Annotated in this window: 51 protein-coding genes and 1 tRNA gene (2 of these 52 only partly in view); 26 read left to right on the top strand and 26 right to left on the bottom strand. The window is 66.9% G+C overall.

What is annotated here, in order from left to right; translation table 11 throughout:
- A protein-coding gene (locus tag FHT98_RS10775; protein ID WP_142114012.1) for an indolepyruvate ferredoxin oxidoreductase family protein crosses the window boundary here: on the bottom strand, positions 1 to 3,298 show its 5' portion. It extends 260 nt beyond the left edge of the window; the window shows 3,298 of its 3,558 coding nt (coding positions 1-3,298); its start codon is at positions 3,296 to 3,298; its stop codon lies beyond the left edge, outside the window.
- Positions 3,299 to 3,613: 315 nt separating this feature from the next.
- Between FHT98_RS10775 and FHT98_RS10770 the strand changes: the two genes are divergently transcribed.
- Positions 3,614 to 4,258, top strand: coding sequence for a DUF1007 family protein (locus FHT98_RS10770; protein WP_061965942.1), 645 nt, complete (start codon positions 3,614 to 3,616; stop codon positions 4,256 to 4,258).
- Positions 4,249 to 5,271: a nickel/cobalt transporter gene (locus FHT98_RS10765; RefSeq protein WP_142114011.1), complete on the top strand. Its 1,023-nt coding sequence runs from the start codon at positions 4,249 to 4,251 to the stop codon at positions 5,269 to 5,271. The genes FHT98_RS10770 and FHT98_RS10765 overlap by 10 nt, the downstream gene beginning before the upstream one ends.
- 3 nt (positions 5,272 to 5,274) lie before the next feature.
- Here FHT98_RS10765 and FHT98_RS10760 read toward each other — a convergent pair whose 3' ends face one another.
- From FHT98_RS10760 to FHT98_RS10740, 5 genes are read right to left on the bottom strand one after another with little or no spacing between them, the layout of a single operon-like run.
- Positions 5,275 to 5,661 carry a nitrile hydratase accessory protein gene (locus FHT98_RS10760; RefSeq protein WP_248309197.1) on the bottom strand — a complete coding sequence of 129 codons (387 nt, stop codon included), beginning with the start codon at positions 5,659 to 5,661 and terminating at the stop codon, positions 5,275 to 5,277.
- Positions 5,648 to 6,307: a nitrile hydratase subunit beta gene (nthB, locus tag FHT98_RS10755; protein ID WP_113586847.1), complete on the bottom strand. Its 660-nt coding sequence runs from the start codon at positions 6,305 to 6,307 to the stop codon at positions 5,648 to 5,650. Before nthB ends, FHT98_RS10760 begins: the two co-directional genes overlap by 14 nt.
- Positions 6,304 to 6,927 (bottom strand): nitrile hydratase subunit alpha, encoded by a 624-nt coding sequence (gene nthA, locus FHT98_RS10750; protein ID WP_142114009.1) that lies wholly within the window; start codon positions 6,925 to 6,927, stop codon positions 6,304 to 6,306. Before nthA ends, nthB begins: the two co-directional genes overlap by 4 nt.
- Before the next feature lie 12 nt (positions 6,928 to 6,939).
- Complete coding sequence (locus FHT98_RS10745) at positions 6,940 to 8,136, bottom strand: amidase (RefSeq protein WP_142114008.1); 1,197 nt, start codon at positions 8,134 to 8,136, stop codon at positions 6,940 to 6,942.
- 3 nt (positions 8,137 to 8,139) lie between these two features.
- Positions 8,140 to 9,729 (bottom strand): gamma-glutamyltransferase family protein, encoded by a 1,590-nt coding sequence (locus FHT98_RS10740; RefSeq protein WP_142114007.1) that lies wholly within the window; start codon positions 9,727 to 9,729, stop codon positions 8,140 to 8,142.
- Positions 9,730 to 9,859: 130 nt separating this feature from the next.
- Between FHT98_RS10740 and FHT98_RS10735 the strand changes: the two genes are divergently transcribed.
- Complete coding sequence (locus FHT98_RS10735) at positions 9,860 to 10,099, top strand: hypothetical protein (protein WP_061965956.1); 240 nt, start codon at positions 9,860 to 9,862, stop codon at positions 10,097 to 10,099.
- Positions 10,100 to 10,117: 18 nt separating this feature from the next.
- On the opposite strand, the gene FHT98_RS10730 is transcribed toward FHT98_RS10735, so the two are convergent.
- The 3 genes from FHT98_RS10730 to FHT98_RS10720 form a co-directional block, all read right to left on the bottom strand.
- Positions 10,118 to 10,483, bottom strand: coding sequence for a DUF1850 domain-containing protein (locus FHT98_RS10730; RefSeq protein WP_113586851.1), 366 nt, complete (start codon positions 10,481 to 10,483; stop codon positions 10,118 to 10,120).
- Positions 10,480 to 12,624, bottom strand: a complete 2,145-nt coding sequence (locus tag FHT98_RS10725; protein WP_142114006.1) for a TRAP transporter permease — start codon at positions 12,622 to 12,624, stop codon at positions 10,480 to 10,482. The genes FHT98_RS10730 and FHT98_RS10725 overlap by 4 nt, the downstream gene beginning before the upstream one ends.
- Before the next feature lie 175 nt (positions 12,625 to 12,799).
- Positions 12,800 to 13,765, bottom strand: coding sequence for a TAXI family TRAP transporter solute-binding subunit (locus FHT98_RS10720; RefSeq protein WP_142114005.1), 966 nt, complete (start codon positions 13,763 to 13,765; stop codon positions 12,800 to 12,802).
- A 207-nt stretch (positions 13,766 to 13,972) separates the two neighbouring features.
- On the opposite strand from FHT98_RS10720, the gene FHT98_RS10715 reads away from it, so the two are divergent.
- The 7 genes from FHT98_RS10715 to FHT98_RS10685 all read left to right on the top strand — a co-directional run bounded on the left by FHT98_RS10715 (position 13,973) and on the right by FHT98_RS10685 (position 20,772).
- The gene (locus FHT98_RS10715) at positions 13,973 to 15,622 is read left to right on the top strand and encodes an OpgD/OpgG family glucan biosynthesis protein (RefSeq protein ID WP_248309196.1); all 1,650 of its coding nucleotides are present in this window, start codon (positions 13,973 to 13,975) and stop codon (positions 15,620 to 15,622) included.
- Positions 15,623 to 15,844: 222 nt separating this feature from the next.
- On the top strand, positions 15,845 to 16,579 hold the full coding sequence (gene aztA / locus FHT98_RS10710) for a zinc ABC transporter ATP-binding protein AztA (RefSeq protein WP_142114004.1): 735 nt from the start codon (positions 15,845 to 15,847) through the stop codon (positions 16,577 to 16,579).
- A 22-nt stretch (positions 16,580 to 16,601) separates the two neighbouring features.
- Positions 16,602 to 17,477, top strand: a complete 876-nt coding sequence (locus FHT98_RS10705) for a metal ABC transporter permease (RefSeq protein ID WP_091861553.1) — start codon at positions 16,602 to 16,604, stop codon at positions 17,475 to 17,477.
- A gap of 34 nt (positions 17,478 to 17,511) precedes the next feature.
- Positions 17,512 to 18,453: a metal ABC transporter substrate-binding protein gene (locus tag FHT98_RS10700; protein ID WP_142114003.1), complete on the top strand. Its 942-nt coding sequence runs from the start codon at positions 17,512 to 17,514 to the stop codon at positions 18,451 to 18,453.
- A gap of 46 nt (positions 18,454 to 18,499) precedes the next feature.
- The gene (locus FHT98_RS10695; RefSeq protein WP_142114002.1) at positions 18,500 to 19,462 is read left to right on the top strand and encodes a CobW family GTP-binding protein; all 963 of its coding nucleotides are present in this window, start codon (positions 18,500 to 18,502) and stop codon (positions 19,460 to 19,462) included.
- A 14-nt stretch (positions 19,463 to 19,476) separates the two neighbouring features.
- Complete coding sequence (locus tag FHT98_RS10690; RefSeq protein WP_061965972.1) at positions 19,477 to 20,487, top strand: WD40 repeat domain-containing protein; 1,011 nt, start codon at positions 19,477 to 19,479, stop codon at positions 20,485 to 20,487.
- A gap of 6 nt (positions 20,488 to 20,493) precedes the next feature.
- Positions 20,494 to 20,772, top strand: a complete 279-nt coding sequence (locus FHT98_RS10685) for a hypothetical protein (RefSeq protein ID WP_113586859.1) — start codon at positions 20,494 to 20,496, stop codon at positions 20,770 to 20,772.
- On the opposite strand, the gene FHT98_RS10680 is transcribed toward FHT98_RS10685, so the two are convergent.
- Together FHT98_RS10680 and FHT98_RS10675 are read right to left on the bottom strand one after the other, a co-directional pair.
- Positions 20,769 to 21,593, bottom strand: a complete 825-nt coding sequence (locus tag FHT98_RS10680) for an OmpA/MotB family protein (RefSeq protein WP_061965976.1) — start codon at positions 21,591 to 21,593, stop codon at positions 20,769 to 20,771. The genes FHT98_RS10685 and FHT98_RS10680 overlap by 4 nt on opposite strands.
- Positions 21,594 to 21,608: 15 nt before the next feature.
- Complete coding sequence (locus FHT98_RS10675; RefSeq protein WP_061965977.1) at positions 21,609 to 22,379, bottom strand: motility protein A; 771 nt, start codon at positions 22,377 to 22,379, stop codon at positions 21,609 to 21,611.
- Positions 22,380 to 22,517: 138 nt separating this feature from the next.
- Here FHT98_RS10675 and FHT98_RS10670 point away from each other — a divergent pair, with 138 nt between their 5' ends.
- The 3 genes from FHT98_RS10670 to FHT98_RS10660 all read left to right on the top strand — a co-directional run bounded on the left by FHT98_RS10670 (position 22,518) and on the right by FHT98_RS10660 (position 25,865).
- Positions 22,518 to 24,335 (top strand): glucan ABC transporter ATP-binding protein/ permease, encoded by a 1,818-nt coding sequence (locus tag FHT98_RS10670; protein WP_142115732.1) that lies wholly within the window; start codon positions 22,518 to 22,520, stop codon positions 24,333 to 24,335.
- Positions 24,336 to 24,391: 56 nt separating this feature from the next.
- A complete protein-coding gene (locus FHT98_RS10665; protein ID WP_142114001.1) occupies positions 24,392 to 25,372 on the top strand; it encodes a TRAP transporter substrate-binding protein in 981 nt (326 codons plus the stop codon).
- A gap of 157 nt (positions 25,373 to 25,529) precedes the next feature.
- The gene (locus FHT98_RS10660) at positions 25,530 to 25,865 is read left to right on the top strand and encodes a DUF1330 domain-containing protein (protein ID WP_061966080.1); all 336 of its coding nucleotides are present in this window, start codon (positions 25,530 to 25,532) and stop codon (positions 25,863 to 25,865) included.
- A 6-nt stretch (positions 25,866 to 25,871) separates the two neighbouring features.
- Here the strand turns inward: FHT98_RS10660 and aroB are convergent, their stop codons facing one another.
- The gene (aroB, locus tag FHT98_RS10655; RefSeq protein WP_248309195.1) at positions 25,872 to 27,011 is read right to left on the bottom strand and encodes a 3-dehydroquinate synthase; all 1,140 of its coding nucleotides are present in this window, start codon (positions 27,009 to 27,011) and stop codon (positions 25,872 to 25,874) included.
- On the bottom strand, positions 27,008 to 27,610 hold the full coding sequence (locus FHT98_RS10650) for a shikimate kinase (RefSeq protein ID WP_425284631.1): 603 nt from the start codon (positions 27,608 to 27,610) through the stop codon (positions 27,008 to 27,010). Before FHT98_RS10650 ends, aroB begins: the two co-directional genes overlap by 4 nt.
- Before the next feature lie 177 nt (positions 27,611 to 27,787).
- Here FHT98_RS10650 and FHT98_RS10645 point away from each other — a divergent pair, with 177 nt between their 5' ends.
- Together FHT98_RS10645 and FHT98_RS10640 are read left to right on the top strand one after the other, a co-directional pair.
- Positions 27,788 to 27,934, top strand: coding sequence for a hypothetical protein (locus FHT98_RS10645; protein WP_061965984.1), 147 nt, complete (start codon positions 27,788 to 27,790; stop codon positions 27,932 to 27,934).
- The gene (locus FHT98_RS10640; RefSeq protein WP_142114000.1) at positions 27,931 to 28,860 is read left to right on the top strand and encodes a site-specific tyrosine recombinase XerD; all 930 of its coding nucleotides are present in this window, start codon (positions 27,931 to 27,933) and stop codon (positions 28,858 to 28,860) included. Before FHT98_RS10645 ends, FHT98_RS10640 begins: the two co-directional genes overlap by 4 nt.
- 6 nt (positions 28,861 to 28,866) lie before the next feature.
- Here FHT98_RS10640 and FHT98_RS10635 read toward each other — a convergent pair whose 3' ends face one another.
- Positions 28,867 to 29,565: a carbonic anhydrase gene (locus FHT98_RS10635; RefSeq protein ID WP_113587350.1), complete on the bottom strand. Its 699-nt coding sequence runs from the start codon at positions 29,563 to 29,565 to the stop codon at positions 28,867 to 28,869.
- A gap of 250 nt (positions 29,566 to 29,815) precedes the next feature.
- On the opposite strand from FHT98_RS10635, the gene FHT98_RS10630 reads away from it, so the two are divergent.
- On the top strand, positions 29,816 to 31,309 hold the full coding sequence (locus tag FHT98_RS10630) for an amidase (protein ID WP_142113999.1): 1,494 nt from the start codon (positions 29,816 to 29,818) through the stop codon (positions 31,307 to 31,309).
- Positions 31,310 to 31,353: 44 nt separating this feature from the next.
- Entirely contained in the window at positions 31,354 to 32,937 is a 1,584-nt protein-coding gene (locus FHT98_RS10625) for an ABC transporter substrate-binding protein (RefSeq protein WP_061965991.1), read from the top strand.
- Between the two features lie 49 nt (positions 32,938 to 32,986).
- On the opposite strand, the gene FHT98_RS10620 is transcribed toward FHT98_RS10625, so the two are convergent.
- Positions 32,987 to 34,582, bottom strand: coding sequence for a gamma-glutamyltransferase (locus tag FHT98_RS10620; protein ID WP_142113998.1), 1,596 nt, complete (start codon positions 34,580 to 34,582; stop codon positions 32,987 to 32,989).
- A 215-nt stretch (positions 34,583 to 34,797) separates the two neighbouring features.
- Positions 34,798 to 35,088, bottom strand: coding sequence for a YggT family protein (locus FHT98_RS10615; RefSeq protein ID WP_061965995.1), 291 nt, complete (start codon positions 35,086 to 35,088; stop codon positions 34,798 to 34,800).
- 117 nt (positions 35,089 to 35,205) lie between these two features.
- On the opposite strand from FHT98_RS10615, the gene FHT98_RS10610 reads away from it, so the two are divergent.
- Positions 35,206 to 35,281, top strand: a tRNA-Ala gene (locus tag FHT98_RS10610).
- A gap of 391 nt (positions 35,282 to 35,672) precedes the next feature.
- Here the strand turns inward: FHT98_RS10610 and FHT98_RS10605 are convergent.
- The 7 genes from FHT98_RS10605 to FHT98_RS10575 all read right to left on the bottom strand — a co-directional run bounded on the left by FHT98_RS10605 (position 35,673) and on the right by FHT98_RS10575 (position 43,494).
- On the bottom strand, positions 35,673 to 36,470 hold the full coding sequence (locus tag FHT98_RS10605; RefSeq protein ID WP_142113997.1) for an ABC transporter ATP-binding protein: 798 nt from the start codon (positions 36,468 to 36,470) through the stop codon (positions 35,673 to 35,675).
- Positions 36,467 to 37,498 (bottom strand): FecCD family ABC transporter permease, encoded by a 1,032-nt coding sequence (locus tag FHT98_RS10600; protein WP_142113996.1) that lies wholly within the window; start codon positions 37,496 to 37,498, stop codon positions 36,467 to 36,469. Before FHT98_RS10600 ends, FHT98_RS10605 begins: the two co-directional genes overlap by 4 nt.
- Positions 37,495 to 38,481, bottom strand: a complete 987-nt coding sequence (locus FHT98_RS10595) for a FecCD family ABC transporter permease (protein WP_142113995.1) — start codon at positions 38,479 to 38,481, stop codon at positions 37,495 to 37,497. Before FHT98_RS10595 ends, FHT98_RS10600 begins: the two co-directional genes overlap by 4 nt.
- Positions 38,478 to 39,395 (bottom strand): ABC transporter substrate-binding protein, encoded by a 918-nt coding sequence (locus FHT98_RS10590; RefSeq protein WP_142113994.1) that lies wholly within the window; start codon positions 39,393 to 39,395, stop codon positions 38,478 to 38,480. The genes FHT98_RS10595 and FHT98_RS10590 overlap by 4 nt, the downstream gene beginning before the upstream one ends.
- 20 nt (positions 39,396 to 39,415) lie before the next feature.
- A complete protein-coding gene (locus tag FHT98_RS10585) occupies positions 39,416 to 41,824 on the bottom strand; it encodes a TonB-dependent receptor (protein ID WP_142113993.1) in 2,409 nt (802 codons plus the stop codon).
- Between the two features lie 138 nt (positions 41,825 to 41,962).
- Positions 41,963 to 42,958 (bottom strand): FecR family protein, encoded by a 996-nt coding sequence (locus FHT98_RS10580; protein WP_061966007.1) that lies wholly within the window; start codon positions 42,956 to 42,958, stop codon positions 41,963 to 41,965.
- Between the two features lie 44 nt (positions 42,959 to 43,002).
- Positions 43,003 to 43,494 (bottom strand): RNA polymerase sigma factor, encoded by a 492-nt coding sequence (locus FHT98_RS10575; RefSeq protein WP_061966009.1) that lies wholly within the window; start codon positions 43,492 to 43,494, stop codon positions 43,003 to 43,005.
- Between the two features lie 167 nt (positions 43,495 to 43,661).
- On the opposite strand from FHT98_RS10575, the gene FHT98_RS10570 reads away from it, so the two are divergent.
- Positions 43,662 to 44,426, top strand: coding sequence for a siderophore-interacting protein (locus FHT98_RS10570; protein ID WP_061966011.1), 765 nt, complete (start codon positions 43,662 to 43,664; stop codon positions 44,424 to 44,426).
- 222 nt (positions 44,427 to 44,648) lie between these two features.
- Here the strand turns inward: FHT98_RS10570 and FHT98_RS10565 are convergent, their stop codons facing one another.
- Both FHT98_RS10565 and FHT98_RS10560 read right to left on the bottom strand, forming a co-directional pair.
- Entirely contained in the window at positions 44,649 to 46,055 is a 1,407-nt protein-coding gene (locus FHT98_RS10565) for an amidase (RefSeq protein ID WP_061966013.1), read from the bottom strand.
- On the bottom strand, positions 46,045 to 47,076 hold the full coding sequence (locus tag FHT98_RS10560; protein WP_061966015.1) for a LacI family DNA-binding transcriptional regulator: 1,032 nt from the start codon (positions 47,074 to 47,076) through the stop codon (positions 46,045 to 46,047). The genes FHT98_RS10565 and FHT98_RS10560 overlap by 11 nt, the downstream gene beginning before the upstream one ends.
- Before the next feature lie 194 nt (positions 47,077 to 47,270).
- On the opposite strand from FHT98_RS10560, the gene FHT98_RS10555 reads away from it, so the two are divergent.
- The 3 genes from FHT98_RS10555 to FHT98_RS10545 are packed head-to-tail and all read left to right on the top strand — an operon-like array spanning position 47,271 to position 50,713.
- On the top strand, positions 47,271 to 48,212 hold the full coding sequence (locus tag FHT98_RS10555; protein ID WP_061966017.1) for an ABC transporter permease: 942 nt from the start codon (positions 47,271 to 47,273) through the stop codon (positions 48,210 to 48,212).
- A gap of 13 nt (positions 48,213 to 48,225) precedes the next feature.
- Positions 48,226 to 49,104, top strand: a complete 879-nt coding sequence (locus FHT98_RS10550; protein WP_082617265.1) for an ABC transporter permease — start codon at positions 48,226 to 48,228, stop codon at positions 49,102 to 49,104.
- Positions 49,105 to 49,153: 49 nt separating this feature from the next.
- Entirely contained in the window at positions 49,154 to 50,713 is a 1,560-nt protein-coding gene (locus tag FHT98_RS10545) for an ABC transporter substrate-binding protein (RefSeq protein WP_185745126.1), read from the top strand.
- Between the two features lie 176 nt (positions 50,714 to 50,889).
- Here the strand turns inward: FHT98_RS10545 and FHT98_RS10540 are convergent, their stop codons facing one another.
- Positions 50,890 to 51,783, bottom strand: coding sequence for a LysR substrate-binding domain-containing protein (locus FHT98_RS10540; protein WP_061966019.1), 894 nt, complete (start codon positions 51,781 to 51,783; stop codon positions 50,890 to 50,892).
- A 106-nt stretch (positions 51,784 to 51,889) separates the two neighbouring features.
- Between FHT98_RS10540 and psrA the strand changes: the two genes are divergently transcribed.
- The 4 genes from psrA to phnE form a co-directional block, all read left to right on the top strand.
- Complete coding sequence (gene psrA, locus FHT98_RS10535) at positions 51,890 to 52,978, top strand: iron-containing alcohol dehydrogenase PsrA (protein ID WP_061966021.1); 1,089 nt, start codon at positions 51,890 to 51,892, stop codon at positions 52,976 to 52,978.
- A gap of 80 nt (positions 52,979 to 53,058) precedes the next feature.
- Positions 53,059 to 53,934 carry a phosphonate ABC transporter substrate-binding protein gene (gene phnD / locus FHT98_RS10530; protein WP_061966023.1) on the top strand — a complete coding sequence of 292 codons (876 nt, stop codon included), beginning with the start codon at positions 53,059 to 53,061 and terminating at the stop codon, positions 53,932 to 53,934.
- Between the two features lie 30 nt (positions 53,935 to 53,964).
- The gene (gene phnC / locus FHT98_RS10525; RefSeq protein ID WP_091861483.1) at positions 53,965 to 54,774 is read left to right on the top strand and encodes a phosphonate ABC transporter ATP-binding protein; all 810 of its coding nucleotides are present in this window, start codon (positions 53,965 to 53,967) and stop codon (positions 54,772 to 54,774) included.
- A gap of 14 nt (positions 54,775 to 54,788) precedes the next feature.
- Positions 54,789 to 55,329 carry the 5' portion of a phosphonate ABC transporter, permease protein PhnE gene (gene phnE, locus FHT98_RS10520; protein WP_142113991.1) on the top strand. It continues 263 nt past the right edge of the window, so 541 of the gene's 804 nt are visible here — the first part of the coding sequence; it begins with the start codon at positions 54,789 to 54,791; its stop codon lies off the right edge, out of view.

The following is a 55,329-nucleotide window of genomic DNA, read 5'->3' as shown; positions in this document are numbered from 1 at the left end:
GGTCGAAAGCCGTCCCACGCAGGCCCTTGAGCTTCGCCAGCACCGAGAAGGCGCCCATCATCCAGGGGCCGAAGCTGATCTTGCGCGGCAGGCCGGTGTTCGGATCGCGCCGGGCCAGCAGTGGCGGGGCGAGATGGAATTCGTAGCGCAGCGGCTTCTCCTCGCTGCCCTCGACCTCGAAGGTCGCGGCGACCTGCTTGCGGAAGGCGCCGTCGCTGTAGAGCCGGGCAACCTCGTACTCGTCCTTGTAGGCCATCAGCTTGAAGAGGTTGCGGGCGACGGCCTCGCTGAGCGAGGTCTGGCCCGGCATCACTGCCGCCTCCCGCGTTTGGGCGCGGGCAACGAGATGACGGTAGCGCGCCGCATAGGCCGCATTCTGATAGGCGGTGAGGAAGGCGACGCGGCGCTCGATGATCTCCTCCAGCGTCTGCGAGATCTGGCGGGCCGGCGTCGCCGCCTTGCTCTGCGAGAGCAGCCCGGCGAGCCCCTCCGGATCATGCGCGGCGCGGCGGCCGAGTTCGAAGGCCTGCCGGTTCATGGCGACGGCTTCGCCGTTGAGCTCGATCGCCTTGAGCAGGGCCTCGCGCGAAAGCGGGACGGCGCCGAGCTGCCAGGCATGGCCGAGCATGAACATGTTGGCCGCGATGGCATTGCCGAGGAAGGCGACCGCTGCTGCCGTCGCGTCTAGGAAATGCGTCTGCTCGCGGCCGGCGGCCGACAGGATCGCGCGTTTCAGGCGCTCGGTCGGCAGGGAGAAATCGGCATTGCGGGTGAAATCGCCGGGCAGGCTCTCGGCCGTGTTGACGATGACGGTGCCGTGCTCGGGCCGGATCGCGCCGAGCACCTTCTTCGAGCCGGTGACGGTGAGATCGCAGCCGAGCACGAGATCGGCCTGCCCGGCGGTAACGCGGATGGCGTGGATGTCGTCCGGATGCGGCGCGAGCTTGACATGGCTGAAGACGGCGCCGCCCTTCTGGGCGAGGCCGGCCATGTCGATCATGCCGCAGCCCTTGCCTTCGAGATGCGCGGCCATGCCGAGGATCGCACCGATGGTGACGACGCCGGTGCCGCCGACGCCGGTGACGATCACCGCGAAGCTGCGGTCGAGCGCCGGAACGATGGGCTCGGGCAGTTCGGCTTCGCCGAGTGCCGAGGCATCGAGCCGGAGTGGATCGGCCTTCTTCGGCTTCGCTCCATGCACGGTGACGAAGGACGGGCAGAAGCCCTTCACGCAGGAAAAGTCCTTGTTGCAGTTCGACTGGTCGATCTGGCGCTTGCGGCCGAATTCGGTCTCCAGCGGCTGGACCGAGACGCAGTTCGACTGCACGCCGCAATCGCCGCAGCCCTCGCAGACCAGCTCGTTGACGATCACGCGCTTGTCCGGATCGGGATAGGCCCCGCGCTTGCGCCGGCGGCGCTTCTCGGTGGCACAGGTCTGGTCGTAGAGCAGGAGCGAGACGCCGGAGGTTCCGGCGAGTTCGCGCTGGACGGCGTCGAGCTCGTCGCGATGGTGCAGCGTCGTGCCGGCCGGCCATTGTGTGCCCGGCGGATATTTGCCGGGATCGTCGCTGACGACGGCGATGCGCTGCACGCCCTCGGCCGCGACCTGCCTTGCCATCTGGTCGGGCGAGAGATGGCCCTCGGCCTGCTGGCCGCCGGTCATGGCGACGGCGTCGTTGTAGAGCAGCTTGTAGGTCAGGGTGACGCCACTCGCGACGGCCCAGCGAATCGCGAGCGAGCCGGAATGGGTATAGGTGCCGTCGCCGAGATTCTGGAAGACATGGCCGCGCTTCGAGAACGGGGCTTCGCCGACCCAGTTCGCACCTTCGCCACCCATCTGGGTGAAGCCGGCGGTGTCGCGGTCCATCCACTGCACCATGTAATGGCAGCCGATGCCGGCATAGGCGCGCGAGCCCTCGGGCACGATTGTCGAGGAATTATGCGGGCAGCCCGAGCAGAAATAGGGCGTGCGCCTGGCGATTTCCTGCGCCTCGGCGAGGCGTCCCTGCGCCGCGGCGATCTCCTCCAGCCGGGCACGCAAGGCAGGGTCGTCGCGGTATTGCAGCAGGCGGCCGGCGAGCGCGATGGCGATATCGTTGGGGTCGAGCGCGCCATGGACGGGGAAGAGCCACTCGCCTTTCTCATCCTTCTTGCCGATCACCATCGGCTGGTGTTTGGCGCCGTAAAGCTCCTCGCGGACCTGGACCTCGATCAGCGAGCGTTTCTCCTCGACCACCATGATCAGGTCGAGTCCTTTGGCGAAGGCCTTCAACTCGGCCGGGTCGATCGGCCAGGGGCAGGCGAGCTTGAACAGGCGGATGCCCAGATCGTTGGCGCGGACCTCGTCGATGCCGAGATCTGCCAGTGCCTGCTGCACGTCGAGATAGGATTTGCCGACGGTCGCGATGCCGATGCGCGGCGTCTTGCCGCCCTGGGTCACGGTGCGGTTCAGTTTGTTGGCGCGCAGATAGGCCAGCATCGCATCGCGCTTGTAGAGATGCATCCGGCGTTCCTGCTCGACGAAATCGAGCTCGCGGCGGATTGCGAGGCCGCCGGGTGGCGGGGTGTAATCAGCGGGCGTGACGATGGCGACGCGGTCGAGCGAGCCATCGATAGAGGCGGTCGACTCGATGTTGTCCTTGACGCATTTGATGCCGACCCAGACCGAGGCGAAGCGCGAGAGCGCGATGCCGTGCAGGCCGTAATCGATGATCTCCTGCACGCCGGCCGGGTTGAGGATCGGCATCATCCGGTCGACCAGCACGAATTCGGTCTGGTGGGCGTTGGTCGAGGATTCCGCTGTATGGTCGTCGCCCATCAGGCAGATCACACCGCCCTTGGGATCGGTGCCGGCCATGTTGCCGTGGCGGAAGACGTCGCCGGAGCGGTCGACGCCCGGCCCCTTGCCGTACCAGAGCGCGAAGACGCCATCATGCTTGCCCTCGCCGCTCAGGCCCGCTTGCTGCGTGCCCCAGATCGCGGTCGCGGCGAGGTCCTCGTTGAGGCCCGGCTGGAAGACGATGTTCGCGGTCTTGAGGGGCTTGGACGCTCGCATCAATTGCTGGTCGAGCCCGCCGAGCGGGGAGCCGCGATAGCCGGAGACGAAGCCCGCCGTATCGAGCCCGGCCTGCCGGTCGCGCTCGCGCTGCATCAGCAGCATGCGAGCGACGGCCTGTGTGCCGGTGAGAAAGACCTCGCGCTTGCCGAGATCGTATTTGTCGTCGAGCGCGACCTCGCGCAGTCCGGCTTGGCGCAGCGCGCCCGCCTCGGTGTCGGATTTCCGTGGTGTCTCGGCCATGTTCGGCCTCCCGGATCGTCGTTCCCGCCGACGGGCCGGTAGTCCCGGCCTCATGCTTTGCCGTCTCCGCGGCGAATATGTCAGCAAGGCTGACATATCGACCGGAGGCGGTCAATTGATCTGGTATCATTCCAGTTTTCGAGGCGGGGTCCAGCGGTTTGCGGGAACGGCCGCTGTGCGCCACGGGAGGAGCGCCGCGATTTGGCCCCGTTTGGCAGGGATGGCTGTCGCAGCGATCAGGCGTGACGAAGCGCCCGTTGACGATCGCTTAACCATGATCCACGCAGACCCACGGGGATCACGGAGGGTTCGCCTTTGACGCGACGCGCGCATCTTACGGCCCTTTTCGGGCTCCTGCTGGCAGCCATCGCGGCCGGGCCGGCGGCAGCGCATCCGCATGTCTTCGTCAATGCCAAGGCGGAAATCGTCTTCACGGCCGACGGATCGGTGCAGGCGATCCGGCACCATTGGAGCTTCGATGAGGCCTATTCGGCCTATATCACCCAAGGCCTCGACAAGAACGGCGACGGCAAGCTGACCTCGGACGAGCTGGCCGAACTCGCCAAGATCAATGTCGAATCACTGCCCGATGTCGAGTTCTTCACCGCCGCCAAGCTCAACGGCCGCAAGCAGGAATTCGGCACGCCCGGCGAGCAGGTCATGTCCTACGCCGACAAGGTGCTGACGTTGGTCTTCACGCTGCCGCTGAAGACCCCGGCGAAGGCGCGCTCCTTCGGCATCGAGATCGGCGACCCCACCTATTTCGTCGCCTTCGACATCGTCGACGCGCCCGATGCGGTCGTGACCAAGGGTGCGCCGCAGGGCTGCGTCGTGCGCGTCAATCGCCCGCCGAAGCTCGACGACGCCACCCAGAAGCGCCTCGCCGAGGCCGATATCACCGCGACGCCCGATGTCAGTGGGCTCGAGGTGACGACACGGGCGCTGGTGGCATGTCCGTGACATCGGCCGAGACAGCGCGTCCGGCCGCTGCGACGCTGTCGCGGCGTCTGATCGCCTGTGCGCTGGCGCTGTTGCTGGTCGGGGGCGTGGTTGCGCTGCTCGCCCTGCTGCTCGCGAGCGTGAGCCCACCTCCGCCGCCTCCGCCGCGCAATCCCTTCGGCACGGCTTTGCCGCGCGAGGCGCTGCCGTCCACCACCGGCTTCGGGGCGGTGCTGATCGCCTGGCAGTCGAGCTTCTATCGTGAATTGACGGCGACGCTGAAGGCGATCGCGACGGCGCCGGCTGCGCTCTGGGGCCTGCTCGGACTTTCCTTCGGCTATGGCGTCTTCCATGCGGCCGGGCCCGGCCACGGCAAGGCGGTGATCTCCGGCTATATCGTCGCCGACAACCGCAGCCTGAAGCGCGGCCTGGGACTGAGCTTCGCCGCCGCACTCCTGCAGGCGCTGGTCGCGATCGCGATCGTGACGGTCGCGACGCTGCTGCTGCGTGTGACTGCGATGCAGATGAATGCCGCGACCACCGTGATCGAGCAGGGCAGCTTCCTGCTGGTCGCGCTGGTCGGGCTCTTGATGCTCTGGCGAAAGTCGGGCGCTCTGGTCCGGCTGGAGGGCGGCGGGGCGCATGATCCTGCGGCCTGCGACCATGTCCATATGCCCGATGCCGAGCAGGTCTCGCGGCTCGTCGGCTGGCGCGACATGGCCGGCGTCGTGGTCGCGGCCGGTGCACGGCCCTGCGCGGGGGCGCTGATCATCCTCGTCTTCGCCAATGCGCAGGGGCTGTTCTGGGCCGGCATCGCCGCGACCTTCGCCATGGCCTTGGGCACGGCGATCACCACCGGGGCGCTGGCGGCCTTCGCCGTCTTCTTCAAGTTCGCGGCACTGAAATTCGCCGGCGGCGGCAGCCTGCGCTCGGCGCGCCTGATCGCCGGGCTCGAATTGCTGGCAGCCGCCTTCGTCGCCGTGCTCGGCGCGGCGCTGTTCACCGGTCTCTGGATCGGCGGGGCAGGGAGCTGAGACTCAGCTCCGCAGCGGGTCGTTCTCCAGCAGGATCGGCTTGCCATGCGGCGTCGCCTCGGCGGCGCGAGCCCATGAGGCGGCGAGCGCGTCGACGCCGTCATGGGAGGTCAGCCCCTTGGCGATCAGCAGGTGCTCCAGCGCCTCGCACCAGCGCTCGTAGTAATCCGAGCCGTCCTTGCAGCCGCCGGCAGCCAGTGCCTCGCGGATTTCGGCACCGAGCGCCTGCGCCCATTCATCGGCGGTGAAGACGCCCTTGTTCTGGAGTTCGACGACCAGCGCGAAGGCCTGGGCCTGCCAGGGTTCGGCGAAGATCGGTCCCTCCGCATCGCGCGGGATCGGCGTGTCGGCGGCCAATGCCGCCGCCAGATCGGTCTCAGGCCGGCTCAAGATAGCTCTCCCAGGCCTCGATGCTGACGGTTGATGTCGGGTCGGCATCGCGGCCCCAGAGCTCGCGACCGTCGAAGACCACCGTGTAGAGCCATTGCGCCGTCTCGGGCTGCCCCTGCGCACCCGTGTCGGGGAAGACATGGCAGCCGGTGATGCGCTCGACCACGCCGGTCTTGCCGCGGGCATAGCGCGGCAGGCGGGTATGGTGCTGCGGATGCATCACGATGGTGCGGACCTTGTCGCCTACAGTGAAGCGCGCCGGGGCCTTGCTCTCGCGCTCATAGGGGAAGCCGCGGCGCAGGACGCCCGCGACCTCCTCGCCCTTGAGCACGCGCTTAGGCTCGCGGCGCTCGGGCGCGGGCCTGCCGCTGGCGAGTTCGTCCGTGCTCAGGAAGCCGTGCTTGACCAGAACCTTGTCGAGGGCGGCGAGCCAGATCTCGTAATAGGTCGAGGAGAGATACTGCGCCGGCGGCAGGCTCTCGCGGGCATGGCGGATCTCGTCGATCGACCAGGCGCCCATGGCGCCGGCCGCGACGTTGATCGCCAGCACGCGCTTTTCCCAGCCGCCATGGAAGACGGGCTCGTTCGGCTCGGGCACGACAGGGCCGAAACCCATCTGGCCGCCGAGATCATGGGCGCTGTTCATGCGGCGTCCTCCACGCGAGGAAGGCCGGTGCCGATCATGGAATCGCGGGAGACGATGCTTGCCAGCTTCTCTTCGCTCCAGCCCTCGGTGCCGGCCGGCCGCATCGGGATGACGATGAAGCGGGTCTCGGCGGTCGAGTCCCAGACGCGGATGCGCTGGTTCTCCGGAAGCGTCACACCGAAATCGGCGATGGTGCCGCGCGGGTCGAGCACCGCCTTGGCGCGATAGGGCGGCGATTTGTACCAGACCGGCGGCAGTCCGAGCACCGGCCACGGATAGCAGGAGCAGAGGGTGCAGACGATCAGGTTGTGCTGCTCGGGCGTGTTGAAGCAAGCGACGATATGCTCGCCGCCCCGCCCGCCATAGCCGAGTTCGCCGACCGCCGCGGTGCCGTCCGCCTTGAGACGTTCGGCGAAGGCCGGATCGGTCCAGGCTTTTGCGACGATGCGGGCGCCATCGCGGGGACCGATCCTGGTCTCGTAGGTGTCGATGATCGCGTCGAGAGCGGCCGGGTCGACATAGCCCTTCTGGACCATCAGCGTTTCCAGCGCCTTCACCCGTGCCTCGATGGCGGTGAAGTGGTTGTCGTGGTCGTGATCGTGGTGGTGATGTCCGCTCATGGCGGTCTCCTCTCAGGCGATCCGGATGCGGGCGGCGCGCTCGTAGCGCACCGCGAAGGCGACGAGCGAGCGGTCGGAGCCCTTCGGTCCGATCAGCGACAGGCCGAGCGGGGCGCCCTCGCGCTGCGCCACGGGAATCGTGATCTGCGGGAAGCCGGACAAGCCCGCAAGACAGAGCAGCCGCAGCGCCCGGTTGCGGAAATCCTCCAGCTCGGGCTCCTTCGCCGCGATCAGCGGCGCGATATCCGGCATGGTCGGCAGGATCAGCACGCCGTCCTGGCCGAGCAGGCGCGAAAGCCTGGTGCGGACGGATTTCCGGGTGGATTCGCCCTTGGCATATTCGGCATCGGTCACCGCCTTCGAGAAGGCGAAGCGCTCCTTCACGCCGGGCCCGAGCGGGGGGCTGAAGCGTTCGATCATCGGGCCGTCCGAAGCCCAGGCCTCGCGGCCCTGGATCCAGCGGAAGGCCCAGTAGAGCGGGTCGAGATCGCGGACGAGCTTGATGCCCTCGGGTTGGCCGAGCGCCGGAACCGTGCGCTGCACGACATTGCGCAGGATCGTCTCCGCCTCGGGCACGGCCTGGGCGAACATGTCGTCGGCCATCAGGAGGCGCGGCGCCTCCGGGAGTTCCGTCTTGTCGGGGCCGAACAGGACATTGGCGACGCGGGCGAAGGTCTCGCCGTCGCGGGCGAACCAGCCGGGCGTGTCGAGGCTTGCCGCGAGCGGCCAGGTGCGCTTCAGCGAGAGCCGGCCATGGCTCGGCCGGATGCCGAAGAGGCCGCCATAGCTCGCCGGCGCGCGGACCGAGCCGCCGGTGTCCGATCCGAGAGCGATATCCGCGAGGCGCCCGGCGACCGCCGCCATCGAGCCGCAGGAGGAGCCGCCGGTGATACGATCGGGCGCCGCCGGATTGATCGGCGAGCCGAAATGGGCGTTCTGGCCGTTGAGCGAGAAGGCGAGTTCGTCGGTATGGGTCTTGCCGACGAAGCGGGCGCCGGCCTTGAGCAGGTCCTTCACGATCGGGGCCGTCTTGGCCTTGATGCCGGACTGCGCCAGCACCAGCGGCGAGCCCGCCCCGGTCGGGTAGCCCTTGATGTCGAAGAGATCCTTCACCGCCAGCGTCAGCCCGGCGAGCGGGCCGGCAACGGCATGCTTCACCTCGGCGTCGGGATAGGGAAGGAAGCAGCGGAACGGATCGTCGAAAGTCATGCGTCAGAGCCCCCTCGCATCGCCATCGGAACGCGGATCATGCACGGCTTCGACCTGGCCCCTGGCGTGCTTCACCAGCATGCCGGCATGGCCGAAGCCCTCGGAATAGGCGAGGCCGCTTTCCTCGATCGGATGGCCGGCGGCATCGAGCCGTTCCAGCAGCGACGGGTCGAATCGATCCTCGAACTTGAGGCTGGCCGAGCCCGCACCCCAGGTCTTGCCGAAGAGCCAGCGCGGCGCATCGACGGCCGTGGCGAGGTTCTGGCCGGCGCGGTAGCGCGTCAGGATCTGTGCCTGGAACTGCGGCTGGCCGTCGCCGCCCATCGAACCATAGGGCAGGACGCGCCCGTCATCGAAGCGGGCAAGCGCCGGGTTCAGCGTGTGGAAGGGTTTGCGGCCCGGAACCAGCGGATTGGTGGCGTTCTTGTCGAGCGAGAAGGAGACGCCGCGATTCTGCCAGTGGATGCCGGTCGCCGGCAGCACGCAGCCGGAGCCGTATTCCCAGTAGATCGACTGGATATAGGAGACCGCGAGGCCCTTGCCGTCGATGGCGCCCATCCAGACCGTGTCGCCGTCGCCATGGCGCAGCGGCAGCTTTGCAGCCCGCTTCATATCGATGGCGGCAGCCTCTCGGGCCAGCGCGGCCTCGGTCAGGAACTCGGCGGGCGCGTGGTCGAGCTCGGCCGGGTCGGTGACGTAGCGGTCGCGGATCGCGAAGGCGCGCTTCGTCGCCTCGATCAGGCCGTGATGATGCTCGAACGAGTCGAGCTTCCAGGGGCCGAGCCGCTCGAAGATGCCGAGGATCATCAGCGAGGCCAACCCTTGCGTCGGCGGCGGCAGGTTGGCGACGGTCAGACCGGACAGCTTCAGCGAGAGGGGTGCGACGGAGCGTGCGTGATACCGTTCGAGGTCGGTGCGGGTAACGGGGGCGCCGATGCGCTCCAGATCGGCGGCAATCTCGCGGCCGACATCGCCGCGGTAGAAATCGTCGAGGCCGGCATCGGCGAGCTGCTGCAGGGCGGCGCCGAGCGCCTCCGGCTTGCGGCGGGCGCCGGGCCTGGGCGGGGCGCCATCGATCCAGAAGCTGGAGACGAAGCCGGGGGCGGCCTTCAGGGCTTCCAGCTCGTTCGGCTTGTTGCCCAATTCGGAATCTGAGACCGCATAGCCCTCGCGGCAATGCGCGATCGCATCGATCAGCAATTCCCGTAGCGGCATGCGGCCGCCGAGCGCGCGGGAGAGATCGAGGGCGAGCTGCCAGCCGCCGACGGCGCCGGCGACGGTCAGGGCCGCTTCCGGCCCGCGCGCAGGCAGGACGTCGTAGCCCTTGCCGCGATAGCGCTCGATCGTGGCGAGCGAGCCGGCCGGGCCGCAGGCCTCGATGCCGTGCATCTTCCCGCCGGGCTCATGCACCAGCCAGAAGCCGTCGCCGCCGATGGCGTTCATATGCGGATAGACCACGGCGATCGTCGCGGCCATCGCGACCATGGCCTCGATGGCGTTGCCGCCTTCGGCCAGAACAGCCCGGCCCGCTTCGGAGGCGAGGCGGTGAGGGGCCGCCACGGCGGCGGAAGCGAAGACAGGCGTATCCAGCATCAGGACTTTTCAAGCGCGCAGATCGTGCCCATCTGGGCAAGGGGCGCGAATTTGTTGCATGGGGCGGCAAGCTCCGCTAGGTGCGTGGGGCGCATGACCGCTTGAGGTGCTCGCGCGAAGGAAGGACAGCATGGCCGGACGGCATACCAACTGGCGCAACCTGATCATGGTCACCTCGTTCGGGATTCTGATCGCGGTCGAGCTCCTCGGCGTGGCGCTGGCGGCTGGCTGGGCGCTGGCGGGCCTGTTCGAGCTCGGCACCATCTTCGAATACATCATGATGGCGATCTTCTCGGTCTTCGCGGCCTACGGCATCGTCAACCTGATGCGCCGCATGCTCAAGATCGAGCATCTGACCGAGGTCGATTGAGGCCTTCGGCCTTTCCTATCAATCGCAGATCTTCAGCGTGACCGGATCGGCATCCGCCGGGAGATAGTCTCCCATGGGGCGGCAGCCTGATGCCATGCAGATGCGCCAGTCGGCCGTTGCGCCCGAGCGGCGCATCACCACGTCCTTCAGCGGTGGCAGCGCCGGATGCCAGCGCCAGAAGCCACCCACGAGCTTTGCGCCATCGGGCGGGTCCATGCCGGCGCCGGAGCCTTCGATCCGGGCCTCGACGATCTCCAGGCCGGCGGGCGTTTCCCGCCAGACCTCCTCCCACAGCGTCTTCTGCACCGAATGGCGCCAGCCCAGCGTGATCTCGCCCGTGCCGAGCGCTACCACGAGCGCTCCGGCCGCGAGGCAGAGGCTCATGCGACGGCCGTCTCTGCCTTGCGCGCGGCCAGCCAGTGCCGCCCGACGATGGCGATAGCCAGCGCATAGCCGAGCGGGTCGCTATAGGCGAACTCGCCGAAGAGCAGCACGGCGGCGCCGAAGCAGAGCACGCGCTCGACCACGGTCAGGCGGCCGAACAGCCAGCCGATCGCGACCATGCCGAAGAGGCCGATGGCGATCGTCGCCTTGAAGGTGGCGTAGACCACGGCCGGCCAGAAGCCGATGACGTTCGCCATCGGATCGCCCGGCTGCAGCATCAGCGCCGGCGAATAGACGGCGATAAAGGGGATGACATAGCCCGCGAGCGCGACGCGCATCGCCTCCCAGCCGATCTTGTCGGGGTTTTCCTTGGCGATCGGTGCGGCGGCGAGCGCTGCCAGCGCCACTGGCGGCGAGAGGTCGGCCATGATGCCGTAGTAGAAGGCGAACATGTGGCTGACGATCAGCGGCACGCCGAGCTTTTCCAGTGCCGGGGCGGCGAGCGCGGCGACGATGATATAGGTCGGGATCGTCGGGATGCCGGTGCCGAGCAGGATCGACAGGATCATCGTCAGGATCAGGGCCAGGAACAGGCTGTGCTGGCCGAGCCCGATGATCCAGGCGCCGAAGGTGGTGCCGATGCCGGTCTGCGTCATCAGGCCGATAATGGTGCCGACGATGGCGCAGGCGATGCCGACCGGAAGCGCCGTCTTGGCGCTGTCGGCCAGCGCGTCGCGGCTGATCGCCAGCGTCGTGCGCCCGCCGAGCGTGAAGGCGTTGGCGAGGACCAGGACGGCGATCAACCCGGCGACGATGCGGATATCCATGCCCTCGCGGAAGAGCGCGGCGGCGATGAGCCCGAGCCCGACCCAGAAGATGATGCGCAGCGTGTGCGTGCTGAAGCCGGCCGTGATGCCGGCGCCAAGCAGGAGCCCGACGGTCAATGCCAGGCCCATCGTGCCGGCGAAGAGCGGTGTGAAGCCGTGGAACAGCATGAAGACCAGCACCGCGAGCGGCAGCGCCAGATACCAGCGCTCGCGCAAGGCCTTGAGCGGGCTTGGCAGCATGGAGCGCTCGATGCCCTTGAGGCCGTATTTGCCGGCTTCGAGATGCACCATCCAGAAGGCCGAGGCGAAATAGAGCACGGCAGGGATCGCCGCGGCCTTGACGATCTCGGCATAGGGCACACCCAGCGTCTCGGCCATGATGAAGGCGACGGCGCCCATCACCGGCGGCATGATCTGGCCACCCATCGAGGCCGTGGCCTCGACGCCGGCGGCGAAGGCGCGCCGATAGCCGAACTTGATCATCAGCGGAATGGTGAACTGGCCGACGGTCACGACATTGGCGACGCCGGAGCCGGAGATCATGCCCATCATGCCCGACGAGACCACGGCGACCTTGGCCGGGCCGCCGCGCGCGCCGCCGAAGAGGCCGAGCGAGACATCGTTGAAGAGGTGGATCATCCCCGCCTTTTCGAGGAAGGAGCCGAAGACGATGAACAGGAAGATATAGGTCGCGGAGACGTAGATCGGCGTGCCGTAGAAGCCTTCCGTGCCGAAGGAGAGGTGGCCGATGATCTGGTCGAAGCCGTAGCCGCGATGGTTGAAGGGCGCGGGCAGATACTGGCCGAAGAACCAGTAGAGCAGGCAGACGCCGCACATGATCGGCAGGGCGTTGCCCATCAAACGGCGGGCCGCCTCGAAGATCAGCACGATCAGGAGCGTCCCGACGACGAGATCGAGCGTCGAGGGATCGCCGTCGCGCAGGATCAGGTCGGCATAGAAAATCCACTGATAGAGGCCGATGCCGAAGCCGAGGATGCCGAGCGCCCAGCCGAGCAGGCGGCCGGGCGTGTCCTTGGCCCTGAAATTGGCGATGAGGCCGAAGGAGAGCAGCAGCAGGAAGCCGACATGGACGCCGCGCGCCGCCTGGCTCGGCAGGAAGTTCCAGGCGGAGACCGCAATCTGGAAGGCGGCGAAGGCGAGCGCCAGCCCATAGGCGAACAGGCCCCAGCCGCCGGGGCCGAAGCCGGGCGGGAAGCCATGCTCGAAATTGTCCAGATCGGCGTGCTCGACCTCGCCCGGCTTCGCACCGGAGAGGGTTTCCAACTGGTCGGTTTCGGCGGCGGTGGTGGTCATCGTCCAGATCCTGCCGGTGCTCATATGTCATCCCGCACGCGCCGCGGCATGGAATGCCGCTGCGCAGATGCGGGATCGTTCTCAGGAGAAGGCGCCTTCTCGTCGTGAGGTCCCGTGTCTGCGCAGCAGCATTTCACGCTGCGGCGCGCACGGGATGACACGCTTCATGCAGGCGTCAGGAACCGACCTTCAGGCCCTTTTCCTTGAGATAGCGCGCGGCGCCCGGATGCAGCGGGACCGGCATGCCGTCGAGCGCCTTCTCCAGTTTGATCTCCTTGCCGGCCGCGTGCGAGGCGGCGAGCTCGCCGAGATTCTCGAAGATCGTCTTCGTCATCTGGTAGACCAGCTCCTCCTTCACGCCCTCATGGGTGACGAGGTAGTTGACCACGGCAGCCGTGTTCACCGCCGCGCTCTGGCCGGTATAGGTATTGGCCGGGATCGGGGCGCTGATGAAGGGCGGGCCGGCCTTGTCGATGACGGCCTTCGGCACCTCGACGACATTGATCTCGACCGAGGTCGAGAGATCGCGCAGCGAGGCGACGCCGAGGCCGGCCGATTGCAGGGTCGCATCGAGCTGGCGGTTCTTCATCAGCTCGACCGATTCGGCGAAGGGCAGGTACTCGATCTTGCCGAGGTCCTTGTAGGTGATGCCGGCGGCGGCGAGGATCGCGCGGGCGTTGAGCTCGGTGCCGGATTTCGGCGCGCCGACCGAGAGGCGCTTGCCCTTGAGATCGGCCAGCGTCTTGATGCCGCTCTCCTTGGAGGCGACGATCTGGACGTAGTTCGGATAGATCGCAGTGACGCCGCGCAGCTTCTTCAGCGGCGCCTTGAAGCCGGCCTCCTCGTCGCCCTTCCAGGCGGCGTCGAGCGAATCGCCCAGCGTGAAGGCGATCTCGCCGCGGCCCTGCTGCAGCAGCACGAGATTCTCGACCGAGGCCTTGGTCGCCTGCACGGTCGGCCGGACGTTCTGGATCTTCTCGCCATAAATCTTCGAGAGCGCGACGCCCATCGGATAATAAACGCCGGAGGTGCCGCCGGTCAGGATGTTGATGAACTCCTGGGCGCTGGCGGTGACCGGCGCGGCGACCAGCGCAATGGCGGCGGCAAAGCCGGCAAGACGGCTGCGGAACTGTGCTTTCATGACATCTCCCTGAGGGTCGCTCCGGCTCATGCGGCCAGTTGTCGCGTTTTTAGAGCATGCTGAACCGGAAAGGGAAAGCGTTCGACAACAGGTGGCAGTCCGCCTTTAGCCCAAGGGCCGGACTGGTTTCGCCATGATCGGCTGCCTATCTCCGGTTTCGCACGGTCACTTCGCCATGGGCGGGCTGGCTGCGCTTCCGAGCAACGAATGACCAGGAACGACATGCAGGACCGCGCCGAGCAGGGTAGCAGCCAGGGGCTTCGCCTCGACCGACGGACTCTTCTCGCCGGCGCGGGCGCGACAGCGACGCTTGCCGCGCTCGGCTTTGCGCCGGAAGCCCTGGCGCAGCAGGGGCTCAAGCTCGGCGAAGCCAGGGAATTCAGCTTCGAAGCTCTGAAGGCGCGGGCGAAGGAGATGGCGGCCAAGCCCTATGAGGCACCGCCGAATCCGCGGCCCGAGGTGATGCGGCGGATCGATTACGAGGCCCATGGCAAGATCCGGTTCAAGCCGGAAGCGGCGCTCTGGGCGAATGGTCCCTCGCCCTGGCCGGTGACCTTCTTCCATCTCGGCCGCTTCTTCCAGAAGCCGGTCAGGATGCATGTCGTCGATGACGGCAAGGCGCGCGAGATCGTCTACGACGCCAGCTATTTCGAGATGCCCGTCAGCTCGCCGGCGCGCGAACTCCCCGCCGGAGCGGGCTTCGCCGGCTTCCGCCTCCAGGAAAGCCGCAGCGGCCATCCCGGACGCAACGGCGAGGCGCTCGACTGGAAGACGAACGACTGGGTCGCCTTTCTCGGCGCCTCCTATTTCCGTGCCATCGGCGAACTCTATCAGTACGGCCTGTCGGCGCGCGGCGTCGCGATCGACCCGGCGGTCTCCGGCAAGGCCGAGGAATTCCCCGATTTCACCCATATCTGGCTGGAAACTCCCCCGGCGGGCGCCGAACATGTCGTGGTCCATGCGCTGCTTTCAGGGCCGAGCCTGGCCGGCGCCTATCGCTTCCGCATGCATCGCGGCAAGGGCGTCACCATGGAGATCGAGACCGCGCTGCATCTGCGCAAGGACGTCTCGCGGCTCGGTATCGCGCCGCTGACCTCGATGTTCTGGTATTCCGAGACGGTCAAGCAGACGGCGGTCGACTGGCGCCCCGAGGTGCATGATTCCGACGGGCTCGGGCTCTGGACCGGTTCGGGCGAGCGCGCCTGGCGCTCCCTGAACAATCCTCCGCACACCATGGCCTCGTCCTTCGTCGACAGCGACCCGCGCGGTTTCGGGCTGATGCAGCGCGACCGCGAGACCGGGCATTATCTCGACGGCGTGCATTACGAGCGCCGTCCGAGCCTCTGGGTCGAGACGGACGGGCAGTGGGGCAGGGGCTCGGTGCAACTCATCGAGATCCCGACCGACGATGAGATCCACGACAATATCGTCGCGATGTGGGTGCCGGAGGCGCCAGCCAAAGCCGGCAACGCCTATAATTTCCGCTACACGCTGCATTGGCTCTCCGACGAGCCCTTCCCGACGAAGCTCGGGCGGGTCGTCGCGATGCGGCTCGGCAATGGCGGCCAGCCGGGAACGGCGCGGCCGCGGGGCGTGCGCAAGTTCATGGTCGAGTTCCTCGGCCCGACGCTGGAGGCGATCCCCTTCGGCACGAAGCCGGAGGTGGTGCTCTCGACCTCGCGCGGCAGCTTCTCCTATGTCTTCACCGAAGCGGTTCCGGACGACGTCTCCGGCCATTGGCGCGCCCAGTTCGACCTCACCGTCGCCGGCAGCGAACCGGTCGAGATGCGCTGCTATCTCAAGGCGGGCGATACGGTGCTGACCGAGACCTGGCTCTACCAGTACCTGCCGTTCTGAGCGGGGACGGGCGCGGAATCGCGCTTGCCCCGGCGTGAGCGTAACATTATATCATTTCTTATGGCTCACGCGCACGCTCCTCACACGCATCGCGCCGCCTCGGAAGCTCCGGGGTGGTCGCTGCTGCGTCTGTCGGCGGGAACGCGCGTGGGATTGGCCGCTGTCATCGTCGCCTTGCTCTGGCTGGCGACCCTGGCCGTGATCCTGTGATCGAGTAGCATCATGTCCGCCATCCGCCTGACCGACCTGACGCTGGGCTATGACCGCCATCCGGCGGTGCATCATCTCTCCGGCGAGATCGAGACCGGCAGTTTGACCGCCATCGTCGGGCCGAACGGCGCCGGCAAGTCGACCTTGCTCAAGGGCATTGCCGGGGCGCTCGCGCCACTCTCGGGCGGCGTTGCGCTCGCCAGGGGCAAGCGGCTCGCCTATCTCCCGCAATCGGCCGATCTCGACCGCTCCTTCCCGATCCATGTCTACGATCTCGTCGCCATGGGCCTGTGGAACCGCGCCGGCATCTTCGGCCGCATCGGGGCCGGGGCTGTCCACAAGATCGAGCATGCCATTGCGGCCGTGGGACTCACAGGCTTCGAGCGCCGGCCGATCGGCACGCTCTCCGGTGGACAGATGCAGCGGGCGCTGTTCGCGCGGCTTCTGCTGCAGGATGCCGACGTGATCCTGCTCGACGAGCCCTTCACCGCGATCGATGCCCGCACCACTGCCGATCTGCTGGAGCTGGTGCGGCGCTGGCATGGCGAGAGCCGCACGGTCGTGGCCGTGCTGCACGATATCGAGACCGTCAGGCAGGCCTTCCCGCAGACGCTGCTGCTGGCGCGCGAGGCCGTGGCCTGGGGCGAGACCGCGACTGTGCTGACGCCCGAGAACCTGCTGAAGGCGCGGCGTATGGTCGAGGCCTTCGACAGCCACGCCGTTCCCTGCCAGCGCGACGCCGCCTGATCCGCCCAAACAGGCCAAGCCGATGTTCTACGATCTCCTCATCGGCCCCTTCGCCGAATTCGACTTCATGCGCCGCGCGCTCGTCGGCGTGGTTGCGCTTTCCGTCTCGGGCGCGCCGATCGGCGTCTTCCTGATGCTCCGGCGAATGAGCCTGACCGGCGATGCCATGGCGCATGCCATTCTGCCCGGCGCGGCTCTGGGCTATCTCGTTGCGGGATTCTCGCTGCCGGCGATGACGATCGGCGGGCTCGCGGCCGGCTTTGCGGTGGCGCTGGCGGCAGGCGCGGTGGCGCGCGCGACCGTCCTCAAGGAAGACGCCTCGCTCGCCGCCTTCTACCTGATCTCGCTGGCGCTCGGCGTCACCATCGTCTCGCTCCGGGGCTCGGCGATCGACCTGCTGCATGTGCTGTTCGGCAATGTGCTGGCGCTCGACGACCAGGTGCTGATCCTGCTCGCCGGCGTCGCGACCGTGTCGCTGTTATCGCTGGCGGCGCTCTATCGGCCATTGGTGCTGGAATGCGTCGATCCCGGCTTCCTGCGTTCGGTCAGCCGTTCGGGCGGCGTCGTGCATCTCGCCTTCCTCGCGCTCGTCGTGCTCAATCTCGTCGCCGGTTTCCATGCACTGGGGACCTTGCTGGCCGTTGGCATGATGATGCTGCCGGCGGCCGCCGCACGCTTCTGGACCGCCGATATCACGCGGCTCCTCTTGCTCGCGGCCGGTTTCGGCATGGTGTCCGGCTATGCCGGGCTGGTGGTTTCCTACGCGGCAGGGTCGAGCCTGCCGGCGGGGCCGTCGATCATCCTCGCCGCGGGGGCGATCTATATCGGCTCGCTCCTGTTCGGCTCGCAGGACGGACTTGCACGACGCCTCTTGCCTCGCGCCCATCTCCAGAGATAGAAACGTTATATCGTTACATATCTTGGAGTCGCCCATGCCCAACCGTCGCGCTTTCGTCGCTGGCCTCGCTTTCGGGCTTGCCGCAGTCGCCACGCCGTTCGGCGCTTTTGCGCAGGAGAAGCTGCCGGTCGTCGCGAGCTTCTCGATCCTCGGCGATTTCGCCCGGCAAATTGGCGGTGATCGCGTCAGCGTGACCACGCTGGTCGGCCCCGACGGCGATGCGCATGTCTATTCGCCGACGCCGGCCGATGCGAAGGCGATGGCTGCCGCCAAGCTCGTTCTCGTCAACGGCCTGCATTTCGAGGGCTGGTTGCCGCGTCTTGTGAAATCCTCGGGCACCAAGGCGACGATGGCCGAGGCGACGAAGGGCATCACCCCGCTCGAAGCCGATGACGACCATGACGACAAGGGCAAGGGCGGCCATGCGCATGCCCATGGCCATGACGATCCGCATGCCTGGCAGAGCGTCGCCAATGCAAAACTCTATGTCGCCAACATCAGGGATGCGCTGAGCGCAGCCGATCCGGCGGGCAAGGCGAGCTATGAGGCCAATGCCACGGCCTATCTCGCCGAGCTCGACAAGCTCGAAGGCGAGGTGAAAGCCGCCATCGCCCGCATCCCGGCCGAGCGACGCAAGGCGATCACCACCCATGACGCCTTCGGCTATTTCGTGAAGGCGTATGGCATCGCCTTCGTCGCGCCGCAGGGCGTTTCGACCGAGGCCGAGGCTTCCGCCAGGGATGTCGCCCGCATCATCCGGCAGGTGAAGGCGCAGAAGATTCCGGCGGTCTTTCTCGAGAACGTCACCAATCCGCGCCTTGTCGAGCAGATCGCGCGTGAGAGCGGCGCCAAGGTCGGCGGCCGGCTCTATTCGGATGCGCTCTCGGCCGAGAGCGGGCCGGCGGGGACTTACATCCGGATGATGAAGCACAATATAAGCGAAATCGAAAAGGCGCTCGCCGCCGGCCCGGCCTGACCGGGCGGTGTCATCCTCGTCGCGTCGCAGTCATTCAGGTCAAGCCATGTCCGAGAAAATCCCCGTCACGGTGCTCACCGGCTATCTGGGCGCCGGCAAGACCACGCTCCTCAACCGCATCCTGACCGAGGACCACGGCAAGAAATTCGCCGTGATCGTCAACGAGTTCGGCGAGGCCGGCATCGATGGCGACCTCATCGTCGGCGCCGACGAGGAAATCTTCGAGATGAACAACGGCTGCATCTGCTGCACCGTACGCGGCGACCTGATCCGCATCCTCGACGGCCTGATGAAGCGCAAGGGCAAGTTCGACGCGATCATCGTCGAGACCACCGGTCTCGCCGATCCTGCGCCGGTCGCCCAGACCTTCTTCGTCGACCAGGATGTCGGCGATGCCACCCGTCTCGACGCGGTCGTGACCGTGACCGACGCCAAGTGGCTGAAGGACCGGCTGAAGGATGCGCCGGAGGCGAAGAACCAGATCGCCTTCGCCGACGTCATCGTGCTCAACAAGACCGATCTGGTGACGGCGGAAGAGCTGGCCGATGTCGAGGCCGCGATCCGCGCCATCAACCCCTATGCCAAGCTGCACAAGGCCGAGCGCGCCAATGTCGATATCGCAGCCCTGCTCGACCGCAACGCCTTCGATCTCGACCGCATCCTCGATATCGAGCCGGATTTCCTCGAGGCCGGGCATCACCATCACCATGCCGAGGATGTGCGCTCGATCTCGCTGACCGTGCCGGGCGATGTCGATCCCGAGAAGTTCATGCCATGGATCAACGACCTCACCCAGATCCAGGGGCCGAACATCCTGCGTTCCAAGGGCATCCTGGCCTTCAAGAACGAGCCACGCCGCTTCGTCTTCCAGGGCGTGCACATGATCCTGGACGGCGACCTGCAGCGCGACTGGAAGGATGGCGAGACCCGCGAGAGCCGTCTCGTCTTCATCGGGCGCGATCTCAACGAGAACGAATTGCGCAAGGGGTTTGAAGCCTGCGCGGCGTGAGCTAAAGCCGCGTCATGACAACGATGACCCCACCCGTCTCGCTGCGCGAGCATGTCACCCCGATTGCCGCGGAGACGCATGTCGTCGCGGTCCGCTGGCTGAAGCAAGGGCTCGTGTTGGCGCTGGCCGACGGGCGCGTGCTGCGCTGGCGCGACGGCGCCGTCGTGGACGGCGTCGAGGCCCATGCCGGCGGCATCCTCTGCGCGACCGGAGACGGCGAGCGCCTGATCACCGGCGGCGATGACGGGCGCGTCGTCGCTACCCGTTTCGAGGGTGAGCCGGAGGAGTTGGCCAAGGACCAGAAGCGCCGCTGGATCGATGCGATCACGCTGTCGCCCTCGGGCAACCTCGCCTGGAATACCGGCAAGACCGTGCAGGCCCGCGACGAGAAGGGCCGCATCCGCACGCTGGACGCCGCGAGCACGCCGCAGGGCCTCGTCTTCGCGCCGAAGGGCTATCGCCTCGCCATCGCCCAGATGAACGGCGTCTCGCTCTGGTATCCGAACACCGAGGCGAAGCCGGAATTCCTGGAATGGAAGGGCTCGCATATCGACGTCGTCTGGTCGCCCGACGGGCGTTTCGTGGTTTCCTCGATGCAGGAGAACGCGCTGCATGGCTGGAAGCTCGGCGACAAGCCCGGCCATATGCGGATGACCGGCTATCCGGCCAAGCCGCGCTCGCTGTCCTGGTCGCATGACGGGCTGTGGCTTGCGTCCAGCGGGGCGGACGGCGCGATCGTCTGGCCGTTCCAGGGCGACGGGCCGCAGGGCAAGGCGCCGCGCGAATGCGGCGTGCGCCATGCCCGCGTCACCCGCGTCGCCTTCCATCCAGGCGCGCTGGTGCTGGCGATCGGCTATGATGACGGCTGCATCCTGATGGTCCGCTTGACCGACGGTTCCGAATTGCTGGTGCGGCCGGCGCTGCGCGACAGCGGCATCAGCGCTTTCGCCTGGGACAAGGCCGGCAAGCGGCTCGCCTTCGGCGCCGAGGATGGCGCGGCCGGCGTGCTGACGCTGCCGAACTGAGCGGCGATGCGCTTCGGTCTCTTCGGCAAGGCTGAGAGCGGCGACGCGAAGGCCGAGGCGAAGCGCGCGGCCGAACGATTGAAGGTGCAGGTCAGGGAGCATCTCGGCCTGCCCGAGACGGCGGCGATCGCCGTCAACGAGATCATCTGCGCCGATCCTGCCTGCCCGGGCAGCGAGACGGTGATCCTGGTGATGAAGCCTGGCGAAAAGACCCGCGCCTACAAATTGCAGATGGCGATGGCCGAGGTCACGGCGGAGGCGCTGGCCGACGCTTTGCGTGCTTAAGGCCTGAAGCCGTTCGGCAGAGCGGGCGCCTCGGCCTTGAGCACGATCCCGACCCGGCGATTATAGGGCAGATAGGGATTGTCCTTGATCAGCGGCTCGGTGTCGCCGCGGCCGGTAACGGAGAGGAAGCGCTCGTTCGGGACGCCGGCATTGGCGAGGATCTCGCGCACGGCACTGGCGCGGGCGATGGAGAGGCCCCAGAGGTCGCCCTCGGGTGCTTCTCCCGGTCTCGGCGTGGCGCTGTGGCCGGAGATGGCGATCTTGTTGGGCATCTGGCGCAGCGTCGGGGCGACGGCGGCCAGCACCTTGCGCATGCGCTCGTTCGGCTGGGCCGAGCCCTCCGCGAACATCGAGCGGCCTTCCTGGTCGACGAGCTGGATGTCGATGCCGGCTTCCGAGACTTCGACCAGCACGTTGCGCGAGATCTCGGCAATCTCCGGCATGTCGCGCAGGGCCTGCCTGAGCGAGGCGGCGGCGAGCGCGAAGCCGCGGTCGAAGGTCGCCGACATCAGCCCGTCGTCCTTCTGGTTGTGCTGGCTCGGGCCGGGCGTGTCGGTCGCGTCCTCCAGCGGGCGGATATGGGCGTTCTTGATGTGGCTCTTGGTCGGGATGCCGTCGCGCTCGACGATGCCGGCGAGGCGGACGTCCGTCTGCGTACCGAAGGCTTCGCGCATCGAGCCGGCGACGATCTGGAGCTTCTGCTTGTCCTGGCTCGAATAGGCGGCGACCATGACGAAGAACGCCATCAGCAGCGCCATCAGGTCGGCGAAGGTCACGAACCAGCCGTGACCGCCGTGTCCCCCGCGTTTTTTCTTGGCCATGGCCCTAGGCCCCGATCATGCCGCTTCGACCATTTCGGCGCGGTGATGGTCGGGCAGATAGGCGAGCAGCATCTCACGAACCAGCGTCGGGCTCTTGGCGTCGCGCATCTGCAATACGCCGTCGATGATCAAGGTGCGGGAGATTTCCTCCTCCTCGAGCTTGATATGCAGCTTGTCGGCGATCGGCAGCGTGAACATGTTGGCGACCATCGCGCCGTAGAGCGTCGCCAGCAGGGCTGTCGCCATGGCCGGGCCGAGCCTCGATGGGTCCGACATGTTGGCGAACATCGTCACCATGCCAAGGATCGTGCCGATCATGCCCCAGGCCGGGGCGCAGTCGCCGATGGCGCGATAGACCTTGGAGCCTTCGTCGAGCCGCTGCAGGAAATTGTCGCGGTCGCGCTCCATCGTGTCGCGGATGAAATCCTTGTCGTAGCCGTCAGCGATATAGCGCAGGCCCTGGGCCAGGAAAGGGTCGGAGACCTCTACGCTCTCGAGGGCGACGGGGCCGCTCTTGCGGGCGATCTCGGCGACGCGGGTGATCTCGTCGATCAGCTCGCGCGGATGGATCGAACGCATCGTGAAGGCGAAGCGGACACCCATCGGCAGGCCATGCGCGATCACCGAGAAGGGAAAACGCAGCATCGTGGCCGCGCTCGCGCCGCCGAAGATGATGATCGCCGCGTGCTTGTCCCAATAGGCGGCAAAATTGCCGCCATCGATCATGATCAGCGCGACGATCGTCGCGATGCCACCCAGAATACCTGCGCCGGTGGCGAGATCCATGACAACATCCTGATCCACGCGATGCTCCGGAGCGCGGGCCGGGCTTTCGCAGTGCGTAAACCATAAGAGGTGTGGGTTGAACGAAGCGTTAAGGTTGACCGCTTGCCCGGCGCGCCGGTTTCGCTAAAGCTCGGCGCGATGTCTCTGCTCTCGCTCTATGCCCGCGTCCTCGGCGAGCTCGGCCCGGAAAAACGGCTGGGTATCATCCTGGCACTCGCCAATATCGTGCTGGCGGCGGTCGCCTTCGCCGAGCCGATGCTGTTCGGCGCGCTGATCGACCGGTTGACCACGATCCAGGTTTCGGGCGGGACCCTGACATGGGCCAGCATCAACCTGCTGATCGTCGCCTGGGTCGGTTTTGGCCTCGCCAATATCGCGCTCGGCGTCTTCGTCGCGCTGCATGCCGACAGGCTCGCCCACCGCGCGCGCCTGACGGTGATGGCCGAATATTTCGAGCATGCACTGACCCTGCCGCTTGCCTACCACACCCAGACCCATTCCGGCCGCGTGCTCAAGGTGATGCTCGACGGCACCAATGCGATGTGGGGGCTGTGGCTGTCCTTCTTCCGCGAGCATTGCGCCTCGGCCGTCGCACTGTTCGTGCTCCTGCCCTTCACGATCTGGAAGAACTGGCAGCTCGGGCTGCTGCTGGTCGCGCTCGTCGTGCTGTTCGGTTCGCTCACCGCCTTCGTGCTGCGCAAGACCGATCGCTTGCAGAGCAATGTCGAGGCCTATCATTCGAATCTGGCGGAACGGGCCTCGGACGCGCTCGGCAACGTACCGGTGATCCAGAGCTTCACCCGCATCGAGGCGGAGGTGCGCGGCCTGCGCTCGACCATCGCCAATGTGCTGGCCGCGCAATTGCCGGTGCTGTCCTGGTGGGCGGTGGCCAATGTCGCGACGCGCGCCTCGGCGACGCTGACCGTGCTCCTGATCTTCATCGTCGGCACCTGGCTCCTGATGCACGGCCAGACCACGGTCGGCGAGATCGTCACCTTCATGGGCTTCGCCACGATGCTGGTCGGGCGCCTCGAACAGATCGTCGGCTTCGTGAACTTCATCTTCATGCAGGCGCCGAAGATGCGGGAGTTCTTCGAGGTGCTCGACACGCTGCCGAGCGTGCGCGACCTGCCCAATGCCAAGGACCCCGGCCGGCTCGAGGGCGCCGTCGCCTTCGAGGACGTCTCGTTCTCTTATGACGGCAAGCGCGCCGCGGTGCGCGACGTCTCCTTCATCGTGAAGCCCGGCGAGACGATCGCCGTCGTCGGCTCAACCGGCTCGGGCAAGTCGACGACGCTGGGCCTGCTGCACCGCGCCTTTGATCCGCAATCAGGGCGGATCACCGTCGACGGTATGGATATCCGCGAGATCTCGCTGCTCTCGCTTAGGCGCAATATCGGCGTCGTCTTCCAGGAGCCGATGCTGTTCGCCCGCTCGATCCGCGAGAACCTGCTGGTCGGAAAGCCGGATGCGACCGATGCCGAGATGATGCAGGCGCTGGAACGTGCCCAGGCGGCCGAAGTGATGGCGCGCCAGGTCGACGGGCTCGACACGCTGGTCGGCGAGCGCGGCCGCACGCTCTCCGGCGGCGAGCGCCAACGCTTCTCGATCGCCCGCGCGCTGCTCAAGAACCCGCCGGTGCTGATCCTCGACGAAGCCACCTCCGCGCTCGACGCGGCGACCGAGGTCAAGCTGCAGAAGGCGCTGGAGGAGGTGATGAAGGACCGCACGACCTTCGTCATCGCGCATCGCCTCGCGACGATCCGCAATGCCGACCGCATCCTCGTCTTCGAGCAGGGGCAGGTCGAGGAAATGGGCACCTTCGACGAGCTCGTCGCCAAGGGCGGGCGCTTCGCGGCGCTGGCGCGGGCGCAGTATCTGGTGGCGGACAAGCCGGCCTCCGAGTCGACCGCCGAAGTCCCGAGCCCGCTGGCGCAGAAATTGCGGGCGGATTGACGGGCCCCCGCCCTTCTTGCTGGAATGCTCCGGCAAAGCACCAGAGGGGAATTGTCATGCGATGGCTGGCCGCCGGTTTCCTCGTTACGAGTCTCGTCTTCGGCGCAGGGGCGGCGCTGGCGCAGACCAGCTGGGAGATGCCGACCGAATACCCGGAGACCGCGATCCCCGGAGAAGGGGTCGCGAGTTTCGCCAGGCTGGTCAATGAACGGGCTGGCGGGCGCCTGACGATCAAGCCGAGCTTCGATGCCAAGCGCGGCATCAAGTCGGCGCAGATGATCGCAGCCGTGCAGAAGGGCGAGGTTGCAGCCGGCGATGCCTTCGCCGGTGCGCTCGGCGCGGTCGATCCGCTGTTCGGCCTGTCCTCGCTGCCCTTCCTCGCGACCTCGATCGCCGACGCGCGCCGCCTGACCGATCTGGCGCGGCCCGCCTACGCGAAGAAGCTTGCAGGCTTCGGGCAGAAGATCCTCTACACGACGCCCTGGCCGGCCTCGGGCATCTGGTCGAAGGCGCCCCTCGATTCGGCCGCCGCCCTGACGGGCCTGTCGATCCGGACCTATGACGCGACTTCGACCGCCGTGATGAACGCGGCCGGTGCCAAGGCGGCCAACCTCTCCTTCGCCGATGCCATGCCCAAGGTGAAGGATGGCTCGGTCGTCGCCGTGCTCTCCTCCGGCGATGGCGGGGCAGGGCGCAATCTCTGGGATTTTCTGCCGAATTTCACCGAGGTGAACTACGCGATGCCGATCTCGCTCGCGACGGTCAATCTCGCGGCTTACGAGGCGCTGCCAGTCGATCTCCGACAGATCGTGGATGGGGCGGCGAAGGAGACGGAAGCGCGGCAATGGACGGCGATCCGCACGCGGCTCGATGAAAATTACGCACGGATGCGGGCAAACAAGGTCGCGATCCGCGCCGAGGTGCCGCCGGACGTGGCCCAGGCACTGGCCAAGGCCGGGCGCGGTGCCGTGGAGGACTGGCGGCACCGGGCCGGCCCGGACGGGGCGGCCCTGCTCGACCAGTACGAGAAAAAATAGGGCGCGATCGGGGGGCGATCGCCGCAACCGAGGGGGGCTGTCGCGGCAAGTCCCCGGAGCTGCACGATTACCCCGGTGGTAATCGACCTCATGCGCCGGAGCCGCCATGGTCCTCCGCAACGAACGGCCTCCCGGCCGCCAGATGCAGGAGAGAACCATGACCGCCTATGCCATCGCCCATCTCCAGGATGTCCGCCTCGGCGCCGAGATCATCGACTACATCGCGCGCATCGACGGGACGCTCGCACCCTATGACGGGCACTTCCTGATCCATGGGGCGACGCCGGAGATCGTCGAGGGACCGTGGCCCGGCGATCTCGTGATCATCGCCTTCCCCGACATGGAGCGGGCGCGCGCCTGGTACGATTCGCCGGCCTATCGCGCGATCCTGCCGCTGCGGACGGAAAATTCGCGCGGCGTGACGATGCTCGTGAAGGGCGTAGAGCCCGGTTATCGCGCCGCCGACTTCCTGGCGAAGATCGGTGTTGCCTGAACCGGCTCAGGCGGCGAGTTCTGCTTCGACGAAGGCGCGCACCTCATCGGCCGCGACGCCCGGCGCGATGAAGCTCTTGCCGATGCCGCGGGCGAGGATGAAGGTCAGCACGCCGCGCTTGACCTTCTTGTCCTGCGCCATGGCGTTGACGATCTCCTCGGCGCTGCCGGCGCCGCCCGGCACCTGCTGCAACCGGCTGGGCAGGCCGACATGGTCGAGATGGCGTGAGACGCGGCCGGAATCCTGTCCCGAGCACAGGCCGAGACGCTGCGAGAAGCGGAAAGCCAATGCCAGGCCGATGGCGACGGCCTCGCCATGGACGAGGCGCGCGGAATCGTAATGCGTCAGCCGCTCCAGCGCATGGGCGAAGGTGTGGCCGAGATTGAGCAGGGCGCGGTCGCCTTCCTCGCGTTCGTCGCGGGCGACGATGGCGGCCTTGGCGCGGCAGGAGACGGCGACGGCGTGATCGCGTTCCGGGCCGCCGGCGATGACGCGGCTCCAGTTCACCTCGCACCAGTCGAAGAAGGTGGGATCGTCGATCAGCCCGTATTTCACCACCTCGGCATAGCCGGCCTTGAACTCGCGCTCGCTCAGCGTGTCCAGCAGGGCGGTATCGGCGATGACCAAAGCCGGCTGATGGAAGGCACCGATCAGGTTCTTGCCGTGCGGCGAGTTGATGCCGGTCTTGCCGCCGACCGAGGAATCGACCTGGGAGAGCAGGGTGGTGGGCACCTGCACGAAGCGCACGCCGCGCCGCAGAACCGCCGCGGCGAAGCCGGTGAGGTCGCCGACGACGCCACCGCCGAAGGCGATGACGAGGTCGTTGCGCTCGATCTTCGCCGCCAGCAGCGCATCGCAGAGTGCAACGAACTGGGGATAGGATTTCGACGCCTCTCCCGGCGGGATGGTGATGCGGGTCGCGGCGATGCCTTCCTGCTGAAGGCAGGTTTCGAAAGCCGCGCCATGCAGGGCGGCGACGCTCTCGTCGGTGACGATGGCGGCCTTGGCGCCGGGCGCGAAGGCCGCGATCAGGGCGGCCGCCTCGCAGAGCTGGTGGCGACCGATATGGATATCGTAGCCACGGCCTTCGAGCGCGACGGGGACGACGATGCGGGCACCGGTCTGGTCGGACATGGTGGCGTTCATGATGCTGTCGCTCCGGCTGCCGGCCCGAGATAGTCGCCCAATGCGGCGATGGTTTCGCCGACCACGACTTCGTGAGGCTCGTCGCTCGACAGGATGGTGATGTCGGCGAGCGCATAGACCGGCTCGCGCTCGGCCAGCATCCGGCGCAAGGTCGCTTCCGGGTCGGCGGTCTGGAGCAAGGGCCGGTTCGAGCGCTTGCGGACACGGCGCATCAGCACGTCGGGCTCGGCCTTGAGCCAGACCGAGATGCCGAGTTCCTTCACGCGCTCGCGCGTCTCGGCATTCATGAAGGCGCCGCCGCCGGTCGCCAGCACGAGCGGGGCGCGGGTGGTCAGGACGCGGCTGATGACCCGGCGTTCGCCCTCGCGGAACTCGGCCTCGCCGCGCTGCGCGAAGATCTCCGGGATCGTCATATGCGCGGCCGTCTCGATCTCGGTATCGGCATCGACGAAGGGCAGGCCGAGGCGCGCCGCCAGCCGGCGGCCGACGGAGCTCTTGCCGGACCCCATCATGCCGACGAGCACGATGGCCCGCGCGCCGAGAATGGCGCGGAGATCGGTCGTTTCGGAGGCAGCGATGGAAGCGGCGGCGGTCATGATACCTTTCAATCCTCGGCACGGCTGTAGCACCGGCCGGCCGCTGCGTCATGCCCCTGTCACGCGCTTTGCACGAGGCTGTGGCCCGCCGGCCCTTGCGCGGCGCGGTTGCGATCGGGGATAATCAAATCGGGTGCCGGGATCGCGCGCGCCCCAAGCGATTGCGAGAGTCCGCCCGACGTGCCGACGCTGTTCCGTTTCCTGGCTTTCATCGCGATCATCGCCGGGCTGATCTTCGGGGGCATGGTCGCGCTCGTCACCTTCGTTCAGCCGGTTCAGCGCGAGATGGTCGAGATCGTACCGCCTGCCAAACTGCAGCCGAAATGAGCCGGTTGGGGCGCCAGCGGCTGAATGCCTTCCTCGACATGCTGGCGGCCGAGCGCGGCGCGGCGCGCAACACGCTCGACGCCTATGAGCGCGACATTACCGATTATCTCGAATTCCTCGGCGGCAAGGCGCCGGGCGACGCTCTGCCTGGGGATATCCGCGGCTGGCTTGCCGATCTCGCGGCGCGGGGCCTCAAGGCTTCCTCCGCGGCACGCCGGCTTTCGGCCGTGCGTCAGTTCCATCGCTTCCTCTATACAGAGGGGCTGGCCGGCACCGACCCTTCGGCCGCGATCGCCGGGCCGCGGCTCGGCCGCCCGCTGCCCAAAGTGGTGACGGTCGCGGATGTCGACCGCCTGCTGGAAGCGGCGCGGGCCCAATGCGAGCGGGAGGGGATAACGAAGGCCGCGCGGCTCAAGGCCCTGCGCATGCGCTGCCTGGTCGAGATGCTTTATGCCACGGGCTTGCGCGTCTCGGAACTGATTGCGCTGCCCTTGTCGGCTGCGACGACGCGTGAGCGCTTCCTGATCGTGCGCGGCAAGGGCGACAAGGAGCGTCTGGTGCCGCTGAACGACGCGGCGCGACAGGCTGCGCGTGACTGGCTGGCTGCCTTGAAAGAGGCCGGAGAGGCGGATGGGCGCTGGCTCTTCCCCTCGGACGGCGAGAGCGGGCATCTGACCCGTCAGGTCTTCGCCAGGGATCTCAAATCGCTGGCCGGGGCGGCGGGGCTCTCAGTTGCGAGCTTAAGCCCGCATGTGCTGCGCCACGCCTTTGCCAGCCATCTCCTGCAGAACGGCGCCGATCTCAGGGTCGTGCAGGAATTGCTGGGGCATGCCGACATCGCGACGACACAGATCTACACCCATGTCCTGGACGAGCGGCTGAAGAGCATGGTCCGCGATCTCCATCCCCTCGCGGATGGAGAATGAGGCGCCTCAGGCCTCGGAACAGCGGATCTGCTGGACGCGCTTGGGCATCTCGCCGACGGCTGGGATGAACTGGCCGGTCGCGTTGTCGAGGATCATCAGCACACCGGTGGCGACGGCGAAATAAGCGCCGTGCAGGTGCAGTCGGCCCTTGCTCTCGAGGATCTGCACGCAAGGGAAGGTGCGGAGATTGGCGAGCGATTGCTGGACAGAGGCCAGCTCCAGCCGCTGCAGATAGTCGTCGAAGCTCTCATGGCGACCACGTCCGCCGGTGCGCTCGGCCGCCGGGCCGATCAGGGTGATCCATTTCCCGATGAAGTCGCCCGGCGAGAGCGCCTGCTGGCTGTCATCGGCGAAGGCGCGGATGCCGCCGCAGCGGCCATGGCCGAGCACGACGATGTGCTGCACCTTGAGCGCCTGGATGGCGTATTCGAGCGCCGCCGAGGTGCCGTGGAGCTGGTCGTCCGGCTGGAAGGGCGGGATCAGATTGGCGATGTTGCGCGCGACGAACATCTCGCCGGGGCGCGCATCGAAGATGACTTCCGGCGAAACGCGCGAGTCGCAGCAGCCGATGAGCATGATCTCCGGCGTCTGGCCGTGTTCGCCGAGCTCTTCATAGCGGCTCTGCTCGCGGATGAAACGATCGTCGAGGAAGGAGCGATAGCCTTCCGTCAGGCGCTGCGGGAATGGCTCTGCAGGCTTTTCCATGGATCCTGTCGAACAGGAAACGGACGGCTTCGTCAAGCATATGTTGCGGTGCGGTATCGCCCAGCCCGCCTGCCGGCCTTCGCTCAATCGCCCTTCCGGGCCAACTGTAGACGGCATGGAACCCGCGCGGAGGGAGGGGGCTGCATGCGCGATCCGGACATGGACATCTCGGCCTCGTCGCCTAGTCTGCTCGGACTGCCCCGCGCGGCACAGCGCTTGCGCGGGGCTGAGCGCAACGGAGACACCTGCCTTGACCGAACCCTGCGACCTCAGCGCCGTTGCCGCGCGTGCCCTGATCGGCGCCAAGAAACTCTCGGCCCGCGAACTGCTCGACAGCTGCATCCGCCGCATGGATGCGATCGACCCCGCCGTGAACGCGATGGTCGCGCGCGACGACGACAAGGCCCGCAAGGATGCGGCAAAGGCGGATGAGGCGACCGCGCGGGGCGATGCGCTCGGTCCGCTGCACGGCCTGCCGATCGGTATCAAGGACCTGGAGAACGTTGCCGGCCTGCGCACCACCTATGGCAGCGCGCTCTATCGCGATTTCGTGCCGAAGGAAGACCAGCTCATCGTCTCATCGGTTCGCAAGGCCGGTGCGATCATCGCCGGCAAGACCAACACGCCGGAATGGGGTGCCGGCGCCAATACCCGCAACGCCGTCTATGGCGCGACCGGCAACCCGTTCGACCCCTCGAAGAGCGCGGCCGGCTCGTCGGGCGGCTCGGGCGTCGTGCTGGCGACGAACATGGTGCCGCTGGCGACGGGCTCCGATACCGGCGGCTCGCTGCGCAATCCCGCCGCCTTCAACGGCATCGTCGGCTTCCGGCCGACGCCCGGGCTCGTGCCGAGCGAGAAACGCCAGCTCGGCTGGTCTCCGCTGCCGGTGCTCGGCCCGATGGCGCGCAACCTGCCGGATCTCTGCCTGCTGCTCTCGACCATGGTCTCCGATGCCGCTGCCGATCCGCTCGCGACGACGATCCATGGCAAGACCGTGCGGCGGCCGGAGGATTTCGCCCGCCCCGACGCGATCGATCTCGCCTCGCTCAAGGTGGCTCTGACCCCGGATTTCGGTTTTGCGCCGACCGAACGCCTGATCCGCGATACCTTCTCCGACAAGACCACGGCCTTCAGCCATCTCTTCAGGGCGGCGGAGGAAGCGACGCCGGATTGCGAGGGCACGGACGAGGTCTTCGAGATCCTGCGTGCCAGCAATTTCCTCGCGGCGCATCTCGACAAGGTCCGCGATACGCCCGACATGGTCGGGCCGAACGTCCGCGCCAATGTCGAGGAGGGCCTGCGTTATTCGGCGCTCGACGTCACCCGCGCGATGAAGCAGCAGACGGTGATCTACCAGCGCTGGCAGCGCTTCTTCGAGGATTACGACGTCATCCTGTCGCCGGCGGTGACGCTGAGCCCGCGGCCCTGGACCGAGCTCTTCCCCTCCGAGATCGACGGCAAAGCGACCCGAACCTATTTCCACTGGCTCGCGGCAGCCTATGCCGTCACCATCGTCGGCCATCCCGCGATTTCGCTGCCGGTCGGGCTCGACCGCAACGGCATGCCCTTCGGCCTGCAGATCGTCGGGCCGCGCGGCGGCGACGCCAAGGTGCTGGCAGTGGCGGCGGCGCTGGAAGCGGCGCTCGCGGGCGATCCGCTGACGGCCCGTCCGGTTCCGGACCTCGCCAAGCTCGCCAAGGCGCGGCCGATCAGCGAAAGCCCGAATTTCATCGGGTTCGCCTGAGGCCTGATTCGCGTTCCATACAATCATAAACGGGGAGAGTATGAATGAAGCGTCGTGATTTTCTGATGGGGACGGCCGCTCTCGGCCTCGCCGGCCCGGCTCTGCCGCGGCCGGCCGCAGCGCAAGGCAGCGCAACGCTGATGAAGTTCGTGCCGCAGGCCAATCTCTCGGCGCTGGACCCGGTCTGGACCACCGCGACCGTGACCAACAATCACGGCTATTATGTCTTCGACATGCTCTACGGGGCGGACGAGAACCTGAAGCCGCAGCCACAGATGGCGGAGGGGCACGAGGTTTCGGCCGACGGCAAGACCTGGCGCATCAAGCTGCGCGAAGGCCTGAGCTTCCATGACGGGACGCCGGTCAAGGCCGTCGACTGCGCCGCGAGCCTCAAGCGCTGGACGCAGCGCGACCCCTACGGCCAGTTGCTCGGCCGGGCGGTCGAGGAATGGGGTGCGCCCGACGATCGCATCGTCGAGATCAAGCTCAAGCGCCCCTTCCCGATGATGCTGGACTGCCTGTCGAAATCCGACCAGCCGCCGATCATCATGCCGGAGCGCCTGGCCAAGATCGATGCGAACACGCAGGTCACCGAGATGACGGGTTCGGGGCCCTACAAGTTCGTCGCTTCGGGCTATGTCTCGGGCAGCAAGGTCGTCTACGAGAAGTTCGAGGGCTACAAGCCGCGAGCTGAGCCGCCCAGCCGCAATGCCGGCGGCAAGGTCGCGCATTTCAAGCGGATCGAGTGGAACATCCTGCCCGATCCCGCGACATCGGCCGCGGCGCTGACCACCGGCGAGGTCGACTGGTGGGAGCGTCCGCTCACCGATCTCCAGCCGATGCTGGCTGGCAACAAGGACATCAAGCAGGAGATCATCGACAAGGCCGGGCGCGGCGCGATTATCCGTCTCAATCATCTGCAGGCGCCGTTCAACAATCCGAAGGTGCGCGCCGCCGTGCGCATGGCGGTGAAGCAGGAAGACTATATGCGCGCCGCCCAGGGCGACGACACCACGCTCTGGCAGACCTGCCGCAGCCTGTGGTGGCGCGGCACGCCCTATTACGACGGCGAGCAGGAAGACCTGATGCCGCAGAGCCTGGAGAAGGCGAAGGCGGCCCTCAAGGAATCCGGCTACAACGGCGAGAAGGTCGTGATCATCAACCCGACCGACTTCCCGGATATCGGGCCGCTCGGCGAGGTGACCTTCGAATTGCTCAAGCAGCTCGGCATGAATGTCGAGATGGCGGCGAGCGACTGGGGCACCGTCGTGCAGCGCCGCGGCAGCCGCGAGTCGACCGAGAAGGGCGGCTGGAGCATCTTCCACACCACGGGATCGGCGACGAGCTGGGGCAACCCGGCGATGTCCTCGCTGGTCCGCGGGCAGGGCGAGAAGGGCTGGTTCGGCTGGTGGAAGAGCGATGCGGCCGAGGCTCTGGCCGAGGAATGGCTCTATGCCCCCGACGAAGCCGCGCAGAAGAAGAGCGCCAAGGCGCTGGCCCGATTGGCGCTGGAGGAGGTCGCGACCATCCCGCTCGGCCAGTTCGTCAGCCGCACGGCCTATCGCAACGACATGACCGGGATGCTCGCCGGCTCGGCGCCCTATCCGTGGGGTCTCAAAAGAGGTTGATCGTCGTGCTCATGCAGAAGGGCGGCCGTAACGGCCGCCCTTTTTCATTTCAGCGCGTTGCCGCGACCGCCGCCGACCAGGGCGAGGCGGCGTCGCTCGATCCTTCCGCACCGTCCTTGTCGACGCGGACGAAGTTCGGGCAGGCGAAGTTGATCGGCAGCACGCTGTGCTCGACGATCGCGGTCGGCCCCGCTGCTTCGAGTGCAGCAAGCGTCTCGGCCGGCAGGCGCAGATCGGCGCTGGCCGAATCCGGGCCGGAGACGTCGATGCGCGGCTGATGCGCTGTCTCCTCGGTGCCCATGCCGAAATCGAGCTGCCAGGCTAGCGTCTGGTAGATGCTGGCGAGGATGCGCCGTCCGCCGGAGGAGCCCATTGCCTGGCGCGGCCAGCCGCCATCCTTCGGCGTGACCACGACCGGGCACATGTTGCAGAGCGGGCGGGCGCCCGGCGCGATCGCATTGGCGCTGCCGGGGCGCGGATCGAACCACATCATGCCGTTGTTCATCAGCACGCCGGTCGCGGGCAGCACGACGCGGCTGCCCATCGAGGAGAGCAGCGTCGTGGTGACCGTGACGAGATTGCCCTCGCCATCGACCACGGTGAGATGGGTCGTGCAGGTGTCGCCCGGCTCCTTGGCGGCAACCGCGGCGCCGAGGCCGGCCAGTCTCTCCCGATAGGCCTGGCGCATCACGCTGGAGAGCTGCGCGAACCAGGCGGCGGAGGGGCCGTCGCCTTCGATCGGAGTGTCGGCCATCCCGGCGACGACGCGTTCCAGCGTCGGCGCGGCGGTGAGGCCGCCGGCGGTGTGGAGGAGGTGAGTGCCGCGCCAGTCGATGGTCGGCGCCTCCCGCAATCCGGCCTTGCAGCCGGCCAGATCCTGGGCATCGACGACGCCGCCGGCCGCAGCGATATCCGCCACGAGCTGGTTCGCGACATCGCCGCGGTAGAAATCGTCGAGCCCCGCCTGCGCCAGCCGCTCGATCGTGTCGCCGAGCTTGCCCAGCTTCATGAAGCCCGGAATGCCCTGATAGGGCGGCACCGGCGGCAAGCCGCCAGGCAGATAGATGCGGGCACTTTCCTCGTAGAGCCTGAGCACCGAAGCCGAGGAGGCGATCTTCAGCGTCGTGTACCAGTCGGCCGGCAGGCCGCGCCGGGCGAGCGCGATGGCCGGCGCGAGAATGTCGGCGAGCGGGAGCTTCGAGCCGAAGGTCTCCTTGAGCTTGGCATAACCGGCGACGGAGGAGGGCGTGACGAAGGAGAGGGGGCCGTGGATGTTGCGGTCGTCCACCACCTCCGGCCAGGTGAAGAGGTCCTTCTTCATCTCGCCGGTCAGGGGATAATCGGCAGGATCGGCACGGCGCGGCGCGACCGGCCCGAAATCGACGACCTGCGCGCGGGTCTCGCCCGCCTTGAGCACGACGGCGAAGCCGATGCCGCCGAGCCCGCTGTTCCAGGGTTCGACTGCCGCAAGCGCGAAGCAGGCGGCGACGGCGGCGTCGGCGGCATTGCCGCCCTGTTCGAGGATCGCTGCTCCAGCCTCCGCCGCCTCGCGGCTCTGCGAGACGACGATGCCGTGCCTGCCGCGCGCGGCAGGTTTGGTCAGAGCCCAATTCTGGCTGCGATAGGGAAGAGCGGCAGCGGCCATGCGGAAACCTCGAAGCGTTGGCGAGGCGGCCATACTGCATGCCGGTCGCCACGACGTCGAATGCGTCGTGGCGGATTGCGAGCCGCGCCCGGCGCAGGGCGCGAATGGATCACCGTGCGCCCTATCGCGCGCAAAGCGGCGATCCATCCCTTGGCTTTGGCATCGGATCTTTCCGAAAAGTGCATTCCACTTTTCGGAAAGATCCGATGCCAGGATCAGAACACGTTGGGGTAGATGTAGCGGGTGATCACGCTCTGGATGAAGTAGATGATCAGCAGCAGGATGATCGGCGAGATGTCGAGCCCGCCGAGATTGGGCAGGCGCTCGCGAATCGGCCGCAATACGGGTTCGGTGATGCGGTAGAGCATGTCCCAGACCGTGGAGACGAACTGGTTGCGGGTGTTGATGACGTTGAAGGCGATCAGCCAGCTGAGCACTGCCGAGGCGATCAGAACCCAGATATAGAGGTTCAGCGCGATCATGATCACGTCGAGAACGGCACGCATCGGGCTTCCTTTTAGGCCTGTCTGGAAAGGTGACGCGGAATATCCCGGCTCGCGCCAAATCAGATGGCGGAAGTGATTGACATCCACGCGACGCACAGCCTAGAAGGCCAGCGCCTTGGGGCTGTAGCTCAGATGGGAGAGCGCTGCAATCGCACTGCAGAGGTCAGGGGTTCGAATCCCCTCAGCTCCACCAAGGCTTAAGTCATTGAGAATGCTAATATCTTAGCCCTCAATCACCTTCCTAAAACCCGGTGATTCCCGCTGCTTGGTCCCACGCTGGCGCCACTGAGGGAAATCATGGCTCCATCCGCAAGCATCGCGACAAGGTCCAAGTCCGAATCCCCGTAGAGATTCGTGCCCGTTACCCGGCCATTCGCTGCCTATGCCGATGCAAAGGAATGGGGATCCTGGGTCTTCCCCCAGCCATTATGCAGGTGCACGTTGCTGAACCTCCGTTGGAGCAGCGTTGGTGCAAGCCCGGCGCCCATGCGGCGCAGGTGGCCCAGATATGGCGAGGCTTCATCGGTGCCGGCGGCCGAGAATTGACGTAAGCGGCGGCTTTCCGGACCGGCCCCGGCTTTGCGTCAGTTCGCGAGAGCCGCCCGCTTCGGTACGATCAACGGCTTTCCGGTCAACGGATCGGCGATGACGATGCATGGGACGTGAAAGACCTCGTCGATGAAGCCGGGCGTCAGAAGATCTTCCGGCAGACCTTGCGCCAGGATCTCTCCCGCGCGCATCACCACCAGCCGGGATGCATAGCGGGCAGCCTGGTTGAGATCGTGCAGCACCGCGACGATCGTCTTCCCGGCACGGTTCAGGGCGGAGCAGAGTTCGAGCACATCGATCTGATGGGAGAGGTCGAGGAATGTCGTGGGCTCGTCCAGCAGCAGGATATCCGCGCCCTGTGCCAGTGCCATCGCGATCCAAACCTTCTGACGCTGGCCTCCGGAGAGGCTTTCGAGCGTGCGCTCGGCGAGCTGGGAAACGCCCGCTGCTTCCATGGCGGCCTCCATGGCGCTCTGATCGGCAGCGGTCCAGGGTTGAAACAGGCTGCGGTGAGGATGCCGCCCCCGTGCAACGAGATCCGCGACGATGATCCCCTCCGGCGCCTCCGCTCCCTGGGGCAGGACAGCAAGCAGCCGGGCGCGATCGCGTGGGCGATAGTGTGCGATCGGGTGTCCATCGAGCAGGACGCTGCCGCCGGAAGACGGGTGCAGCTGCGCGAGGCTTCTCAGCAAGGTCGACTTGCCGCAGGCATTGGGGCCGACGATCACGGTGAAACTGCCGACCGGCAGCGCGATGTCGATCCCCTTGAGAACCTCGTGCGGGCCGTGATGCGCGCGCAGGGCCTGTGCTTCCAGCCTTGTTTTGATGCTCATCGGACAGGCTCCCTGCGGCGGACCCAGGAGCCGAACAGCAAAATGAGATAGGCTCCGCCCAGACAGGCCGTCACGGCGCCGACGGGCAGCGCGCGCGGCGCCAGCGCGATGCGCGCGACCGCATCGCTGGCCAGCAGGAAAACCGCGCCGAACAGGGCGGAGGTCGCCAGCGGCAAACCGGCCGAGCCCGTGAGCTTGCGCGCCGCCTGCGGCGCGAGGAGCGCGACGAATCCGATCGGCCCGGCGATGAAGGTCGCTGTCGCTGTCAGGCCAAGCCCTATGAGGCCGAGCCGGAGCCGGGTGCTCGCGGCGGGAAGGCCGAGGGATTGCGCCTTGTCGTCTCCGAGTTCGAGAGCCTGCACGGAGCGGGCGCAGGCTAGGCCGAGGGGCAGCAGCAGGCCGAGCATCCCCGCGCCGATCGCCAGCCGCTGCATATCGACCCCGGCGAGCGCTCCCTGCTTCCAGTTCGCGGCGACCAGCGCGATATCGAGGGGCGCGACGAAGATCATCCAGTCGCCGAAGGCCGTGAAGGCGGCCCCGACCGCGATGCCGATGAGGATCAGCCGCGCGCGATCGGCGCGCAGGCCGCCGGCTGCGAGATAGACTAGCAGGCCCGCGCCAAGCCCGCCGCCGAAGGCTGCCAGCGCGACCAGCGCGGGCGTCAGGCCGGCAAGAAGCGCCAGCAAGGCCCCGCCGAACGCACCGGCGTCGAAGCCGATGATGTCGGGGCTTCCGAGCGGATTGCGCAGCAGCGTCTGGAACAAGGCGCCCGATAGGCCCAGCGCGGCGCCGGCTGCGAGCGCCGCGCCAACGCGAGGCAGGCGCCACTCGACGAGCAGTTGCAGCGCCGGACTCTCGTGGCCAGCAAGTGCGTGAAACACCTGCACCGGCGTGAGCCTGACCGTGCCCAGCGTCAGGGACGTCAGCACGAGCGCCAGACCGCCGAGCCACAGCCCGAGATGGCATAGTGCCGGACGGCTCATCGCGCCGTTCATGATGGTTCCGCTCTGTGCGGTGAGACCCTTCATGCGGCAGCGTTCCTGCGGCGGGCGAGCAGGATCAGGATGGGCGCGCCGAGGAGCCCGGCAACGATGCCGATCGGCACCTCGGCGGGCGGCATGGCGATGCGGCCGAGCGTGTCGGCGATCACGACGAGAGCGGCGCCGATCAGGCCGGAGAGAGGCAGATGCGCCGCCGCGCCGATACCGCCGAGGCGGCGGGCGATATGCGGGCTGGCGAGTCCGATGAAAGCGATCGGGCCGGCCGCTGCGACGGCGCTGCCGGCGAGCAGGACGACGGCGATGAGCGAGCCAAGTCGCACCGGTCGGACCGCGACGCCGAGCGAGGCCGCGCGGTCGTCCCCGAGCGCGAGCAGGTCGAGGCGTGGAGCGAGCGCGAGCGTCAGCAGCGTTCCGACAAGCCATGCCAGCGTCACGCTTGGAAGGATCGCCCCAGTGGCTCCCGAGAGCGCGCCGACGCGCCAGTTCCTGACCAGATCGAAGCGCTCGGGATCTGACAACGCGACCGCCTGGCCGATACCGATGCACAGCGCCGTGACCGCGACGCCGGCAAGGGTGAGACGGATCGGGTTCGAGCTGCTGCGGGCGCCCGCGAGTGCCTGGACCGCGAGCACCGCGCCGAGGGCGCCGCAGGCGGCAAGCCAGGTCGCGGCCTGCGGGCCGGCGAGGCCGATAAGATCGGTGCCGAGGATCAGTGCGAGGCTCGCTCCCGCATTGATCCCCAGCAATCCCGGATCGCCCAGCGGGTTTCGCGTCGCCATCTGGATGACCGCGCCGGCAAGCCCGAGCGCCGCGCCGGCCATCGCCCCGAGCAGGACACGCGGCAGACGCAGGCCCAGCACGATCTCGGCGGCTTCGCTGCCGCGGCCTTCGTGCAAAATGGCGAGCCATTCGCCGGCCGCGATCGGACGCGCGCCTAGCGTCAATGCGATGAGCGAAGCTGCCAGCAGCACCAATGCGCCGATGACGATAGCCAATGGGGTCCGTGTCACGAGGTCATCCGGGTCAGCAACGCATCCCAGGCGCCCGCGAGATGGTGTGCGGTGTAGACCGACCCGAAGATGCTGTTGCCCGGCGAAACATGTACCTGTCCAGCACGGACGGCCGGCAGCCGTTGCCAGAGCGGCTCACGGGCGAGCGCAGCCGGGGCGCGATCTCCCAGATCGATCAGCAGGACGCCGTCGACCTGCCCGAGGACATCCCCGAGGGATTCCAGCGCGACCTCGCCATAAGGGCCGAGCCGCCCGGCTTCCACGGCCCGGCCGCCGAGATCGGCAAGGACCTGGGCCGGCATCACGAAGCCGTAGCCCGTGCCGTCGCTGCGCACCATCAGCCGCCGCTTGAGCGGCTCGTAGGTCGCTGCCGCCAGCAGGCTCCGCCGCAGCACGCCGTCATGGCGCTGGCGCAGCCCGGCAATCTGCTCGGCATAGGCCGTGGTGGCGCGCTCTGCGAGCTCGGTGCGCTGAAGCCAGCCGGCCAGGCTATCGAGATTGCCACGCCAATGCGTGCGGTGGTTGCTCGGCAGGACCGGCGCGATCCGGCTCAGCCGGGCGAGGGGCCACCATTCCGAGTGAGCGGAGGTGTCCGGGCAAAGGATCAGATCGGGTTGCAACATCAGGATCTGTTCGAGATCGGGCGGAGCCGCCAGGAACGGCACGGAGGACGGTACGGGCACCCATGGCCTGGCGCGGCTGTGGCTGTAGCCGATCAGAGGCAGATTGAGCGCCAGCGCCATCTCGAGGCTGATGCGCGAGTCGATCGCGACCACCCTGCGTGGCTCGGACGGCAGCTCGACGGGACCGAGTGGCGTGTTCACCACCCGGCGTCCGGATGCGGCAAAGGCGGAGCCGGCCAGGATGGCCGCCCCGCCTGCCGCGAAGCTGCGTCGAGACAGGAATGTCGCCACGCGGTTCCCTGCCTTCGGCCCTAGAACTCGAAGGTCGAGGACAGCGAAACCATCCGCGCCTCGCTCGGATAGAGCAAGTTGAAGCCCGGATAGGTCGTCCAATAGGCCTTGTTGAACAGGTTGGTGACGTTCGCCTGCAGGATGACCGGCTTGGCGCCGGCCCGCTCGATCTTGTAGCGGGCGCCGATGTCGAAGGTCGTCCAGGCCTTCAGCTTCTGCAGATTGGCGGCATCGGCATAGCTCGAGCCGGTATAGATCATCCGGCCGAAGAGGGTGAGGTTGCGGACGAAGCCCGGGTCCCATTCGAGGCCGAGATTGGCCTGCACGCGCGGGGTGCCCTGCGCCTCGTTGCCGTCGAAGGTGCCGTTGGCTGTGCGCACGAGCTTGGAATCGAGGAAGGTGATGCCGCCCAGCGCCCGGACGCCTTCCACGATCTCGCCGGCGACGCTCAGCTCTACGCCGCGATAGCGGGTCTCGCCATTGTCGCTGAAGGTGTTGGTGACGGTGTTCGCGATGCCGGAGGCCTGTTCCGACTGGAAGACGGCGACCGAGGTCATCAGCCTGCCCCAATCGACCTTGGCACCGGCTTCGTACTGCTTGGTGACGAAGGGCGGCAGGACCTGGCCGGCATTGACGAAGGTGTTGCCGACGACCGAGCCCGCAGTCAGACCCTCGATATAGCTCGCATAAAGCGAAACGTTCTCAAGGGGCTTCACGACGAGACCGATGACCGGCGTCACCGCATCGCTCTTGTTCTTGGAGGAGATCACGCCGGTCTGCAGCGTGTAGTTGTTGATGTCGACGAACTGCTTGCGCACGCCGAGCGTCAGTTGCAGGCGCTTGTCGAAGGCCGAGATTGTGTCCGAGATCGAATAGCTGGTGAAGCTGTTGTCGTTCTGGCGGTAGCGCCGGGCGGCCGGCATCACCGGATTGGGCGAGAAGGTCGGGTTGTAGATATTCGACGGCGTCACCGAGAGTGTCGCCGGCAGGCCGGAGGCGCGCGCCTGATAGAAGCTGTTGGCGGAAATGACGACCTCATGGTCGAGCGGGCCGGTCTGGAAGCGTCCGCGCACGCCCGCTTCGCCCGAATAGCGGTTGATGTCGATCTGATAGCGGGAGCCCGTGCTGGTGAAGTTGCCGTTGCGCCTGAGGCCGGAGCCGGCTTCCACCGCCTGGTCCCAGTCCATATGGCTGACGCCGGCCTTGCCGTAGACGGTGATGTTGGAGGTCACATCGTACTCGGCCTGGACCATGCCGTAGCTGTCCGCGAACTTGCTGTAGTTCCAGGGCGAGACATAGGTCTTGTTCGGCTTGATCGGCCGCGGGACCAGCTCGGTCGCCAATGGCGTCACCGTGTTGTTCATCCGGTCGGTGTTCAGGACCTGATAGCCGGCATCGAGCGAGATGCGGAACGCGTCGCTGCGATAGTCGAGCCCGATCGTGCCGTTGACCAGATTCTGCGACTGCTGGCTGATGGGGGTGCCGCCATCGCGATAGAGCAGGTTGGCGCGCACGCCGAACTGCTTCTGATCGCCGAAGCGGCGGCCGAGATCGAGATGGCCGCCGAGCTGGGAGTTGCTGATCCAGGTCGCGGTGAACCGGGTCAGCGGCTCGTCCGTGGCACGCTTTGGCACGAGGTTGATGACGCCGCCGACGCCGCTTGGCGAGAGGCCGCCGAGGAAGGCGCCGGGGCCCTTCAGGACCTCGACGCGCTCGATGCCGGCCAGCGTCGACTGCGCGTTGGGCGCGATGCCGAACAGGCCGCCGAAGGCGACGGCGGCGTTGCCGACCTGGATGCCGCGGATGACGAAGTAATTGGCATTGCCGACATTGGTCGGCTCGACATTGCGGATCGAGGAATCGTTCTTGACGACATCGGCGACGGATTGGGCGCGCTGATCTTCGATCAGCTTCGACGTGTAGTTCGTGACCGAGAAGGGCGTATCCATCACGGAGCGCTGCCCGAGCACGCCGAGGCCGCCGCCGACCGCGACCTGACCGCCGGCATAGGCCGGGGGCAGCCCGGGCACGCCGCTGCCGACGACCTCGATGGTATCGAGGGCGATCGCGCCTTCGACGGCGCCGCCAGCCGCGACGGGGCGGGCCGGATCGTAAATCTGGACGGTGGTCGCGTTGCTGAAGCGGAAGGCGAGGCCTGTGCCGTTGAGCAGGGCTGCGACGGCCTGTGCCGTGCTCAGCGAGCCCTTCACCGCATTGCCGCGACGCGAGGCGGCGGGCGTCTCGGCGAAGACCACGTCGACGCCGGTGACGCGGACGATATCGTTCATCGCGGCGCGGACGGGTTTCGCCGGAATGTCGAAACTGTGCAGCGTCTGCGCCTGCGCCGTCGCAACGGGAATGGCGAGGCTGGCACCCAGCGAGCTGAGAAATGTCGCTGCGAGGAGAACTTCCTTCGCCGTCAACCGCATCGAACGCATCCACCGACCCTTTTCGTACAGGATGGTGCGAGGCTTTCAGCCTCGCCCTCTATCTCCTTGTCGAACGGGCCGGCCGGTGACCCTCACGCATCGCGTGATTTTTTTGGAGTTGCCGATCCGGCAGTCGCGTCAGGGCGAGACGAAGGTGACCGGCCCGACGGTGGTGACCGAGAAGCCGACCGAGGATTGCAGGGCCGCCAGCGCGGCTGCGCTGTCGCGCAAGGTGACATTGCCGGTGACATGCCGCCTGCCGAGCGTGGAGTCGAGCAGGACGATGCGGCCGCGATGGTGACGCTCGATCCGGGTCAGGACCTGCGCCAGCGGCATATCGTCGAAGATGAAGCGCCCGGCGCGCCAGGCCGTGACCTCCGCGACATCCACGGCCTCGGCCTTGCCGAGCCCATGCCCGCCATATGCGACCCGCTCGCCTGGGTTGAGGACCACGGCCTCGCGCGATTGCGGCAGCTCGACCGAGACGCTACCGCTGGCGAGCGTGACGGTCACGCCTCCCTCATCGTTTGCAGCGACCTCGAAGCTCGTACCGAGCACGCGGGCCTCGCCCTGGCCGGCGCTGACCACGAAAGGCGCTTCGGAGCGCTTGACCTCGAAGAAGGCCGTTCCCCTGAGCAGGCGAACGCGACGCAACCCCGCGGAAAAATCGACGGCGAGCGCGCTGTCCGAATCGAGCTGCGCCGTCGAGCCATCCGCCAGCACGATCATGCGCTGTTCGCCGCGCGTCGTGACCTGATCGGCGCGCCAGTTCTCGAACAGATGCGGCCGGTCGAGCCAGATCCAGCCGAGGCACAGGGCGAGCACGAGGCCGAGCACGGCCCCCGCAGCCGCTCGTCCGCGACCACGCTCGCGGCGTAGCGCCCGGATGCGCTCCAGCGGCGCGGCCAGCGCTTCGCTCTCGGAGGCACCGAGAACGGCGGACAGCGTGCCCATGTCGGACCAGAGTGCCGCGACCTTGTCATAGTGACGGGCATGATCGCTCGAAGCCGCCAGCCAGGCCTCGAAATCACCGCGATCCGCAGGCGAGGGGCGGCCGTTCATGCGGGTGAACCACGCGATCGCCTGCTTTTCCAGCAGGAGCTCATCGGTTCGGTGGCTGTTGTCGGTGTCCATGGCGCCTGAGTTACGGCTTGGGCCTGGAGATTGTGCGCTTGGCGTTATCGCAATGTGTCCCGGCATGCCAGCAGGGCACGGGCGATCTCGCGCTCGACCGTGCTGTAGGAGAGGCCGAACGCGGCTGCGATCTCGTCGTAGCTGCAGGCATGCACGCGGTTCAGCAGGAAGATCTGGCGCGTGCGTTCGGGCAAGGCCGCGACGGTCCGCACCACCCGCTCCAGGTCCTGCCGGGCTGCCGCGACCTGATCGGGTAGCGCGACCGGGGCTGCGTACTGTTCCTCGGTGATGCGCAGCGGCAGGCTGGCGCGCCGGCGTTCGGCACGCTGATGGCTGATCGCGGCATAGTCGATCGCGCGGCTCAGGTAGGATGCCTGGCAGCCGATATGGTCCCGGGCGCGCGACCAGAAGGCGACGAAGACGTCCTGCACGACGTCGGCGGCGTTGGCGACGCCGACGCGACGCGCAGCCCGCCGTTCCAGCCGGCGATGTTCCCGCGCGTAGAGTGTGCCGACATCGTCGAGGCTGCTCGACATGGTTCCGCTGGCTCCGGATATCCCAAGGCCCAACGCCATAGCAGCCGCATTCCGACCGCTCAATCGCGATGTTTTAGAAATACTCTAAGTAAATCAAAGACTAAGGCTGTTGCCTCGACGCCGTTCGCGTGAAACAAGCGCGGCGCTAGACGAGGTCGATCGGCACGATGGAAGCCAGCCCCAACCCGTTTCATGAAGCCGCCGTCGTGAGGCGCCGCTATCTCACGCCCGGAATGATCCGGCTGACACTCGGCGGAGGCGGCATCGCCGGCTTCCGCTCGACCGGGATCGCCGACGAATATATCCGCCTGTTCTTCCCCGATCCCGACACAGGCGAACTCGTCCTGCCGGAGATCGGCGCGGACGGGCGCTGGACATTTCCCGAGGATCGCCACCGCGTCCGCTATTCGACCTATACGGTGCGCCGCCACGATGCCGCTTCCTGCGAGCTCGACATCGACATGGTCGTTCATGCCGGTGGCCGCGCCAGCGACTGGGCCTGCGCCACCAGCGAGGGCGACCGGGTCGTCATCAACAATCCGCGCGGGCTCTACAAGCCGCCGGCGGATTGCCGCCGGCAGATCCTCCTCGGCGACGCGACCGGCCTTCCGGCCATCGCCCGCATTCTCGAGAACGCGCCTCCCGACATGGAAAGCCGTGTCGTCATCGAGGTTCGCGACGCAGGCGAGCAGCAGCCCTTGCCGGAGCATCCCGGAGCGGATGTCACCTGGCTCACCGGCAGCGGGAACGGGGTCGGCGAAAGCCGGCTGGGCTCGCTCCTGGCCGACATGCCCATTGGGGCGGATCCCGGCTACCTCTGGGTAGCCGCGGAGCGTGCGGCCGTGCGTTCCCTCCGGGCTCAAGCGGATGCGCTGGGCTGTTTCGCCGATGATGGAAGGAAGCTCGTGGCCTATTGGGGGGCGCGGTCGTGATGCCTTTGCCCCGTTCGGCGCAGCCGCTCGATGTCTTTCCGGGCGATCACGGTCCTGACGTCCGGTTCGAAGGGTGGCAGGTGTGCCAGGCCCTTCGCTCTGAAGCGCCCAAGGGCGGCGGGCGCTTGCGCGCGTCATGGACCGGCTCAGCGCCGGCTGAGCCGACGCGGTCGCCAACCCTACGGCAGGAGCAAGAGCGAGCCGCCAGTTTCGCTCGCATGCCTACCGGGGATCGATAGGCCCAATCGGCAAGGCCAATTCACGCTCGATCCAAGCCGCCAACCGGAAGAGGTCAGCCTCCCGCCGGGCGTGCGACAGGATCTGGACGCCGACCGGCAGGCCTTCCCGCGAGAAACCGATGGGAATGGCGATGGCTGGCAAGCCTGTGAGCGACCAGATCGCGGTGATCGAGATCCAGTCGAGATAGTCCTGCATCGGCTGCCCCGCGACCGTCTCGGGGAATAATGTTTCGACGGAAAAGGGCATGACCTGGGTTGCCGGGCAGATCAGGAAATCGTGCTCGTCGAGGACATCCACAGTCCGACGGTACAGTTCGCTTCGGATCCGATTGGCGGAGACGATGGCATGGCCCGGCTGGTCGCGACCACGCAGGAGATCGGCGAGGACAGGTGCCGGAAACGCGTGGCGGTGCGTCTCGAAGAGAGGCTCGAACGTCGCGTAGAACCCCTCGCCGCGCAGCACGCGGAATGCGTCCATCGCCCCGGCAACATCCGGCGAGTTGTGAGCGACTGCGACGCCTGCCCGGTTCAGCATCTCAGCGAGCCGATCGAGGGCAGACCGGATCGGCTCTTCGATCGGCAGCATGCCAAGATCTGCCGAGACTGCGACCCGCGCGGGCTTGCGCGGCGTCAGTGCTGCTTCGAGGAACGGCGGTTCGCTGGTTGGCGCGGTCAGGATATCCCCGGAATCATAGCCGGTCATCGCATCGAAGAAGAGGGCGAGGTCCACAACGTCGCGCGCCATTGGCCCCTCCACGGCAATCGTGTCGAACGGATCGGCCAATCGCTTGCGCGGCACCCGGCCCGGCGTCGGCCGCAGGCCCGTCACATTGCAGAATGCTGCGGGAATGCGCAGGCTGCCGCCATAGTCGTTGCCGTGGGCGAGCCAGGCCTCGCCGGTCGCAAGCGCGACTGCTGCGCCGCCGGAGGAGCCGCCACAGGTCAGGCGCCTATCATAAGGGTTCCGTGTCGCGCCATGGACGCTATTGGTGGTCTGTGCACCGCCGAGTTCGGACAGGTTCGACTTGCCGAGCGTGATCGCACCGTTTGCTTCCATCAGCGCCACGGTCCGGTCGGACTCGGTCGATATGCGATCACGGAAGATCGAGGTCCCTCCGGTATTGCGGACTCCTTCGACGTCGCTGTTATCCTTGACGACGATGGGAAGCCCGCCGAGGAGGCTTGAGCGCCCGGCTCGACGCGCGACATCGGCTGCGCGAGCCTGCTCCCGCGCCCGGTCCAGGCAGAGCGTCGGCACGGCATTCATCTGCGGCTCGACAACGGCAAGGCGCGCCGCGGCCGCCTCGACCAGCTCGACGGAACTGATCTCCCCGGCCGCGAGGAGATCGCGGGCGGCAAGTGCGCTGAGCTTCGTCAATTCAGTCGACATGGGCAGGCTTTCCGGAGGCAGGTGCACCGCATGAGCGGCGAATGACGAGGCGTGGCGCCATCACCGTGGTCGTGCCCGGGCCATTCAGCGTGCCGGCAAGCCGCCGGATCAGGAGCTCGAGCGCGGCTTCGCCCATGGCGCGGACGGGCTGGGCAATGGCGCTGAGCCGGGGCGAGACCGCATCGGCCCAGGGAAGGTCATCGATGCCGATGACGGAAACATCCTGCGGCGAGGAAAGACCGCGGTCCGCCAGCGCCTTTATGACCCCGATCGTCATCAGGTTATTGGTGGCGAAGACGGCGCTCGGCGGCTCCGCCAGCGCCATGAGCTCGGCCATTGCCTGCTCGGCAGGCTGCTTGCGGAACCCTGCATCGCGGACGAGAGCCGGATCGAAGGAAAGGCCTGCCGCCAACAAGGCTTCGCGATAGCCGGCGAGGCGCTCCGCAGCCGTGCGGAACACTTCAGGCCCGTTGACGAGGCCGATCCGCCTGTGGCCGCAGGCGATCAGATGCTGCGTCGCCTCGAAGCCCGCGCACCGGTTGTCGAGGACGACCGCGTCGTAGCCTAGCCCTTCCATCGCCCGGTCGACGAGCACGACCGGGACCTCGAGCTGCGCCAGCAGCGAGGCTCTGTTCATCGAGACGGCTCCGGTCGGCGCCAGGATGAGCCCGTCGATCCGTTGCGTGCGAAGCATGCGCAGATGCGCCTCCTCGCGCTCGCTGCGCTCGTTCGAATTGCACAGCAGCACCAGATAGCCGCAGGCAGCGGCGGCATCCTCCACCGCCTCGAACAGATCGGAGAAGAACGGATTGGTGATGTCGCCGACGACGAGACCAATCAGCCCGCTCGATCGCTTGCGCAGCGAGCGCGCGCCTGCATGGGGCGTGTAGCTCAGCTTCTCCATGGCGGCACGTACCCGCGCCGAGAGCTCGGGGCTGACGCGATCTGCACTATTGAGCACGTTCGATACGGTAGCCACCGACACATCGGCGAGCCGCGCCACATCCCGAATCGTCGCCATTCAGTCCCCAATGAAACGGTTCAAACCTGCTTTCAGATTTGCGGATCGAAATGCATTCCGCAAGCGCAAAACCTCAATTCAACGCCTCTTGCGGGGAAGCTTGCTCTGTGAGAGCTTGATTGAAACGTTACAAAAATCATGAGGAGCCGGGTCGTGGGGGAGCGATTGTCCGTAACAGAAGGCTCGGCGGGGCCATGATGTCCTATGTCCTGCGCCGGATCGCCGCGACCGTTCCTGTCCTCGCCTTCGTCGGCCTCTTCGTCTTCTTCCTGCTGCGGTTGACGCCGGGCGATCCGGCGATCCTCATCGCCGGCGATCAGGCCACGACCCAGCAGATCGCTTCGATCAGAGCCCAGCTCGGCCTCGACAAGCCGCTGACAGAACAGCTCCTCGCCTGGGCGACCCAGCTTGCGCAGGGCAATCTCGGCCGCTCCGTCTTCTCCGACATGGCAGTTACACGGCTGATCGGGATGCGGATCGAGCCGACGGCAATGCTGACGCTCGTTGCGATCCTGATGGCACTAGCGATCGCGCTTCCGCTCGGGATCCTGAGCGCGCTCAAGGCCGGCAGCCGGACGGACCGGGCGGTCATGGCCTTCGCGATGGTCGGCTTCTCCTCGCCGGTCTTCGTCGTCGCTTTCCTGCTGGTCTATGTCTTCGCGCTGTCGCTCGGCTGGTTCCCGACGCAGGGCTATGTGCCGCTGTCGCAAGGGCTGCTGCCCTGCCTGAACAGCCTTGTCCTGCCGGGGCTGGCGCTCGCCATGCTCTATGCGGCGCTACTCGCTCGCGTCATGCGCGCGAGCCTGCTCGAGGTGCTGTCGGAGGACTATGTTCGTACCGCCCATGCCAAGGGCATGAAGCCCCGCCGCGTCGTGCTGCGCCATGCCTTGAAGAACGCCGCGATCCCGGTCGTGACCGTCGTCGGCGTGGGCATCGCCGCCTTGCTCGGCGGCGTGGTGGTGACCGAGACCGTGTTCAACATCCCGGGCCTGGGAAGATTGACGACAGATGCGATCCTGCGGCGGGACTATCCCGTGGTGCAGGGTCTCATCCTCGTCTTCTCGCTGGTCTACGTTACCGTCAACCTGCTGGTCGATCTAAGCTACGTGCTTTTCGATCCGCGCATCCGCTATTGAGGGCGCCGTGACGATGACCGTGACCGGCACCGTCGTGCGGAAGGCACCTGGCCACTTTCAGAACCTCGGCGGCTTCCTGCGCACCAACCCCACGATCCTGATCGGCCTCGCGGTTCTGGCGGCCTTCACCTGCGTCGCGCTGATCGCGCCTTATATCCTGCCTGACCCTGTACGGGTGAATCCGATCCAGCGTTTGCGACTGCCCGGCGCCGATCATTGGTTCGGCACCGACCAACTCGGGCGCTCCACCCTGTCGCGCACGCTGAACGGCACCCGGATATCCTTGACGATCGGCGCGTTCGTCACAGTGCTGACGGTGACCCTGGGCCTCTTGATCGGGCTTGTCGCAGGCTTCGTCCGATGGCTGGACGGGATCTTGATGCGGATCATGGACGGCCTCATGGCCATCCCCGGCATCCTCCTGGCCATCGCGCTGATGTCGCTGTTCGGATCCAGCGTCCAGAACGTGGTGATCGCGATCAGCATCGCCGAAATCCCGCGGATGGCCCGCGTCATCCGCTCCTCCGTGCTGGTGTTGCGCGAGCAGACCTATGTCGAGGCCGCGATCACCAACGGCACGGGCCTGCCGCGCATGCTGTTGCGGCATATCCTGCCCAATGCGGCTGCGCCCGTGATCGTGCAGGCGACCTATGTCTTCGCCTCGGCGATGATCGTGGAGTCGGTCCTGTCCTTCCTTGGCGCCGGCACGCCGCCGACGATCCCGAGCTGGGGCAACATGCTGGCCGAGGCCCGCCCCTTCATGCAGCGCGCGCCCTGGATGATCGCCTTTCCGGGGGTGGCTCTGGCGCTGCTCGTGCTGACGGTCAACGTGCTCGGCGACGCCCTGCGCGACGCCATCGATCCTCGCCTCGCCCGCAAACTCAGGGTTTGAGGCCGGCCATAAGAACAAGAAACCGGGACAATCCATTGGGAGGAAAGCGATGAAAAGCCTGACGAGACGAATGGCGTTGGCCGGCAGCCTCGCCCTGTCACTGGCGGCACTGCCTGCTGCCGCGCAGACCGTATTGAAAGTGCGCCCTTTCGGTGATCTGCGCACGCTCGATCCGATGACGACCTCGGACTACATGGTCCGCAACCACGCCTACATGGTCTACGACACGCTCTTCGCACAGGACGCCAAGGGCCTGATCAAGCCGCAGATGGTGGAGAACTTCACGACCTCCCCCGACGGCCTGACCTGGACCTTCGTTCTCCGCGACGGATTGAAATTCCATGACAACACATCGGTCACGAGCACCGACGTCGTCGCCTCGCTGAAACGCTGGGGAGAGCGCGACGGTCTCGGCCAGCAGCTCATGGCGCATACCGCCTCGCTGACGGCGACCGATCCCAAGACGGTCACGCTCGTGCTCAAGGATCGCTGGGGCCTCGTGCTCGACGCACTCGGCAAACCAAGCTCGATGCTGCCGGTGATCATGCCGGCGCGCATCGCCGCCACGCCCTCGAACCAGAACATTACCGACGCGACCGGCTCCGGCCCCTTCATGCTGGTCAAGGAGCAGTGGTCCCCGGGTTCGAAGATCGTCTACGCCAAGGCGCCGACCTATCAGCCGCGAAAGGAAGCGCCGGACGGGCTCTCCGGCGGCAAGGTGGCAAATGTCGACCGCGTCGAATGGCAGATCATGCCCGATGCCCAGACCGCTTTGAACGCGCTGCAGGCGGGTGAAATCGACATCTTCGAGGAGATGCCGCCGGACATGATCCCGCTCGTGAAGGGTAACGCGAAGATCACGGTCTCGAAGCTCGCAGCGCTGCAGGGCGTCTTCCGGATGAACCAGTCGCAGCCGCCCTTCAACAACCCCAAGCTGCGCCAGGCGATCCTGCGTCTCGTCGACCAGGAGCTGGCGGTCCGCGCCTATGTCGACGACAAGGCGCTCTACACCGTTTGCTCGTCCTTCTACATGTGCGACTCGCCCTATTTCACCGATGCGGCCTGGCCAAAGCCGGATGTGGCGGCAGCCAAGAAGCTGATCGCTGAAAGCGGCTACAAGGGCGAGAAGATCGTCGTGCTCGATGCCACGGAGACCGCGCTCAGCCCGCAAACCCTCGTCGTCTCGCAGCTGATGCGTGATGCTGGTCTCAACGTCGACTATCAGGCGATGGATTGGGGCACGCTGTCGAGCCGGCGCACCAGCAAGAATCCGGTCGACCAGGGCGGCTGGTCAACCTTCGCTTCCGGCCCCGCCGCGCCCGACATGACCGAGCCCGTAGGCCATCTGGCCCTGCGCTCCAACTGCGAGAATTCGTGGTTCGGCTGGCCCTGCGACGAGGCCATCGAGAAGCTGCGCGCCGAGTTCACGATGGCGCCTGATCTCGACACCCGCAAGACGATCGCCCGCAAGATCCAGGAGCGCGCCGTCGAGACGGTGCCCTATGTTCCCGTCGGCCAATTCTGGCTCGTGCGCGGTCAGCAGGCCAGCCTCCAGGGCCTGCTCTCCCCTGGCGTCCCGGTCTACTGGAACGTCTCGAAGAACCATTGACGCTGACATCGACACCGCGCTTCCCCGGAGCCAACACCTGACCCTCAAGCGTGCGGCGCAGGAATTGGCATAAGGGAAGCGCGGTGCGTCGCGAACGGGTTCCGCTCAGATTCTGCTTCTGTAGCCGCTTCCGAAGAGAACTCTCTCTTGCGGAGAAGGCCCGGGAAGCCAAGCCACTACGATCTGCCGGCTCGGTCGTCGAAAGCATCGCGTGTCCCGTGAACAACATCGAGAAACGCCTTGATGATCCGGCTCGACTCGCGCTGCTTCAGCACGACGACATGGGCATAGGTGTAAACCTCGGCCCCCTCGATCCGGACCAGCTTGAGATTCTCGTCCGGCACGAATTCGGCATCGGAGACATAGCTGATGCCGAGGCCATGGATCACCGCCTCGCGAATGGCCTCGCGGCTGCCGATCTCCATCACCAGGCGCGGCTTCGTTCCGGTCCTGGCCAGCGCATTCTCGAAAGCGCGCCGCGTGGTTGAGCCCTGCTCGCGCACGATCATCGGCTCGCCTTCCAGCTCCGCCAGCCGGATGCTGTCGCGTGCGGCGAAGCGGTGGTCGCGTCGCACGAACACGGCGACCGGATGACGCCTGTAAGGGATGGTCAGCAACCGGTCATCCTCGTCGATATAGGCGAGCACGGCGACGTCGCACCGGTAGCTGGCGAGATCGTCGAGGACTTCGGCGGAGTTTCCGAGCTTCACGGCGAGCTCGATCTCCGGATAGGCCTGGTTGAAGGCGGCCAGCATTTCCGTGACGTGGAACGGCCCCACGGCGCTGATCGACAAGCGGCCGGTACGCAATTCCCGCGTTTCCGACAGGAAGGCGAGCACCTCGGCTTCCTCGGCGAAGAGACGGGTGGTGATGGCGAGAAGCTGGCGCCCGGTGTCGCTGAGCTCGCGTCGTCGGCCGCGCTTGACGAAGAGCTCGACGCCGAACTCTTCCTCCAGCGCCCCGACCTGCGCCGTCAGGGTCGGCTGGCTGATGTTGAAGGCATCGGCGGCGGCGTTGAAGCCGCCAGAGCCCGCCACGAGATGGAACGATCTGATCTGGGTATAACGCATAGCAAAAATCTATCTAATCACATCAAAAAATCAATTTGTTATAATATGCAGCTTCAGTGAGCATCCTCGCAACAGGCCGGCAAGGCGCATTGCGAGGATGAACCGCATGAACTGGGCGTATTGGAATCCCGTCAGGATCCGCTTCGGGGCCGGCCTGCTCGACGAGGTCGCGGGATTGATCGGCAACCGCCGCTGGGCGCTCGTCACCTATGACCAGCCGATCTTCCGCGAACTCTCCGCCCGGCTGACGGCGGTCGCCGGGGCACCGGTCGTGTCGATCACCAATATCGAGACCAATCCGGACTGCGCCGATCTCGCCTTGTCCTGCCGCCAGTTCGGCGCGGCCGAGCCGGCCGAAGTCATCGTCGCGCTCGGCGGCGGCTCGATGATCGATGCCGCCAAGGTGCTGGCGGCCAGCGGCGGCGATTTCGAGAATGTGCGGCGCCATCTCGTCGAGAAGAAGCCGCTGGATGAGGCCGCGATCATCCCGATCATCGCGGTGCCGACCACGGCCGGCACCGGCAGCGAAGTCACCTCCTGGGCCACGGTCTGGGACGCCGCCAATGGCAGCAAATACTCGCTCGCCCACCCCCGGCTCTATCCGGAAACTTCGGTGCTCGACCCCGCGCTGACGGTCGGCGCGCCGCGCGGCCTCACGCTGGCGACCGGGCTCGATGCCCTGTCCCATGCGCTGGAAAGCATCTGGAACGTCAACGGCAATCCGGTCTCGGCGAACTATGCGGTCGAGGCCGCCAAAGAGATCATCGACACCTTGCCCCGCCTGCTGGAGCGCCTTGACGACGTCGAGCTCCGCGCCCGGCAGATGCGCGCGAGCCTGCTCGCCGGCATGGCCTTCTCCAACACCAAGACCGCGCTCGCCCATAACATCTCCTACGACATCACGCTGAAGAGCGGCACGATCCACGGCATCGCCTGCTCCTTCTCGCTGCCGATCGTGATGCGCTGGGCGATGGGCGCGCAGCCGCAATGCGATGCGGCGCTGCGGCGCGTCTTCGGCCCGGACCTCGAAGCAGGAGCGGAACGCCTCGGCGCCTTCCTGCGCAATCTCGGCGTCTCGACCGACCCCACCGCCTACGGCGTCTCGGGCGTCGAGTGGAACCGCCTCGTCGGCAAGGCGCTCGAAGGCGAACGCGGCCGCAACTTCATTGGAAGGCAGGCGGCCATGGCCGCCTGAGATCAAGCAACGGGCAACGACGCCCGCAACGGTTCCGCCGGCAGATTACAACGATCGCCGGATCATCTTGGGAGGATGACATGACCATCACGCGTCGGACGATTCTGAAGAACTCACTGGCTGCGGGAACGGTGCTGGCGATGCCGGCGCTGGTCCAGGCCCAGCCGAAACAGATCCGCGTCGGGCTGATCCCGTCCGAGGATTCGCGGGCGATGCTGGAATCGAGCCAGCAGCTCCTCGATGCGCTGGAGAAGAATCTCGGCATCAAGGTCCAGGGCTTCGTCGCCTCGGATTATAACGGCGTGATCGAGGCGATGCGCTCGAGCCATGTCGATGTCGCCTATCTCGGCCCGTTCTCCTATGTGCTCGGCACGACGGTGGCGCCGATCGAGGCCTTCGCGACGGCGGAGACCGCCAAGTCGAGCCGCAGCTTCTATCGCAGCCAGATCATCGCGCGGAAGGATAGCGGCATCCGCGATTGGAAGGACCTGAAAGGGCGCACCTTCGCTTTCGTCGACCCGTCTTCGACCTCGGGCCACCTCTTCCCTAAGGCCGGGCTGATAAAGCTCGGCTTCGACCCGGAGAAGGATTTCGGTCGCGTCCTGTTCACCGGCTCGCATGACGCCAACGCGCTCGCGGTCGCCAACAAGCGCGTCGACGCCGCGACGATCGCCGATCGCATCTTCGATGCCGCCGTGCAGAAGAAACTGGTCGACCGGGCCGACATCCACGTCGTCTGGGAGTCGGATCCGATCCCGGAATCGCCGACCTGCTGGCGCAAGAACCTGCCCGACGACCTGAAGAAGCAGATCAAGTCGGCCTTCCTGAACATCCGGGACATCACCTGGGCCGACCAGGGCAAGCTCAACCGCTTCGTCGAGACCAACGACCAGGCCTACGACATCATCCGCGAGACGGCGAAGGTGCTGAATCTCGATCTGACCAAGATGAAGTAGTCGCGACACGCGACCGGCGGAGGAAGCGACATGATCACGATCGAAGGCCTGAAGAAATCCTATGCCGGTCGCCCTGTCCTGCAGGGCATCGACCTCAGCGTCAAAGCCGGCGAGTTCCTCGTGGTGCTCGGCCCCAGCGGCGCCGGCAAGTCGACGCTGCTGCGCTGCATCAACGGGCTGGCCCAGCCCGATGCCGGGCGGACCGTCATCGATGGCACCGTGTTCGACACGAAACGTGCGGCCGCCGGAAAGCGGCCGGTCGCGATGATCTTCCAGCACCACAACCTGGTGAAGCGCCTCTCGGTGCTGAAGAACGTGCTCGTCGGCCGGATGGCCGGCCTGTCCTCGTTCCTGAGCATGCTGCAGCTCTTCCCGCGGCAGGACGTCGCCATCGCCATGGATTGCCTGGCGCGGGTCGAACTCGCCCACAAGGCGAATTCGCGCGGCGACCAGCTCTCAGGCGGCGAGCAGCAACGCGTCGGTATTGCCCGCGCGCTGGCGCAGCAGCCGGCGGTGATCCTCTGCGACGAGCCGGTGGCGAGCCTCGATCCCAAGACCTCGCGCGTGGTACTCGGCTACCTCAAGGCGATCTGCAAGGCGGAGGGGATCGCGGTGATCTGCAACCTCCATCAGGTCGATTACGCCGTCGAATTCGGCGAGCGCATCGTCGGCCTGAGCGGCGGCCGGGTGATCTTCGACGATACCCCCGATCACCTGACCTCCGAGGTCGTCCACCAGATCTATCCAGGCCTCGAGGACCCCGGCATCAGCCGCGTTCTCAAGCCCCGGCCAGTGAGCCAGCCCGCGCTGGCGCCGCTGATCGCCCCTGCAATCGCCTGACGGGAGGCAACCCCATGTCCTTCGGAACGCTGCAACTCGTCATCCGTCCGCCGCAGAACCGCTTCGGCTGGTGGGGCGTCGGCACGATCGCGCTCGCCATCCTCGTCTTCTTGTGGTGGGCCGCGCTCGGCGCCCAGATCAACGCCGGCAATCTCTGGAACGGCATCCCCTATATGTGGGATTTCCTCGTCCGGATGGTGCCGCCCAACCCGGAATTCCTCGAACGTCTGTGGAAGCCCGCGCTGGAGAGCTTGCAGGTAGCGGTCTGGGGCACCCTGCTCGGCGTCGTCATCTCCCTGCCGATCTGCTTCTTCGCGGCGCGCAATCTCAGCCCGAGCCCGGCCGTCTTCCATGCGACGCGGCAATTGCTCAACTGCATGCGCGGCATCAACGAGATCATCCTGGCGCTGATCTTCGTCGCCGCGATCGGTCTCGGCCCCTTCGCCGGCGTGCTGGCGCTCGCCATCCACGGCGCCGGCATGCTCGGCAAATTCTTCGCCGAGGCGATGGAGGATATCGACGAAGGGCCGCTGGAGGCCTTCCGTTCGGCCGGCG

Origin of the sequence: Allobosea sp. AK1 (assembly GCF_006714945.1) — a bacterium.
Lineage (GTDB): Bacteria > Pseudomonadota > Alphaproteobacteria > Rhizobiales > Beijerinckiaceae > Allobosea > Allobosea robiniae.
The sequence above is the reverse complement of the archived record's forward strand: the minus strand, read 5'-3'. Positions and strand labels throughout refer to the sequence as shown.

What these genes read in the sequence shown, in the direction of transcription:
- FHT98_RS10585 (WP_142113993.1), bottom strand. Translation starts at nt 41,824, where the DNA reads ATGCGGTTGACGGCGAAGGAAGTTCTCCTCGCAGCGACATTTCTCAGC.
- FHT98_RS10620 (WP_142113998.1), bottom strand. Translation starts at nt 34,582, where the DNA reads ATGGCCGCTGCCGCTCTTCCCTATCGCAGCCAGAATTGGGCTCTGACC.
- FHT98_RS10615 (WP_061965995.1), bottom strand. Translation starts at nt 35,088, where the DNA reads ATGCGTGCCGTTCTCGACGTGATCATGATCGCGCTGAACCTCTATATC.
- FHT98_RS10625 (WP_061965991.1), top strand. Translation starts at nt 31,354, where the DNA reads ATGAAGCGTCGTGATTTTCTGATGGGGACGGCCGCTCTCGGCCTCGCC.
- FHT98_RS10570 (WP_061966011.1), top strand. Translation starts at nt 43,662, where the DNA reads ATGGAAGCCAGCCCCAACCCGTTTCATGAAGCCGCCGTCGTGAGGCGC.
- FHT98_RS10580 (WP_061966007.1), bottom strand. Translation starts at nt 42,958, where the DNA reads ATGGACACCGACAACAGCCACCGAACCGATGAGCTCCTGCTGGAAAAG.
- FHT98_RS10765 (WP_142114011.1), top strand. Translation starts at nt 4,249, where the DNA reads ATGTCCGTGACATCGGCCGAGACAGCGCGTCCGGCCGCTGCGACGCTG.
- FHT98_RS10745 (WP_142114008.1), bottom strand. Translation starts at nt 8,136, where the DNA reads ATGACTTTCGACGATCCGTTCCGCTGCTTCCTTCCCTATCCCGACGCC.
- FHT98_RS10715 (WP_248309196.1), top strand. Translation starts at nt 13,973, where the DNA reads ATGACCAGGAACGACATGCAGGACCGCGCCGAGCAGGGTAGCAGCCAG.
- FHT98_RS10705 (WP_091861553.1), top strand. Translation starts at nt 16,602, where the DNA reads ATGTTCTACGATCTCCTCATCGGCCCCTTCGCCGAATTCGACTTCATG.
- FHT98_RS10550 (WP_082617265.1), top strand. Translation starts at nt 48,226, where the DNA reads ATGACCGTGACCGGCACCGTCGTGCGGAAGGCACCTGGCCACTTTCAG.
- psrA (WP_061966021.1), top strand. Translation starts at nt 51,890, where the DNA reads ATGAACTGGGCGTATTGGAATCCCGTCAGGATCCGCTTCGGGGCCGGC.
- FHT98_RS10545 (WP_185745126.1), top strand. Translation starts at nt 49,154, where the DNA reads ATGAAAAGCCTGACGAGACGAATGGCGTTGGCCGGCAGCCTCGCCCTG.
- FHT98_RS10560 (WP_061966015.1), bottom strand. Translation starts at nt 47,076, where the DNA reads ATGGCGACGATTCGGGATGTGGCGCGGCTCGCCGATGTGTCGGTGGCT.
- nthA (WP_142114009.1), bottom strand. Translation starts at nt 6,927, where the DNA reads ATGAGCGGACATCACCACCACGATCACGACCACGACAACCACTTCACC.
- FHT98_RS10605 (WP_142113997.1), bottom strand. Translation starts at nt 36,470, where the DNA reads ATGAGCATCAAAACAAGGCTGGAAGCACAGGCCCTGCGCGCGCATCAC.
- FHT98_RS10565 (WP_061966013.1), bottom strand. Translation starts at nt 46,055, where the DNA reads ATGTCGACTGAATTGACGAAGCTCAGCGCACTTGCCGCCCGCGATCTC.
- FHT98_RS10735 (WP_061965956.1), top strand. Translation starts at nt 9,860, where the DNA reads ATGGCCGGACGGCATACCAACTGGCGCAACCTGATCATGGTCACCTCG.
- FHT98_RS10600 (WP_142113996.1), bottom strand. Translation starts at nt 37,498, where the DNA reads ATGAAGGGTCTCACCGCACAGAGCGGAACCATCATGAACGGCGCGATG.
- FHT98_RS10725 (WP_142114006.1), bottom strand. Translation starts at nt 12,624, where the DNA reads ATGACCACCACCGCCGCCGAAACCGACCAGTTGGAAACCCTCTCCGGT.
- FHT98_RS10640 (WP_142114000.1), top strand. Translation starts at nt 27,931, where the DNA reads ATGAGCCGGTTGGGGCGCCAGCGGCTGAATGCCTTCCTCGACATGCTG.
- FHT98_RS10740 (WP_142114007.1), bottom strand. Translation starts at nt 9,729, where the DNA reads ATGCTGGATACGCCTGTCTTCGCTTCCGCCGCCGTGGCGGCCCCTCAC.
- FHT98_RS10695 (WP_142114002.1), top strand. Translation starts at nt 18,500, where the DNA reads ATGTCCGAGAAAATCCCCGTCACGGTGCTCACCGGCTATCTGGGCGCC.
- FHT98_RS10555 (WP_061966017.1), top strand. Translation starts at nt 47,271, where the DNA reads ATGATGTCCTATGTCCTGCGCCGGATCGCCGCGACCGTTCCTGTCCTC.
- phnD (WP_061966023.1), top strand. Translation starts at nt 53,059, where the DNA reads ATGACCATCACGCGTCGGACGATTCTGAAGAACTCACTGGCTGCGGGA.
- FHT98_RS10730 (WP_113586851.1), bottom strand. Translation starts at nt 10,483, where the DNA reads ATGAGCCTCTGCCTCGCGGCCGGAGCGCTCGTGGTAGCGCTCGGCACG.
- FHT98_RS10690 (WP_061965972.1), top strand. Translation starts at nt 19,477, where the DNA reads ATGACAACGATGACCCCACCCGTCTCGCTGCGCGAGCATGTCACCCCG.
- FHT98_RS10540 (WP_061966019.1), bottom strand. Translation starts at nt 51,783, where the DNA reads ATGCGTTATACCCAGATCAGATCGTTCCATCTCGTGGCGGGCTCTGGC.
- FHT98_RS10635 (WP_113587350.1), bottom strand. Translation starts at nt 29,565, where the DNA reads ATGGAAAAGCCTGCAGAGCCATTCCCGCAGCGCCTGACGGAAGGCTAT.
- FHT98_RS10720 (WP_142114005.1), bottom strand. Translation starts at nt 13,765, where the DNA reads ATGAAAGCACAGTTCCGCAGCCGTCTTGCCGGCTTTGCCGCCGCCATT.
- nthB (WP_113586847.1), bottom strand. Translation starts at nt 6,307, where the DNA reads ATGAACAGCGCCCATGATCTCGGCGGCCAGATGGGTTTCGGCCCTGTC.
- FHT98_RS10660 (WP_061966080.1), top strand. Translation starts at nt 25,530, where the DNA reads ATGACCGCCTATGCCATCGCCCATCTCCAGGATGTCCGCCTCGGCGCC.
- phnC (WP_091861483.1), top strand. Translation starts at nt 53,965, where the DNA reads ATGATCACGATCGAAGGCCTGAAGAAATCCTATGCCGGTCGCCCTGTC.
- FHT98_RS10670 (WP_142115732.1), top strand. Translation starts at nt 22,518, where the DNA reads ATGTCTCTGCTCTCGCTCTATGCCCGCGTCCTCGGCGAGCTCGGCCCG.
- FHT98_RS10665 (WP_142114001.1), top strand. Translation starts at nt 24,392, where the DNA reads ATGCGATGGCTGGCCGCCGGTTTCCTCGTTACGAGTCTCGTCTTCGGC.
- FHT98_RS10700 (WP_142114003.1), top strand. Translation starts at nt 17,512, where the DNA reads ATGCCCAACCGTCGCGCTTTCGTCGCTGGCCTCGCTTTCGGGCTTGCC.
- FHT98_RS10575 (WP_061966009.1), bottom strand. Translation starts at nt 43,494, where the DNA reads ATGTCGAGCAGCCTCGACGATGTCGGCACACTCTACGCGCGGGAACAT.
- FHT98_RS10680 (WP_061965976.1), bottom strand. Translation starts at nt 21,593, where the DNA reads ATGGCCAAGAAAAAACGCGGGGGACACGGCGGTCACGGCTGGTTCGTG.
- aroB (WP_248309195.1), bottom strand. Translation starts at nt 27,011, where the DNA reads ATGAACGCCACCATGTCCGACCAGACCGGTGCCCGCATCGTCGTCCCC.
- FHT98_RS10685 (WP_113586859.1), top strand. Translation starts at nt 20,494, where the DNA reads ATGCGCTTCGGTCTCTTCGGCAAGGCTGAGAGCGGCGACGCGAAGGCC.
- aztA (WP_142114004.1), top strand. Translation starts at nt 15,845, where the DNA reads ATGTCCGCCATCCGCCTGACCGACCTGACGCTGGGCTATGACCGCCAT.
- FHT98_RS10675 (WP_061965977.1), bottom strand. Translation starts at nt 22,379, where the DNA reads ATGGATCTCGCCACCGGCGCAGGTATTCTGGGTGGCATCGCGACGATC.